This is a genomic window from Fictibacillus sp. WQ 8-8, from assembly GCF_024494405.1.
Lineage (GTDB): Bacteria > Bacillota > Bacilli > Bacillales > Fictibacillaceae > Fictibacillus_C > Fictibacillus_C marinisediminis.
On the sequence record NZ_JAMXKG010000004.1, the window covers coordinates 284,961 to 341,213 of the forward strand.

General features: G+C 43.8%; 60 protein-coding genes, 8 tRNA genes and 1 riboswitch (2 of these 69 running past the window's edge). Of the genes, 14 read left to right on the forward strand and 54 right to left on the reverse strand.

Going from position 1 to position 56,253, the window contains the following annotated elements:
* Positions 1–101: the 3' end of an SA1362 family protein gene (locus tag M1K46_RS10990; protein WP_234293245.1), read on the forward strand. The gene continues 259 nt to the left of window position 1, outside the view; 101 of the gene's 360 nt are visible here — the last part of the coding sequence; the start codon falls outside the window, past its left edge; its stop codon occupies positions 99–101.
* On the opposite strand, the gene M1K46_RS10995 is transcribed toward M1K46_RS10990, so the two are convergent.
* The 4 genes from M1K46_RS10995 to M1K46_RS11010 form a co-directional block, all read right to left on the reverse strand.
* Positions 98–1,024: a patatin-like phospholipase family protein gene (locus M1K46_RS10995; RefSeq protein ID WP_309144583.1), complete on the reverse strand. Its 927-nt coding sequence runs from the start codon at positions 1,022–1,024 to the stop codon at positions 98–100. The genes M1K46_RS10990 and M1K46_RS10995 overlap by 4 nt on opposite strands.
* Positions 1,025–1,100: 76 nt before the next feature.
* On the reverse strand, positions 1,101–1,529 hold the full coding sequence (gene mntR / locus M1K46_RS11000; RefSeq protein WP_091004697.1) for a transcriptional regulator MntR: 429 nt from the start codon (positions 1,527–1,529) through the stop codon (positions 1,101–1,103).
* 273 nt (positions 1,530–1,802) lie between these two features.
* Complete coding sequence (locus M1K46_RS11005; protein WP_053357912.1) at positions 1,803–4,361, reverse strand: vitamin B12-dependent ribonucleotide reductase; 2,559 nt, start codon at positions 4,359–4,361, stop codon at positions 1,803–1,805.
* A 336-nt stretch (positions 4,362–4,697) separates the two neighbouring features.
* A complete protein-coding gene (locus M1K46_RS11010) occupies positions 4,698–5,534 on the reverse strand; it encodes a lipoate--protein ligase family protein (protein ID WP_248253110.1) in 837 nt (278 codons plus the stop codon).
* 153 nt (positions 5,535–5,687) lie between these two features.
* Here M1K46_RS11010 and M1K46_RS11015 point away from each other — a divergent pair, with 153 nt between their 5' ends.
* On the forward strand, positions 5,688–6,065 hold the full coding sequence (locus M1K46_RS11015) for a rhodanese-like domain-containing protein (protein WP_053357910.1): 378 nt from the start codon (positions 5,688–5,690) through the stop codon (positions 6,063–6,065).
* A gap of 44 nt (positions 6,066–6,109) precedes the next feature.
* On the opposite strand, the gene gcvPB is transcribed toward M1K46_RS11015, so the two are convergent.
* The 3 genes from gcvPB to gcvT are packed head-to-tail and all read right to left on the reverse strand — an operon-like array spanning position 6,110 to position 10,030.
* The gene (gene gcvPB / locus M1K46_RS11020) at positions 6,110–7,567 is read right to left on the reverse strand and encodes an aminomethyl-transferring glycine dehydrogenase subunit GcvPB (RefSeq protein ID WP_256226024.1); all 1,458 of its coding nucleotides are present in this window, start codon (positions 7,565–7,567) and stop codon (positions 6,110–6,112) included.
* The gene (gcvPA, locus tag M1K46_RS11025) at positions 7,567–8,907 is read right to left on the reverse strand and encodes an aminomethyl-transferring glycine dehydrogenase subunit GcvPA (RefSeq protein WP_256226025.1); all 1,341 of its coding nucleotides are present in this window, start codon (positions 8,905–8,907) and stop codon (positions 7,567–7,569) included. Before gcvPA ends, gcvPB begins: the two co-directional genes overlap by 1 nt.
* A 25-nt stretch (positions 8,908–8,932) precedes the next feature.
* Positions 8,933–10,030: a glycine cleavage system aminomethyltransferase GcvT gene (gene gcvT / locus M1K46_RS11030; RefSeq protein ID WP_062235039.1), complete on the reverse strand. Its 1,098-nt coding sequence runs from the start codon at positions 10,028–10,030 to the stop codon at positions 8,933–8,935.
* A gap of 214 nt (positions 10,031–10,244) precedes the next feature.
* A riboswitch (glycine riboswitch) is annotated at positions 10,245–10,330 on the reverse strand.
* Between the two features lie 167 nt (positions 10,331–10,497).
* Here gcvT and M1K46_RS11035 point away from each other — a divergent pair.
* Together M1K46_RS11035 and M1K46_RS11040 are read left to right on the forward strand one after the other, a co-directional pair.
* Complete coding sequence (locus M1K46_RS11035) at positions 10,498–12,195, forward strand: DEAD/DEAH box helicase (protein WP_062235036.1); 1,698 nt, start codon at positions 10,498–10,500, stop codon at positions 12,193–12,195.
* Positions 12,164–12,961, forward strand: coding sequence for a YqhG family protein (locus M1K46_RS11040; RefSeq protein ID WP_062235032.1), 798 nt, complete (start codon positions 12,164–12,166; stop codon positions 12,959–12,961). Before M1K46_RS11035 ends, M1K46_RS11040 begins: the two co-directional genes overlap by 32 nt.
* 35 nt (positions 12,962–12,996) lie before the next feature.
* On the opposite strand, the gene moaA is transcribed toward M1K46_RS11040, so the two are convergent.
* The 10 genes from moaA to comGA all read right to left on the reverse strand — a co-directional run bounded on the left by moaA (position 12,997) and on the right by comGA (position 18,772).
* Positions 12,997–14,013, reverse strand: a complete 1,017-nt coding sequence (gene moaA / locus M1K46_RS11045; protein WP_305584833.1) for a GTP 3',8-cyclase MoaA — start codon at positions 14,011–14,013, stop codon at positions 12,997–12,999.
* An 85-nt stretch (positions 14,014–14,098) separates the two neighbouring features.
* Complete coding sequence (locus tag M1K46_RS11050) at positions 14,099–14,275, reverse strand: YqzE family protein (RefSeq protein ID WP_082683439.1); 177 nt, start codon at positions 14,273–14,275, stop codon at positions 14,099–14,101.
* 17 nt (positions 14,276–14,292) lie between these two features.
* Positions 14,293–14,820, reverse strand: a complete 528-nt coding sequence (locus M1K46_RS11055) for a shikimate kinase (RefSeq protein WP_062235027.1) — start codon at positions 14,818–14,820, stop codon at positions 14,293–14,295.
* Positions 14,817–15,191, reverse strand: a complete 375-nt coding sequence (gene comGG, locus M1K46_RS11060; RefSeq protein WP_256226026.1) for a competence type IV pilus minor pilin ComGG — start codon at positions 15,189–15,191, stop codon at positions 14,817–14,819. The genes M1K46_RS11055 and comGG overlap by 4 nt, the downstream gene beginning before the upstream one ends.
* Positions 15,188–15,625 carry a competence type IV pilus minor pilin ComGF gene (gene comGF, locus M1K46_RS11065; protein ID WP_053357901.1) on the reverse strand — a complete coding sequence of 146 codons (438 nt, stop codon included), beginning with the start codon at positions 15,623–15,625 and terminating at the stop codon, positions 15,188–15,190. The genes comGG and comGF overlap by 4 nt, the downstream gene beginning before the upstream one ends.
* Entirely contained in the window at positions 15,622–15,939 is a 318-nt protein-coding gene (locus tag M1K46_RS11070) for a hypothetical protein (protein ID WP_256226027.1), read from the reverse strand. Before M1K46_RS11070 ends, comGF begins: the two co-directional genes overlap by 4 nt.
* A complete protein-coding gene (gene comGD, locus M1K46_RS11075; protein ID WP_062235018.1) occupies positions 15,923–16,369 on the reverse strand; it encodes a competence type IV pilus minor pilin ComGD in 447 nt (148 codons plus the stop codon). Before comGD ends, M1K46_RS11070 begins: the two co-directional genes overlap by 17 nt.
* Positions 16,353–16,658, reverse strand: coding sequence for a competence type IV pilus major pilin ComGC (gene comGC / locus M1K46_RS11080; RefSeq protein WP_256226029.1), 306 nt, complete (start codon positions 16,656–16,658; stop codon positions 16,353–16,355). The genes comGD and comGC overlap by 17 nt, the downstream gene beginning before the upstream one ends.
* Positions 16,659–16,673: 15 nt before the next feature.
* On the reverse strand, positions 16,674–17,711 hold the full coding sequence (gene comGB, locus M1K46_RS11085; protein WP_256226030.1) for a competence type IV pilus assembly protein ComGB: 1,038 nt from the start codon (positions 17,709–17,711) through the stop codon (positions 16,674–16,676).
* Positions 17,708–18,772, reverse strand: a complete 1,065-nt coding sequence (gene comGA / locus M1K46_RS11090; RefSeq protein WP_256226031.1) for a competence type IV pilus ATPase ComGA — start codon at positions 18,770–18,772, stop codon at positions 17,708–17,710. Before comGA ends, comGB begins: the two co-directional genes overlap by 4 nt.
* A gap of 123 nt (positions 18,773–18,895) precedes the next feature.
* Here comGA and M1K46_RS11095 point away from each other — a divergent pair.
* Positions 18,896–18,970 (forward strand) — tRNA-Gln (locus tag M1K46_RS11095).
* 135 nt (positions 18,971–19,105) lie between these two features.
* Positions 19,106–19,351: a DUF2626 domain-containing protein gene (locus tag M1K46_RS11100; protein ID WP_053357895.1), complete on the forward strand. Its 246-nt coding sequence runs from the start codon at positions 19,106–19,108 to the stop codon at positions 19,349–19,351.
* A gap of 25 nt (positions 19,352–19,376) precedes the next feature.
* Here M1K46_RS11100 and M1K46_RS11105 read toward each other — a convergent pair whose 3' ends face one another.
* Both M1K46_RS11105 and M1K46_RS11110 read right to left on the reverse strand, forming a co-directional pair.
* A complete protein-coding gene (locus tag M1K46_RS11105) occupies positions 19,377–20,390 on the reverse strand; it encodes an SAM-dependent methyltransferase (protein WP_256226032.1) in 1,014 nt (337 codons plus the stop codon).
* Positions 20,391–20,457: 67 nt separating this feature from the next.
* Positions 20,458–21,087 carry an MBL fold metallo-hydrolase gene (locus tag M1K46_RS11110; RefSeq protein ID WP_062235007.1) on the reverse strand — a complete coding sequence of 210 codons (630 nt, stop codon included), beginning with the start codon at positions 21,085–21,087 and terminating at the stop codon, positions 20,458–20,460.
* A 72-nt stretch (positions 21,088–21,159) separates the two neighbouring features.
* On the opposite strand from M1K46_RS11110, the gene M1K46_RS11115 reads away from it, so the two are divergent.
* Complete coding sequence (locus M1K46_RS11115; protein ID WP_256226036.1) at positions 21,160–21,642, forward strand: hypothetical protein; 483 nt, start codon at positions 21,160–21,162, stop codon at positions 21,640–21,642.
* Between the two features lie 127 nt (positions 21,643–21,769).
* On the forward strand, positions 21,770–21,952 hold the full coding sequence (locus M1K46_RS11120; RefSeq protein WP_053357891.1) for a DUF2759 domain-containing protein: 183 nt from the start codon (positions 21,770–21,772) through the stop codon (positions 21,950–21,952).
* A 48-nt stretch (positions 21,953–22,000) separates the two neighbouring features.
* Here the strand turns inward: M1K46_RS11120 and M1K46_RS11125 are convergent, their stop codons facing one another.
* From M1K46_RS11125 to M1K46_RS11145, 5 genes are all read right to left on the reverse strand, one after another.
* Positions 22,001–22,309, reverse strand: a complete 309-nt coding sequence (locus M1K46_RS11125) for an MTH1187 family thiamine-binding protein (protein ID WP_256226037.1) — start codon at positions 22,307–22,309, stop codon at positions 22,001–22,003.
* Positions 22,310–22,463: 154 nt separating this feature from the next.
* Positions 22,464–23,654, reverse strand: a complete 1,191-nt coding sequence (locus tag M1K46_RS11130) for a M14 family metallopeptidase (protein ID WP_091004673.1) — start codon at positions 23,652–23,654, stop codon at positions 22,464–22,466.
* A gap of 114 nt (positions 23,655–23,768) precedes the next feature.
* The gene (locus M1K46_RS11135; RefSeq protein ID WP_256226038.1) at positions 23,769–24,746 is read right to left on the reverse strand and encodes an ROK family glucokinase; all 978 of its coding nucleotides are present in this window, start codon (positions 24,744–24,746) and stop codon (positions 23,769–23,771) included.
* A 27-nt stretch (positions 24,747–24,773) separates the two neighbouring features.
* The gene (locus tag M1K46_RS11140) at positions 24,774–24,965 is read right to left on the reverse strand and encodes a YqgQ family protein (protein WP_053357887.1); all 192 of its coding nucleotides are present in this window, start codon (positions 24,963–24,965) and stop codon (positions 24,774–24,776) included.
* 96 nt (positions 24,966–25,061) lie between these two features.
* Positions 25,062–26,102 (reverse strand): M42 family metallopeptidase, encoded by a 1,041-nt coding sequence (locus tag M1K46_RS11145; RefSeq protein ID WP_256226041.1) that lies wholly within the window; start codon positions 26,100–26,102, stop codon positions 25,062–25,064.
* 137 nt (positions 26,103–26,239) lie between these two features.
* Here M1K46_RS11145 and M1K46_RS11150 point away from each other — a divergent pair, with 137 nt between their 5' ends.
* Complete coding sequence (locus tag M1K46_RS11150; protein WP_256226045.1) at positions 26,240–27,106, forward strand: hypothetical protein; 867 nt, start codon at positions 26,240–26,242, stop codon at positions 27,104–27,106.
* On the opposite strand, the gene M1K46_RS11155 is transcribed toward M1K46_RS11150, so the two are convergent.
* The 10 genes from M1K46_RS11155 to M1K46_RS11200 form a co-directional block, all read right to left on the reverse strand.
* Positions 27,087–27,830: an HAD family hydrolase gene (locus tag M1K46_RS11155; protein ID WP_091004661.1), complete on the reverse strand. Its 744-nt coding sequence runs from the start codon at positions 27,828–27,830 to the stop codon at positions 27,087–27,089. The two genes, M1K46_RS11150 and M1K46_RS11155, sit on opposite strands and share 20 nt — an antisense overlap.
* 28 nt (positions 27,831–27,858) lie before the next feature.
* Positions 27,859–28,035 (reverse strand): hypothetical protein, encoded by a 177-nt coding sequence (locus M1K46_RS11160; RefSeq protein WP_156316364.1) that lies wholly within the window; start codon positions 28,033–28,035, stop codon positions 27,859–27,861.
* 44 nt (positions 28,036–28,079) lie between these two features.
* Positions 28,080–28,697: a molybdenum cofactor guanylyltransferase gene (locus M1K46_RS11165; RefSeq protein ID WP_256226047.1), complete on the reverse strand. Its 618-nt coding sequence runs from the start codon at positions 28,695–28,697 to the stop codon at positions 28,080–28,082.
* Complete coding sequence (locus M1K46_RS11170) at positions 28,688–29,479, reverse strand: DUF92 domain-containing protein (protein WP_256226048.1); 792 nt, start codon at positions 29,477–29,479, stop codon at positions 28,688–28,690. The genes M1K46_RS11165 and M1K46_RS11170 overlap by 10 nt, the downstream gene beginning before the upstream one ends.
* On the reverse strand, positions 29,479–30,048 hold the full coding sequence (locus M1K46_RS11175; RefSeq protein WP_256226049.1) for a 5-formyltetrahydrofolate cyclo-ligase: 570 nt from the start codon (positions 30,046–30,048) through the stop codon (positions 29,479–29,481). Before M1K46_RS11175 ends, M1K46_RS11170 begins: the two co-directional genes overlap by 1 nt.
* Before the next feature lie 250 nt (positions 30,049–30,298).
* On the reverse strand, positions 30,299–30,448 hold the full coding sequence (gene rpmG / locus M1K46_RS11180) for a 50S ribosomal protein L33 (protein ID WP_007202187.1): 150 nt from the start codon (positions 30,446–30,448) through the stop codon (positions 30,299–30,301).
* Positions 30,449–30,567: 119 nt separating this feature from the next.
* Positions 30,568–32,535: a glycoside hydrolase family 15 protein gene (locus tag M1K46_RS11185; protein WP_256226051.1), complete on the reverse strand. Its 1,968-nt coding sequence runs from the start codon at positions 32,533–32,535 to the stop codon at positions 30,568–30,570.
* Between the two features lie 6 nt (positions 32,536–32,541).
* Entirely contained in the window at positions 32,542–34,953 is a 2,412-nt protein-coding gene (locus M1K46_RS11190; protein ID WP_256226052.1) for a sugar phosphate nucleotidyltransferase, read from the reverse strand.
* A 14-nt stretch (positions 34,954–34,967) separates the two neighbouring features.
* Positions 34,968–37,745 (reverse strand): 1,4-alpha-glucan branching protein domain-containing protein, encoded by a 2,778-nt coding sequence (locus M1K46_RS11195; RefSeq protein ID WP_256226053.1) that lies wholly within the window; start codon positions 37,743–37,745, stop codon positions 34,968–34,970.
* Between the two features lie 13 nt (positions 37,746–37,758).
* Positions 37,759–38,424, reverse strand: coding sequence for a DUF4912 domain-containing protein (locus tag M1K46_RS11200; RefSeq protein ID WP_256226054.1), 666 nt, complete (start codon positions 38,422–38,424; stop codon positions 37,759–37,761).
* Between the two features lie 396 nt (positions 38,425–38,820).
* Between M1K46_RS11200 and M1K46_RS11205 the strand changes: the two genes are divergently transcribed.
* Both M1K46_RS11205 and M1K46_RS11210 read left to right on the forward strand, forming a co-directional pair.
* Entirely contained in the window at positions 38,821–39,015 is a 195-nt protein-coding gene (locus M1K46_RS11205; RefSeq protein ID WP_053357876.1) for a hypothetical protein, read from the forward strand.
* 21 nt (positions 39,016–39,036) lie between these two features.
* Positions 39,037–39,495, forward strand: coding sequence for a hypothetical protein (locus M1K46_RS11210; protein WP_256226055.1), 459 nt, complete (start codon positions 39,037–39,039; stop codon positions 39,493–39,495).
* A 65-nt stretch (positions 39,496–39,560) separates the two neighbouring features.
* Here the strand turns inward: M1K46_RS11210 and phoU are convergent, their stop codons facing one another.
* The 18 genes from phoU to M1K46_RS11300 all read right to left on the reverse strand — a co-directional run bounded on the left by phoU (position 39,561) and on the right by M1K46_RS11300 (position 52,493).
* Positions 39,561–40,220, reverse strand: a complete 660-nt coding sequence (gene phoU, locus M1K46_RS11215; RefSeq protein ID WP_062234963.1) for a phosphate signaling complex protein PhoU — start codon at positions 40,218–40,220, stop codon at positions 39,561–39,563.
* Positions 40,221–40,241: 21 nt separating this feature from the next.
* A complete protein-coding gene (gene pstB, locus M1K46_RS11220) occupies positions 40,242–41,021 on the reverse strand; it encodes a phosphate ABC transporter ATP-binding protein PstB (RefSeq protein WP_062234960.1) in 780 nt (259 codons plus the stop codon).
* A gap of 11 nt (positions 41,022–41,032) precedes the next feature.
* Positions 41,033–41,851 (reverse strand): phosphate ABC transporter ATP-binding protein PstB, encoded by an 819-nt coding sequence (gene pstB / locus M1K46_RS11225; protein ID WP_053357872.1) that lies wholly within the window; start codon positions 41,849–41,851, stop codon positions 41,033–41,035.
* A 23-nt stretch (positions 41,852–41,874) separates the two neighbouring features.
* Positions 41,875–42,762 (reverse strand): phosphate ABC transporter permease PstA, encoded by an 888-nt coding sequence (gene pstA, locus M1K46_RS11230; protein ID WP_053357871.1) that lies wholly within the window; start codon positions 42,760–42,762, stop codon positions 41,875–41,877.
* Positions 42,762–43,673 (reverse strand): phosphate ABC transporter permease subunit PstC, encoded by a 912-nt coding sequence (gene pstC / locus M1K46_RS11235; protein ID WP_248254681.1) that lies wholly within the window; start codon positions 43,671–43,673, stop codon positions 42,762–42,764. The genes pstA and pstC overlap by 1 nt, the downstream gene beginning before the upstream one ends.
* Positions 43,674–43,780: 107 nt before the next feature.
* Positions 43,781–44,686, reverse strand: coding sequence for a phosphate ABC transporter substrate-binding protein (locus M1K46_RS11240; protein ID WP_256226057.1), 906 nt, complete (start codon positions 44,684–44,686; stop codon positions 43,781–43,783).
* Positions 44,687–44,959: 273 nt separating this feature from the next.
* The gene (locus M1K46_RS11245) at positions 44,960–46,972 is read right to left on the reverse strand and encodes a peptidoglycan D,D-transpeptidase FtsI family protein (RefSeq protein WP_256226058.1); all 2,013 of its coding nucleotides are present in this window, start codon (positions 46,970–46,972) and stop codon (positions 44,960–44,962) included.
* A gap of 113 nt (positions 46,973–47,085) precedes the next feature.
* The gene (locus M1K46_RS11250) at positions 47,086–48,363 is read right to left on the reverse strand and encodes an MFS transporter (RefSeq protein ID WP_256226059.1); all 1,278 of its coding nucleotides are present in this window, start codon (positions 48,361–48,363) and stop codon (positions 47,086–47,088) included.
* Between the two features lie 156 nt (positions 48,364–48,519).
* On the reverse strand, positions 48,520–49,131 hold the full coding sequence (locus tag M1K46_RS11255) for a superoxide dismutase (RefSeq protein WP_053357866.1): 612 nt from the start codon (positions 49,129–49,131) through the stop codon (positions 48,520–48,522).
* A gap of 287 nt (positions 49,132–49,418) precedes the next feature.
* Positions 49,419–49,494 (reverse strand) — tRNA-Phe (locus tag M1K46_RS11260).
* Positions 49,495–49,507: 13 nt separating this feature from the next.
* Positions 49,508–49,584, reverse strand: a tRNA-Met gene (locus tag M1K46_RS11265).
* 178 nt (positions 49,585–49,762) lie between these two features.
* A tRNA-Ser gene (locus M1K46_RS11270) sits at positions 49,763–49,855 on the reverse strand.
* A gap of 13 nt (positions 49,856–49,868) precedes the next feature.
* Positions 49,869–49,945, reverse strand: a tRNA-Ile gene (locus M1K46_RS11275).
* Between the two features lie 34 nt (positions 49,946–49,979).
* A tRNA-His gene (locus M1K46_RS11280) sits at positions 49,980–50,055 on the reverse strand.
* Positions 50,056–50,072: 17 nt separating this feature from the next.
* Positions 50,073–50,149 (reverse strand) — tRNA-Met (locus M1K46_RS11285).
* Between the two features lie 6 nt (positions 50,150–50,155).
* Positions 50,156–50,230: transfer RNA gene (locus M1K46_RS11290), tRNA-Asn, on the reverse strand.
* Positions 50,231–50,374: 144 nt separating this feature from the next.
* Positions 50,375–50,857 carry a DUF456 domain-containing protein gene (locus tag M1K46_RS11295; protein ID WP_256226060.1) on the reverse strand — a complete coding sequence of 161 codons (483 nt, stop codon included), beginning with the start codon at positions 50,855–50,857 and terminating at the stop codon, positions 50,375–50,377.
* A gap of 31 nt (positions 50,858–50,888) precedes the next feature.
* On the reverse strand, positions 50,889–52,493 hold the full coding sequence (locus tag M1K46_RS11300; protein WP_305584994.1) for a Na/Pi cotransporter family protein: 1,605 nt from the start codon (positions 52,491–52,493) through the stop codon (positions 50,889–50,891).
* 182 nt (positions 52,494–52,675) lie between these two features.
* Here M1K46_RS11300 and M1K46_RS11305 point away from each other — a divergent pair, with 182 nt between their 5' ends.
* Positions 52,676–53,443 (forward strand): DUF1189 domain-containing protein, encoded by a 768-nt coding sequence (locus M1K46_RS11305; RefSeq protein WP_256226061.1) that lies wholly within the window; start codon positions 52,676–52,678, stop codon positions 53,441–53,443.
* Between the two features lie 41 nt (positions 53,444–53,484).
* Here the strand turns inward: M1K46_RS11305 and M1K46_RS11310 are convergent, their stop codons facing one another.
* Positions 53,485–54,360 carry a DUF1002 domain-containing protein gene (locus M1K46_RS11310; RefSeq protein WP_091005265.1) on the reverse strand — a complete coding sequence of 292 codons (876 nt, stop codon included), beginning with the start codon at positions 54,358–54,360 and terminating at the stop codon, positions 53,485–53,487.
* Positions 54,361–54,554: 194 nt separating this feature from the next.
* Between M1K46_RS11310 and M1K46_RS11315 the strand changes: the two genes are divergently transcribed.
* Both M1K46_RS11315 and ispG read left to right on the forward strand, forming a co-directional pair.
* On the forward strand, positions 54,555–54,884 hold the full coding sequence (locus M1K46_RS11315) for a hypothetical protein (protein ID WP_256226062.1): 330 nt from the start codon (positions 54,555–54,557) through the stop codon (positions 54,882–54,884).
* A gap of 97 nt (positions 54,885–54,981) precedes the next feature.
* The gene (gene ispG, locus M1K46_RS11320) at positions 54,982–56,085 is read left to right on the forward strand and encodes a flavodoxin-dependent (E)-4-hydroxy-3-methylbut-2-enyl-diphosphate synthase (RefSeq protein ID WP_062234938.1); all 1,104 of its coding nucleotides are present in this window, start codon (positions 54,982–54,984) and stop codon (positions 56,083–56,085) included.
* 46 nt (positions 56,086–56,131) lie between these two features.
* Here the strand turns inward: ispG and M1K46_RS11325 are convergent, their stop codons facing one another.
* Positions 56,132–56,253, reverse strand: partial view of a hypothetical protein gene (locus M1K46_RS11325; protein ID WP_053357860.1) — the final stretch only. Its footprint extends 271 nt past the window's final position; only the last 122 of its 393 coding nucleotides appear in the window; its start codon lies beyond the right edge, outside the window; its stop codon occupies positions 56,132–56,134.

Here is a 56,253-nt window from a genome sequence, read left to right on the forward strand (position 1 = left end):
CTGCAAACAAACCCGCTCCATTCAAAAAACGTAAAAAAGAACACAACCTCACAGTAATTGAAGGAAAAAAGAATAAGAAAAAAAATCGAGCTTCTTTTTAGGCTCGATTTTTATATGGGGTCCATATTTTTTTTCCTGCCACCCACCGGTTTAAAAACTCTGTTCCCTGCAGATACCCAAAATCCATTAAAGCATTTTTCGTTTCCTCTGCCAGTTCGAAATCAACGACCGAAATTTCCTTTACAGGGATAAAAATAATATCACTCGCATCATACTTGGAAATATGGCGGTTATCATGGGCTTCCATCATCGTCTGAAACAGAGCCTTAAACAAGTTAAAGGCATTGTTCACTTTATGCGTCGGAATATTTCCGTACGATGAACTTAACTGAAACCCAAGGACCGGCCGTTCTGACGTTCGGTCTTTTCGCTGAAACAGCCAAATCGGAAAATTGCTTAAAACACCCCCATCTACAATAAAGCTTTTTTGGCCCAGGCGGTTATAAAGGGTGATCGGATAAAAAAAGTAAGGAATGCTGCAGCTCATCCGTACCGCTCTGGCTACCGGAAACTTTTCTTTCAGCAAACCGTATTCCTGCAGGTCATCAGGCAGAACGACCAGCCTTCCACGGGTAATATCTGAAGCTATAATTTTCAGCGATCCGTCCTGAATATCCGCAAAAGTCTCAATGCCTTTTGCCTTTAAAAGCTCCTTAACCCATCTTTCAAGGGCATCCCCTTTATAAAGACCTAATTTCCAATACACCTTCAGCCAATTCATAAACGGTATGGGCACCCATGATTTCTTTTCATCAAGAAACTGTTTCAAATCGACATTGTGAATAAGATCTTTCAGTTCATCAGAAGTATATCCAGCTGCTACGAGGGAAGCCACGAGCGCCCCGGCACTCGTTCCGGCTACACGTTTGAATTGAAGGCCCCTCTCTTCTGCTGCCTGAATGGCACCTATCAATGATATCCCCTTAATGCCACCGCCTGAGAATACTCCATCCACCATCATCATGAATTCCCCCCTTTATTATCCTAATCACGAGGGGAAGTACAATATTCAACAAAAATAAAAACAATCACAACGCCTGTTATGATTGTTCCTGATTTTTTTGCTGTATCTCTTTTAATGCTTCAACTCTCTGCGGATCTTCCTCAAAATATTGCAAAAGATCCCCGATCCTGTCGATGGCATTCCAGCTTAAATGATGCTCGATTCCTTCTACGTCGTCAAAGATTTTTTCCTGGTCAACACCGATAACTTTTAAAAAGCCTTCCAGTAATTCATGCCGGTAAACGAGGCGTTTGCCGAGTTTTTTTCCGTTTGGCGTTAATACGAATCCGCGATACTTTTCATAGACGAGGTACTTTCCTTTATCCAGCTTTTGTATCATTTTTGTAACTGAGGAGGGATGTACTTCCAGACTTTCAGCAAGATCAGAAACCCTGGCATATCCTTTTTCTTCAATTAACGCATAGATTCGTTCAATATAATCTTCCATGCTGGGTGTTGGGGGCATGCTGTTCCCTCCGATTCATTCTTTCTCTGCTCTGTCTAAAATTTTACTATACAAAAGAAAGGGTGACAAGGCTGTTTGATTTTATATGTAACAGAGTGCACTCTGGGCTCTGCGCTTTCGTGATGAATTTACTGCTTTCGGGCGGCTGAGAAGTTTTTTCGGGCGCCTTAAGAAAATATTCGGCCGGCAGTGGGATTTTGCCTTTCCAGTACTTCCGTCCGTAAAAAAAGAGGCCGACCCGCAGGTCATGCCTCTTTTATAAAAGAACTGTTCTTACAATCCACATTTTAGCTGTGTGTTGCAGTTCGTGCACGTGTTGCAGCCGCCGATTTCTTTTACTTTTCCTTTGCGGCAGACTGGGCATGTATTGCCAACCTCGTTTCCGACTGTAACATCTGTTGAGCGAAGATCGGTAATCGTATCTACAAGTACTACTTTACTTTTTTCTTCTTCCCCAAGGTTCATTTCTGTTTGTTCAAATGACTCCTCAGCCTTCAGCGTTAAGACTTGGGCATCACGGCTTCCGTCCACATACACGGTCCCGCCTTTTGCTCCGCCTTTGTATAAACGCTCATACACTTTTTTCACCTGATCGACAGAATAGCCCTTCGGCGCGTTCACCGTTTTACTTATGGAGCTGTCTACCCAGTTTTGGATCACACATTGCGTATCCGCATGCGCTTCAGGAGACAATTCCATAGCTGAAACAAAGAATTCAGGCAGGTTGTTTTCGTCCGCTTCCGGATTCCGATCCAAATATTCTTTGACGATATCCGCTTTCACTTCAATAAATTTACCCAGTCTTCCGCTTCTGAAGTACGAGAAGGAGAAGTAAGGTTCAAGCCCTGTCGAGACACCAACCATGGTCCCGGTGCTTCCTGTAGGAGCCACAGTTAATAAATGCGAGTTTCTGATCCCGTATTTCAAGATGCCTTGATGGATATCTTCCGGCAGTTTTTTCATATAGCCGGTTTTAATAAAGTTCTCACGAAGCTGTTTCGTTTCTGCTTCTGTCTTGCCCACCAGGAACGGGAAGCTTCCTTTTTCTTTGGCAAGCTCGATGGATGTACGGTATGCGGTAGTGGCGATGGTTTCAAAGATTTTATCCACCATCTTGTTTCCTTCTTCTGAACCGTACATTGTTTCGCAATAGATGAGTAGATCATGAAGACCCATGACACCAAGGCCGACACGGCGCTCACCAAGTGCTTGGATGCGGTTTGGTTCAAGGAAGTAAGGTGTCGCGTCAATTACATTGTCTTGCATTCTAACGCCAACTTCTACTGTGCGCTCCAATTTCTCAAAATCTATCGTTTTGTACTCTTTGTCTGCCATGGTGCCGAGGTTAACAGCAGCAAGGTTACAGACAGAATATGGTGCAAGAGGCTGTTCTCCACATGGATTTGTCGCTACAACCTTCTGCCCATAGGCAACAGCATTGGTCATGTCGTTAGCATTATCGATAAAGAAGATGCCTGGTTCAGCTGAGTAGGTTGCACAAATGTTAATGAGGTTCCAAAGCTCTCTTGCTTTGATCCTTTTATAAACACGGATGCTGTAGCCCTTTTCTTCCCAGACTCTTACATCACCAGCTTCATGCCATTCTTTGTTGTAAGCTCTCATTTCTTCCGGTGTGTAATTTTCAACGTTCGGGAAGCGAAGAGCGTACTCTTCATCATTTTCTACAGCTTCCATAAATTCTTTCGTGATCGTTACTGAGATATTCGCCCCTGTCAGGAATTCGGAATTGTGAACACTGTATGTTCCCCCATCACGCAGCATACGCTCTGCCTCACGGTGAACATCTGCATCAAATCCACCTGTTCCCGGAATCTCCTTGTAACGTAGAATTCCTTCATACATCGCTTTTTCCGTCGGTGTCAGCGGAGTAAATTTAAGCTTGTCCTGAGCGACCTGCTTAATTTTTTCGTCCTCTGTATTTTCGATCAGGTAACGAAGGATTCTTGGGTTTTGCATTTTTGAAATAATAAAATCGATAATGTCAGGGTGCCAATCCGCGAGCATGATCATCTGAGCGCCGCGGCGACTCCCGCCCTGCTCAACCAGATGGGTAAGCTTCGCAATATCATCCAGCCATGATACCGATCCGGATGATTTCCCGTTTACTCCGCGCGCCAGAGCGTTTCTCGGCCTTAAGGTCGAACCGTTTGTTCCTACCCCTCCGCCGCGGCTCATGATCTCCATTACTTGTTTACGATGATCAGAGATTCCTTCTCTTGAATCCTTTACATAAGGCATCACGTAGCAGTTGAAATACGTAACGTCTGTTTCTGCACCGGCACCATATAGAACACGTCCTGCCGGAATAAAGTTCATCTCGGAAAGTTCTTTGTAAAACTTCTCGAAAGATTCCTGACGTTTTTCTTCAGTGGTTTCCACACTTGCTAGCCCTGTCGCATTTCTCTTTGCGATCTGCTCATAAAACACTTCAAGCGGCTTGTCCATCACGTCCAAAGAACGGTTGATAATTCCTGATTCCGCTTCCTCCGGCTTATCAAGGGCAGACTTGAACTCATCTTCTACCCTGACACGCGCAGTTTTCGCTTCCCAATCGATACTGACGATGTATCCAAGTCCTCTCGCAGGGAATTTCGGGTCTTCTTTGACCGTTAATACAACGAAATCTCCTTCCTTTAATGTTTTCCTCTCTGTATCTTTAAAACTGTACCTGTCCAGCATTACAAGACGGGAAACACCTTTATGCGCTGTTTTCATGTCACCTGTTATGGGGTGTACTTGGGGAAATTGTTCAATATCCTTATTCAGCATTTCAATGTTAATTCCTGAAGGGTCATGTACCGCTACTCCCATCATTCTCCTCCTTATGAAAAAATCCAATCTTTTTTCTATATGTTGTATGTAGTTAAGTTACCACTATACTATATATAGGTAAACCTGTTGTCAAAATATTTATCTTGTCAAACTAGAAAAACCAAGCTTTATTAAGAAAAACATAGAATTTGATGTTTTTCCCGCTTCAAATCCCCTCAATTCTACACATTTAAAGATTGAAAAAAATACCAACGAAAGGAACCTTGTAACATCGGGCTTTATTGAACATCCTTGTGGACGGCCCAAAAATTTTTTCTGGCTTGACAAGTGCAAAAAATAAAAACCGAGACAGCCATCGTTGTCCCGATTTCCACCTTATCTTCTAAACGTCCATTCTTTGCTTCTATATCTTGATTCAGCGATCTGTTCTACTTCTTTCTCCTGCTCTTCATTCAAAGTGTACGGCTGCAGATCGAGCTGCAATCCTTCTTCAAACCCGGCATGGAAAGCTTTCTTCGCTTCTTCTTGTGTGACCGGTGTTTCCCTGAGCTGGTTCATGGCTACCGCCTTATTCTTAAAAGCCTTCTGCATCCGCTCACGGACACGTTCACTGGAGTACACAAAAAGATCAAACAGCTTGTCTTCATCCAGATCCAGGAGGATGGAACCATGCTGCAGAATAACCCCTTTTTGGCGGGTTTGAGCACTGCCGGCTACTTTTCTCCCCTCTACCACGAGTTCGTACCAGGAAGGAGCATCAAAACAGACAGCCGAGCGAGGGTTTTTCAATCCCGCCTTCTCTTCCTCTGTACGCGGGATGGCAAAATAGGCGTCCAAACCAAGGTTGCGGAAACCTTGCAGAATGCCCTCGGATATAACCCGGTAGGCTTCCGTCACTGTTTTTGGCATGTTAGGATGCTCTTCGGTAACAATCACACTATATGTAAGCTCCTGATCATGGAGAACTCCGCGGCCTCCCGTCGGACGGCGCACAAAGCCAAGGCCGTATTTTTCAACCGCCTCAAGGTTAATCTCCTTTTCGGCCTTCTGAAAGTAGCCGATGGACAGCGTTGCTGGATTCCAGCCATAGAACCGTATGACCGGTGGAATTTTGCCTTCGCTGTGCCACGTCAGTAATGCTTCATCCAATGCCATGTTATAGGCAGGATCACAGTTTCCTGAATCAATGAATAACCACTTTTCTCTCTCCATATAACTATCTCCTTTTTAGTACCCTACTAGTTTATCAAAACTATGACTCCTGTCAAAACATCAAGTACTGCCAATTTTTTTATATTATTCTTTTGATTCTGGCGGGCTGTGAAGATATAATTGTAGGAGATAGAAAAAAGGAGTGCAAATGAAATGGAATGGATTATCGTTCTTGCTATTTTGGCAGCGGTTCTCGTCTACCTCGTAGTGACCGCGCTGTATCAAAAGAAATATTTAACAACGCTAAGCGAAGAGGAATTCAGAGCTGGATACCGTAAAGCACAGCTGGTTGATGTCCGTGAACCGGAGGAATTTAAAAAAGGGCATATACTTGGTGCGCGAAACATTCCTCTGACACAAATGAAACAGCGTAAAATTGAAATTCGCCAGGACAAGCCTGTCTATCTATACTGCGAGAGCGGTATGCGCAGTGCCAGAGCCGCACAATTCCTGCGTAAAAATAAATATACTGACCTTTCTCATTTGAGAGGCGGATTTAAAAAATGGACTGGCAAAGTTAAATCATCATGATAAAAGGTTCGGGAGTAATCTCCCGAACCTTTTTTATTAGTATTCTACTTTACATAACGTAATACTGGTTTACGGGCAGCCATCGCCTCATCCAGTCTTTTGACAACTGTTGAGTGCGGCGCCTCCTGAACGACTTCTGGAGACTTTTCGGCTTCCTTAGCAATTTGGATCATCGCATCGATGAATTCATCCAGCGTCTCTTTTGACTCGGTTTCTGTCGGTTCGATCATAATCGCCTCTTCTACGCTAAGAGGGAAATAGATGGTCGGAGGATGATAACCGAAATCAAGCAGGCGCTTTGCCATGTCCAGTGTACGTACTCCGAGCTTCTTCTGTCTTCTGCCGGACAGTACAAACTCATGTTTGCAATGCTGTGTGAACGGAAGATCAAAATGCGGCTCAAGCCTTCTCATCAAATAGTTGGCGTTTAGCACCGCATACTCTGATACATTCTTAAGTCCCTTTGGACCCATCGTACGGATATAGGTGTAGGCGCGGACATTTATGCCGAAGTTTCCGTAGTATGGTTTTACTCGGCCGATGGATTGTGGACGATCGTATTCAAATGTGAATCCTTCTTCTTTTTTCACAAGAACAGGTTTTGGCAGGAACGGGATCAAGTCTTTCTTCACTCCAACCGGACCAGATCCAGGTCCGCCGCCGCCGTGAGGGCCTGTGAACGTTTTATGAAGGTTTAAATGCACGACATCAAAACCCATGTCTCCCGGGCGTGTGTAGCCCATGATGGCATTCATATTGGCACCATCGTAGTAAAGTTTTCCTCCGGCTTCATGGACGATAGCCGCCATTTCAAGGATGTGCTCCTCGAAAAGACCGAGTGTATTCGGGTTCGTCAGCATAAGAGCGGCTGTATCTTCCCCTACAACACGGCGAAGGTCGTCAAGGTCAACAAGTCCGCGCTCATCGGATTTAACGGTAATAGAATCAAAACCCGCAACGGTTGCTGATGCAGGATTCGTTCCGTGAGCCGAGTCAGGAACGATGACTTTTGTACGGTGGCTGTCACCATTTGCTTCATGGAAAGCACGGATCATCATTAATCCTGTCCACTCTCCATGGGCACCGGCTGCCGGCTGAAGGGTTACTTCGTCCATCCCCGTAATTTCAGCAAGAGAGGTCTGAAGGTTATAAAGCATCTCCATCGCACCCTGAACAGTTTCTTCGTCCTGAAGAGGGTGGATCTGTGCAAATCCAGGGTATCGTGCCACATCTTCATTAATTTTTGGATTGTACTTCATCGTGCAGGAACCAAGCGGATAGAATCCGGAGTCTACACCGTGGTTGCGTTTAGAAAGAGCCGTATAATGGCGCATAATCTGAAGCTCGGAAACTTCAGGAAGCTCAGCTGACTCTTCACGGACATAATCAGAAGGAATAAGACTATCCAGGCTTACTTCCGGAACATCAAGATCGGGAAGACTGTAACCGACTCTGCCCTCTTTGGACAATTCAAAAATAAGTGCTGTATCATGATTGTTCATTATAGCCCCTCCAATACCGTTGCCAGTTTATCAATCTCAAGCTTAGTACGCAGTTCAGTAACTGCAATGAGCATGTGATTTTCAAGGTCAGGATAATCCCGGCCCAAATCATATCCGCCGATCATCCCGTTTTCAATCAATTCTTTATTGATGGCTTTTACAGGTTTGTTCAGTTTTACGACAAATTCGTTAAAGAAAGGTGCACTAAATGGAACGGAAAGACCTTTTTCTTCAAGAACATTCTTTGCGTAATGCGCTTTCTGGATATTCTGTCCTGCAATATCTCTGATGCCCTGCTTTCCAAGAGCGGTCATGGCAACAGAAGCAGCCAGGGCATTCAATGCCTGATTCGAACAGATGTTAGAGGTCGCTTTGTCGCGGCGGATATGCTGCTCACGAGCCTGCAGTGTCAATACAAAACCTCTTTTGCCGTTCTCATCGACCGTCTGTCCGACGAGACGTCCCGGAACCTTTCTCATCAGCTTTTGTGTTACGGCAAAATAGCCGCAATGAGGTCCGCCAAACCCTTGAGGAATTCCGAAAACCTGTGCATCTCCCACGACAATGTCTGCTCCAAACTTGCCAGGAGGAGTAAGTACTCCCAATGACAGCGGATTACTCGAAACAACGAACATGGCTTTTTCGCTGTGAACAATTTCCTCAATCTCTTTCAATGATTCCACTTGGCCAAAGAAGTTAGGATATTGTACGAGTACACAGGCGGTCTCTCCATCTACCGCTTCTTTAAGCTGATCCAGATCCGTCAGTCCATCCTTTGTTCCCACCTCAACAACTTCGAGAAACTGTCCGTTAGCGTAGGTTTGAAGAACAGCACGGGATTCCGGGTGAACACTTTTGGATACGATAATCTTTTTGCGTTTCGTTTGTCCTGAAGATAACAATGCCGCTTCTGCAAGGGCTGTTCCCCCATCGTACATGGATGAATTCGCTACATCCATGCCTGTAAGCTCACAGATCATCGTCTGGAATTCGAAGATTGCCTGAAGTTCTCCCTGAGAGATTTCGGGCTGGTACGGTGTATAAGCTGTATAGAATTCAGAGCGGAGTGTTACATGGTTTACGATTGATGGTGTGTAATGGTCATAGACACCCGCACCTAAAAAGCTTGGATAGTCTTTCGTATTTTTGTTTTTTTGCGCAAGTCCTGACATGTATTTTACAAGCTCTGGCTCAGAAAAGGCCTTTTCAATCTGAAGTTCTCCTTTAAAGCGGACCTTTTCTGGAATATCTTTGAACAATTCTTCTGTCGATGCTATACCGACAGCTTTCATCATTTCCTTTTTATCTTGCTCTGTCATCGGCAAATAACGAAACGTCATGTGAATATCCTCCCCAGTGGCTAATTTAGCTGCGTTTATAGAACGGCGACTTAACGATAACCGCCTTTAATCGTTTTTGTCTTACTTGTACTTCCACTTCTGTTCCTAATTCAGTAAACTCGCTTTTTATCAGAGCCAGACCCAGATTCTTTTTCAGAGTCGGTGATTGAGTGCCTGTGGTGACTTCTCCGATGCGTTCTCCATCCTTGAAAACTTCATAATGAGACCGTGGAATACCCTTGTCGATCATCTCAATACCCACCAGCTTACGAGGTGCGCCTTCTTCTTTCTGTTGTTTGAGGACTTCCTTGCCGATAAAATCTGCTTCTTTATCCGTTTTTACTGCGAAACCGATTCCCGCTTCGATCGGAGTGATGTCTTTTGTCAGCTCTTGGCCGTAAAGCGCAAGTTTCGCTTCAAATCGCAGCGTATCCCTTGCACCTAAACCGCATGGAAGAATTCCCTCTTCTGCACCTGCTTTGAGGATAAGATCCCAAAGCTTGACTGCAGCCTCAGGACGGCAGTAGATTTCAAATCCGTCTTCACCTGTATAGCCCGTGCGTGATACAAGCGCTCTGTTGCTTTGCAGGTCTACATCATTTTTAAATTTAAAAAAGCCAATGGAGGACAGCTCTGTATCAGTCAGCTTCTGAAGAATCTTCTCTGCAGCGGGCCCCTGCAAAGCGAGCTGAGCTGTAGAATCAGAGATATTGGTCAGCTCAACGCCTTCTGTTACATGTGACTCAAGCCAGTTAAAATCCTTTTCGATGTTGGATGCATTCACAACGAGAAGATAATGCTGATCACTGTGCTTATAGACAAGCAGGTCGTCAACAGTGCCCCCGTTTTCAAAGCACATTATGGTATATTGTGCGCTTCCGTCTTTCAGCTTGGAGATGTCATTGGTGAGCATGTACTGCAAGAAGTTCGTTGCTCCTTCACCTTTCACTTCAAATTCACCCATGTGAGATACATCAAAGAGCCCGGCTTTTGTACGGACTGCCTCATGCTCTTCCCCTATACGGGAAAACTGGACAGGAAGCTCCCATCCGCCAAAGTCGATGACTTTGCCGCCATGGCCCTTGTAAACTTCAAAAAGTGGTGTACGCTTTAATTCCCCCATTACTCTTCCTCCTTTTAATCCATCATTGGTAATATTCAAAAAATTCCAAGTAAAAATCACACAAGTTGATCCGTTGAACAGGATATCACGAAAAAAGGACAGAGAAATACCTTTGCCAGGTATCCCTCTGTCCTTTAACCAGTAAGTTTCTCAGGGGCTTGCCCCTTCGTTTCTTCGTTGGTGGCCGCGTGACCGCGGACGCTCTCCAGAGACGCGTCAAACAAGAGTCTTTTTGCCTGAGAGTTTCGCTCCCGCTTGCTCCTTCGGCGCTACCGAAATAGTCTCTCCTCTTGCTTTCATTCGCAAGTATGTAATTATATTCCATCGTCCATACTAAATATATGTTTTTACCTTGGAAACACATTATTATCCTATCATTATTTCAGTTTAAAAAGCAACGCCATTTTGGGAATCTGTATACCATTACCTATAGGTGCGCTATCCGTACAGAGAAAGGAAAGCAGTAGATGAATCTCAACATTAACTTTAACCGGGACTGGCATGAAGACTTTGTGAAAAGAATGGAAGATGACGGACCCTGGACAAAATGGGAGTTATATAATCTTGCGCTTGAAGCGGAGAAGAACCTGTCAATCCCTGATTTTCTCGGCCTTCAGGCACCGGATCATCTTCCGCAGCTGACATTTCTCCCCCATCAGCTTGAGGTCGCAAAAACGGTCATTGAAAAAATGAACGGAAAAGCCATTCTTGCAGATGAAGTCGGTCTGGGAAAGACCATTGAAGCAGGCTTGATTATTAAAGAATATATGATCCGGGGACTCGCTAAAAAGGTGCTCATTCTCGTACCGGCATCCCTTGTTCTTCAATGGACAGGAGAACTGAATCAAAAATTCTTCATCCCTGCAATAGCGCAGAAAAAATCCTATGTGTGGGAGCAGTGTGATGTTGTCGTCTCATCGATTGATACGGCAAAAAGGCAGCCCCACCGGGACATCGTACTCAATCAGGATTACGACATCATTGTCATTGATGAAGCACATAAACTTAAAAACAAAAATACGAAAAACTATGAATTCGTACAGCATCTGAAGAAAAAATTCTGTCTGCTGCTTACCGCCACACCTGTACAGAATCGGGTGGAAGAGATTTTTAACTTAGTGACTTTATTGAAACCCGGACATCTTGGCAATCAGGAGAATTTTGATAAAGACTTCCGCAACGATAAACATTCACTGAAAAATGAAGAGAAGCTAAAACAGCTCGTCAATAAAGTTATGGTCCGGAACCGCAGAGAAGAGACCGGCTTAAAATGGCCGAAACGGCTGGTCAAAACGATTCCAATCACACTCTCTGAGAGTGAGAGAGACTTGTACAATAGCATCTCGGATCTTAAAGAGCAGCCAAACTTTAATAGAAGCAAGTTCTCGATCCTGACATTGCAGCGAGAGGTATGCAGTTCAAGAGAAGCCTGCTTTCTCACTTTAAAGAACATGCTACAGAAAGATGCCGGAAACTTCGCTACTGAACAGACCATTCTCCCATTGATGAAAAAGATTGAGAACGTTTCACAGAATTCAAAAGCACTGCAAACACTGGAACTGATTCAGTCCATTAAAAATAAAGTTATAATTTTTACGGAATATAGAGCGACACAGCTATATTTGCAATGGTTTCTTCAGCAGCATGGCATCTCCTCCGTCCCTTTTCGGGGAGGCTTTAAGCGAAGCAAAAAAGACTACATGACCCACTTGTTTAAAAACCATGCACAGGTTCTTATTGCCACTGAAGCAGGTGGCGAAGGAATCAACCTCCAATTTTGCCAGCACATCATTAACTATGATCTTCCCTGGAATCCTATGCGCATTGAACAGCGGATCGGGCGTATACACCGCATTGGACAAAAAGGAGACGTTCATATTTATAATTTCGCGACACAGGACACCATTGAAGAACGAATCTTAAACCTTTTGTATAATAAGATCAATTTGTTTGAAAGTGTAATAGGTGAGCTTGATGAGATCCTTGCAAAATTCGAACTGAAAAACATCGAAACTTATATCTCGGATATCATGCTGAACTCGGAAAGCGAAGGAGAAATAAAAGTAAAAATGGACAATCTTGCCGCTCTTATTAATCTGGACGGAGGCATTAAAAAGAAAGGATGGGAAGAGCATGCAGCAGCACGAGATTCATCATTTTCTTGAACGTTATTTTGAATCGAACGACTGTATCGTAGAGGAAAAAAATCATAGTTACATGAAGATCCAGCTCACCGTTGAGCTGGATAAACTGCTGATGAACCGGCCCTTTTACTGGCACTATCTAGAGAAAACAGGCGGAACACCGAACCCGATGGCTCTTACTCTCATCACAGGCCAGCAGCATCCCCCCGACGCAAATGGGGAGTTTATTCACTTCGGTTCACCGAGGCTGCATCAGATTTTTGCCTCCACCAAGAAACTCGGTTCGTTCATCCGCATGTACGAAGCGATCCGCCAGGACTCCGGGCAGAACATCCCCTTAAATCCATGGCTCTGTGTGAATTTAAAAACCTCCTATCAATGTGACCGTAAAAAAGATATGATCTCTTCTTACGGCATTCATTTGATTACCGGGAAAATAGAAAGCAACTTTCATGAACAGCTTCGTTCACTTCCTCTTACCCGGAAAATCCCGGATTTCTGCTACACACTGTCTCCCTTCATCCGTCCGGTGAGCGGATTAAAACGAATCGAAGCAATCGTTGAGCAGCAAATACATGAAGATGATCACAGCTGGGCGGAGGATGCCGAAAACAGGTGGCGGGAGGATGAAGAACTATTGGATCGGTTTTATGAGGATGAAATCGAAAAGCCGGAATATTATCAGGTAGAAAAAGAGGCACTCCGTACGCAATACGAACCGAAAATTACCGTGGACATCATAAATGGCGGGCTCTTTTATTTGTCTGATACCTTTCTGTCATCATGAACACCAAAAGAATAGTGCAAAAAAAGGGGCTATCTTTAGCCCCCGATATATGACATTTCAATTTTTTCCTTCTTGCCTGCTCCATCTCTTCTCTCATCAGAATAGCGGTCGCTCCGGTTTTCCCAAAGATTTGTGATCATGTTATCAAGGTCAACTTTTGTTGCGCCTTCACGAAGTGGTGTCTTAAAATCCATTCCCTTCGAAGCAAAGAGACAAGTGAACACCTTTCCATCTGCAGAAAGCCTTGCCCGTGTACAGGATGAACAGAAAGAATCACTTATTGAAGAGATGATGCCAATCTCATTTTCCCCATCAGCATATTGATAGCGGGAAGCTACCTCCCCGTAATAATTTTCAACTGCCGGGAGAAGAGGAAGTTCAGTTTGAATGGCTTTAAGAATTTCTTCCTTTGTAACTACTTCCTTCATGTTCCAGCCGTTCGTTGTGCCGACATCCATAAATTCAATGAACCGCAGGATGTAGGGGGTTTTTTTAAAATAGGCTGCCATCGGCAAAATTTCCTGATCGTTAACACCTTTGCGGACCATCATGTTGACTTTGACTTTAAGTCCGGCTTCGTGGGCTGCCTTCATCCCTTCTAAAACAGGATCGATACCCAGCCCTCTTCCATTAATTCTGCCAAATAGTTCGGAATCCAGAGAATCAAGGCTTACAGTAACCCGGTCCATTCCTGCCTTCTTTAAGTCATGAGCGACACGGGGCAGAAGCACGCCATTGGTCGTCAGAGCAAGGTCCTTCAGACCGTGCAGCTGATTCAACCGGCCGATCAGTTCCGGGAGGTTCTTCCTCATAAGAGGCTCACCGCCCGTTATTCTCAGCTTCGTTACACCCAAGGAGATGAAGCGCTCGGCAATCGTTACGATCTCATCGAAGCTCAGCAGCTCTGTTTTTTCTAAGAATGGATAGTCCCCGTCAAAGATTTCTTTCGGCATACAATAGGTGCAGCGAAAATTGCATTGATCAGTGACTGAGATCCGCAAATCTTTAAGCGGTCTTTTCAGCCGATCATAAATCCCATTTTCTATAGCCATCTATACCACACTTCTTCGTTTAAATGATAGTTCAACATTATCATACTTCCAGTAGATTGAAAAATGATAAGAACAAAAGGGAACTTCACTTCCGGCGCTTCTTGAACATCAATCCCAGAGAAAAAGGGACCATGCCAAAAAGCGAAACGAGCACAGGCTGTTTTCGTTCCGCTTTTTGCTGTTTTAACATTTGTTTTTCCTCTGGAGACCTGCTCATTCTCTTAACGATTGCTTCAATGACAAACTTAAAATAGGTATTCATAAGATGACATCACCTTTTTATTGTTTGTCACCAGTTTGCCCGAAATCGGAACGACCTAACCTCGCTGTAATTTCTTCGACCGTTTCTTCTGGCTCATATCCCCCGGTCTCGAGTACCCAATGGCAATCACGGTAAAGAGGAAGCCTCCTATCGTACAGCTTCTCCATCTCTATCTTTTTTTCATGATTGAACAATGGCCGGCTTCTGTCTTCTTTCAGTCTCTCAAAAATGGTATCGAGCGGGCAGCTTAGAAAAATAACAAACCCCTTTTCCAGCATGTATTTCCGGTTTTCCGCTGAAACGGCCATTCCTCCGCCCGTCGTAATGATCGCATCCTGCTGAGGAAGTTCAGGAAGGATAGAAGCTTCATAGCCCCTGAACACTACTTCTCCATGAACTGCAAAGATTTCTGCCACTTTTTGATTGTATTTTTCTTCAATGTAGTGATCGGTATCAACGACCGGCAAGTCTAATCTCTTGCCGAGCAGCGAACCGATCGTGGTTTTGCCGGATCCCATGAATCCTGTTAAAAAAATCGGTTTCAACTTGCACCCTCCACCCACTTCGTAATGCTTTTAGTCTCGCTATTATAATATATAACCACGCTTTTTGTCTGATGGTTTCGCAAACTTGCCGATATTTTTATTTCCATTGCAGGAGGCTGCCCTGTGGACACCACGCAATCCACCACTCCATGGTCGAACGCAAACCGGCCGGCTGGATTCTTATTTTTCTTTATGCTGTTAATCGCATCCCGGCTGGACTTCTCGATCATTGCATCCAGCTGTAACCGTCCCCTCTGTGCGTCAATGAACTGTTTCTCACCGATAAAAATGAGAAGCTGATGTGCTGCCAGCATCGAGAAGATAAGACAAAAAACGAGAACCGTGGGGAAAATATATCCTCGGCTATTCAAGAATTCACCAGAACAATTTCTGCCTGTCTGGCAAACACGCGTTTATAGACATGGGAGGCTGTGTCAGTGATGGATACCGTAACCAGCTGGCCAGTTACAGAAGGGCGAAAACGCTTTACAGAAAACAGCCAGATTTCATATCCTTGTCCATTGATCTGCTTTCGTATCCGGTTTTGATAGAAGGAATAGGTGACGGACTGTCCAGAAGAAGTGGTTAAGGTCAGTTTCTCTTCGCTTGCTTCCGCATTAACCGCTTCCCTTATGGCCTGACCGATCGCTGAATAAAAAGATTCCAATTCTTCCATTGAGACACCGCTTTGCACCGGAGGCGAAAGTACTTTTATGAGCAGCGGTGCAAAGCCCGCCAGCACGATAAAGATGGACAGCGCCACCATTGCTTCAACGAGCGTAAACCCTTTTTGGCTAACCTTCATTGTTTAACAACATCACATTCACGATAGGCTCTTCCATTCTTCCCCGTAAATTCAATGCAGATCCTCCCTTCTTTCTTCTTCCATTGAAAATCTGCCGTACGTCCACGGATTATGGACGTCCCCCCTTCATCATCATTTCCGAATTCAATCAGTTTGTTAGATAAAAGCTCTAAAGCCTCCCTGTCTTGCTTAAGAGTGAAGCGTTCTGTATAAAGGGTGTGCAAGACCGGGCTAACTCCGCTAATTACGATTAACAAGACACTTAAGGCGAGAAGTGCTTCAAGCAAATAGTAACCTTTAGAATCTTTCAGCATAGAACCTGCCTTTTCCCAACAGAAATACCACCTTATATCTGCCAGCATCTGTTTTGATAATCATCGTCCCTGAAGTACTGATGTTTCCTATTTTATTGTACGTAATCTTCAAGGACATCGTTGCAGATTCAAATTGAATCTGCTTTGGGAATTTAACATTCTTATACACTTCGTTCATGCCGGTGGTAATAATATACCGGTTCTCACCCGGGAAAATATGCAAATGGACTAGCTTTTGCTCGTTTATCGCTGTTCGCTGTGTAAAATACAAGTCGCGCTTGAATTGCTCCAGAAAAAAATGTACTTCCCTTCCTTTGTAGTATTTCTGAAGTGAGGCGCAGGCAACACTTAATAGGATACTCCCGATCGAAAGAACGATGATCAGCTCCAGCAAGGTATAGCCGTTGATCCGTTTAATCTGCCGTTTCAACGACCGTTCCGCCTTTTAATTCCAGCGCGTTTCCGTTCGGACATTTGACCGTATCCACATACCCTTCCGCCACCAACGTATCTAAATCCGTCAATTTTTCTTCTTTATCGGCTTCATAAGCACCTACCTGGCCCTGAACCAGATCCAGTGTTGCCTTGCATCCGAGATTTTTAGCGACGCCAAGGTTTTTTGCCATGCTCGGCAGCGCTATTAAAAGCAATACAGAAATGATGAGGAGAACTATCATCATTTCGATCAGCGTGAAACCTTTTTCGTTCATATCTTTCATCCTAACTCTCCTTAATTATTGAATGGAATCCATCATTTTAAACATAGGCAAAAGCATCGAAACAAACATGACAAGAATCATGACCCCTATGAATAGAAACAGTACCGGCTGAACCACAACGATGTACTTTGCCATTTTTTCTTCTGCATAAGCGAGCAGTATTTCACTGTAAGCAATCAATTCTTTACCGAGCATTCCGCAGGATTGTCCATGAGCAATAATCATAGACAGCTCAGGAACAAAGTAGCGCTTTTGAGCAACGATATCTTCAAATCTTAGCCCGTTCACGAGCTCTTGTTTCATCAAAGCAGCCTCTGTTCGAAAAAATCGCATGTATTGATTTTGTTCGAGGATCTTTAACGCCTCATTGATCGCCAATCCTCCTTTTAGCAGGCTGCCCAGCTGAATAGAAAATTGATGGGTGATCAGGACAGGAAGTGTTCTTTTTACAATGGGGATTCTTAAGAGCAGCGAGATGCGTTTGGAAGGAGAAATTTTTTTCATTACAGCGATATACGCTGCAGCAGCCGTGACAGTAAACGCAGCAAACAGAAAAAAGAGGAAAGGAACTTTCTTCATTATGGAAATCATTACGATTGTAAAATAAGGGAAATTGATGTCTAAAGAGGAGTACAAAGATAAAAAGTGGGGGATCAGCAAGCGAAACATGATGAAACATATCGACAAAACGACAGCAAATAAGAATATCGGGTACCTTGTCGCTTTAATGAATCGTTCTTTGATTTCTTCCCTCTTCTGCAGCATTTTGGCACCTTCCATGACACTGAAGCGCAAATCACCATGTTTTTCGGACAACTCAAGAAAACCGAGCACATCGCTTGAAAATCTCTCTCGTGCCAATGCTTCATGAAGGGAGTATCCTCTTTTCAGGCAATCATACACCCGGTGAAGACCGTCTTGCATCCAGCGGTTCTGATGCAGCTTAAGTATTGCAATTGCTTTTGGGAGTGTGTAGCCCTGTTCCAGCAGCCTGCCAAGGCGCATCAAAAAAGCTCCCTGCTGTTTGTTCGACCAGTTCCTTCCCTTTTTCACAGCCTGTCCACCCCCCATCTCTCAAGGCTATGGGCAGGCAGAAATCCTAGAGCAATGCCTTGTTTTATAAAATGATTCAATGTTCTCTCACCATCCGGCCGATTCGAGTTGCCCCGAATCCACTCTATACCTTTTTCCAGCCCGGATCCTGACAGCAGTTCGAATAAACCCATTCTTTTATTTTTTCTTCTCATAAAACAATTAGTGTCGCACACTTCACCGCAATAGGGGCAGCGCAGCGAAATCAACCGCTGAGCAACAATGCCGAGCAGTGTTTGTTCAAGTTCCTGAATGGTCAAACCAAATTCGATCAACCGGAATAAACAGCCTAATGCGTCTTCTGCATGGACTGTCGAAAGCACTAAATGCCCCGTCATTCCGGCCCGGACCACGAGCTTGGCTGTAGCTTCATCCCTGATCTCACCGATCATGATAACATCGGGATCATGGCGAAGGAGTGATTTAAAGCCTTCCCCATACGTAATTCCTGCTTTTTCATTCACTTCCATCTGCAAAAACAGATCGACTTTCTTTTCCACGGGATCTTCGAGTGTTAAGATATGGCGGGTATACAAGGATTGGATATGCTGAAGAAGAGAATACATGATGGTCGTTTTTCCTGAACCGGTCGGTCCTGAGAAGAGAATAAGGCCGCTGGCACGCCGCAATAGGGGGGAAAGTCCTTCGAGTGAGTGCGGAAACAGGGCTAAGGATTGAAATTCTGAAGGATGGGTCTGGGGAAGCAAGCGGATGACGAGGCTTTCATGAAAGGCAGTAGGCAGTGTGGAAAGCCTGAGATGAAGGAGATGGTCTTTGATGGTAACATCCATCGAACCGTCCTGTGGCCTGCGGCGTTCACCGATGTCCATACCAGCCTTAAATTTGAAATGGGAAACAAGTCTTTCAAAAATTACATAGGCTAATTCTTCTACCTGATGAAGTTGGCCATCGATCCTGAACTGGATCAGGCCTTTTTCCCTCTTGGGGACAAAATGAATATCTGAAGCATTGGTTCTTGCTGCGAGTTGGAGCAGTTCATCACTTTTCTTTTCAATGGGCAACGCGTTATCACCTTCTTTCTTAACTTAAAGGTAACTTTACGACATAATCTGCTAAATCCCTTCAAATAATTTACACTTTCTTGCATAAAATTTTCGACACAACCCATACTAAAATTATTCCGATGGGCTATAGCCAAGTGGTAAGGCAACGGACTTTGACTCCGTCACTCGTTGGTTCGAATCCAGCTAGCCCAGCCATCTTTTACGAAGAACACCTGCCATGTGTTCTTTTTTTGTTTTTCCAAATCCAGTTAGAATGGCATTTACAATCCAGTAAAAATTCATATATAATACAGAGGGAATGAGTTCTTCGGTGAAAAGGGAGGGATACATATGGCAAGAATGTACAAGGTCTTGGGCTTTTGGACTGGGATTATCGCAGTAATGGCCTATCTTGGGGACTTAACCAACATGGCACTGTTGTTTTTGGGCCAAACTATTTTATTTGTTTCACTAAGCTACTTAAATTTATCTGAGCGTATGTATATTTACATTTTTGGAGCTTATCTAACAGTCTTTTTTGTCGGTTTTACATACTGGACAACGTTCATGATGACTCCCGGAGCGGGCGGCCATTAAAAAGAAAAAAGAAAACGGTTGCCGTTTAACGGCAGCCGTCTTTTTTTTGGATTAGAACTTGAAAATAAGAGCTGATGGAGTTCTCCATGATCAGGGAACGGATCGCTCTGTTCTTCTTATGCACAGGTGAGAACGGATCTTGGCTGCCAGTATCGCGCAGATGATCTAGAATCCCGTTCTCCAGAAGAAAATCTGTCTGCTTTTGAAAATCATCCGCCCGGAATCCTGCTATTTTACCGATCGTTTTTACACTGTCCCAATGAACATGAGACGTTAGGTCCATCTCCCCGGGGAATTTCAGCGGATCGTTGATTTGCTGATGACGAAAATAACCGCGCAGACTCCCGTTTAAAAGATGGGGCATGTCCCACTCTTCCCTCGTATATCCGTAATCGACGAGCACTACTGCTCCGTTTTCAACCCATCCATAAAGATCGTTAAGCCAGTGTGTCATAGCCAGCGGAACCTCGATGGTCTGCCCGATGGAAAGCCCTCCGAGGTGTTCTGCGATCCACATGCCGAGTTCTGCATTAACCAATGGTTGTTCCTGCTCTACCAGGTTTCCTGTCTCATCTATGGATACCATGATTTCAGTCATACCTGTTTTTTCCTGTTTAACAACATGAACAGGCATCGCATCAAGAAGTTCATTGGCAAATAGAATCCCTTGAAAAAATGGGTATTCAGCCTTCATGTCTTCAAGAGAAAAATAATGGATGAAACGGTCCTCAGAAAGCTTGTCCTTTACTTTTCGTGCATGATAAGGACTCGACTCAACCACGATATATTCCAGATGCGGATAACCATTGGCCTCCCATTCATGGAGGACGCTTTTGGCAAACCTGCCGTCCCCTGCTCCGATCTCACAAAGAATAAAAGGTAGCTGCTGTTCCTGGAACATTCGATAAAACGCGTTTGCCCAAACGGCTCCAAAAGCATCGGCAGCTGCACTGCTCGTATAAAAATCCCCGTTCCTTCCAATCTTCACCCGCTCGTTTTGATAATAGCCCATTTGAGGAGCATACAGAGCCAGTCTCATATATTCCTCATAGGATATGACCTGGTTTGGCGAGTTTTTTATCTTCTCCCTGATCAAAGAGAGCATTTTAAAAACCGCTTAAGAAAGGATTGGAATCCATTTCGGCGCCAATTGCTGTCTCCGGTCCGTGGCCCGAAAGAACCATCGTTTCTTCAGGAAGGTTCAAGAGCTTGTCATGAATGCTCTTCAAGAGCAGCTCCTGATTCCCGCCATATAAATCTGTCCTTCCGATACTTCCTGCGAAAAGAGCGTCTCCTGAGAAGACCGTTTCCATGCTTGAAACATAATAAGATACACTGCCAGGAGAATGTCCTGGAGTTTCCAGCACCTGCAGGGAAATGCTGCCGATCTGCAGCTCTCCTTCCTCCGTGATCAGATGGTCTGCTTTTTTTGCTGTTATATCCTGCATGAAATGAGCGGAACCGTTCTTGTTCGGGTCTTCCAGCCAGTCCTTTTCCTTTTTATGGACATAAACAGGAATCTGCCATTTTTCCCTTACATCGTCTACAGCACCAATATGATCAAAATGGGCATGTGTCAGCAACACAGCAAGCGGCTTTACCCCTCGTTTTTCAACCAAGGAGATAATCTTTTTGCTCTCGCCGCCCGGGTCAAAAATGATCCCTTCCTTTTTTTCATTCCATAAAACATATGTATTCTCCTGAACTGGTCCGACAGTCAGCCGTTCCCATTTCATATGTATCCCTCCATTGCAATCTATTTCCCCCTATTTTACACTAAAATTAAAAAAGATGCGGAGGAGATGGCTTTGTCGCTTTGTTATGGAGTTGAGATAAAACCGGTTTCTAAAAAACACCCTGCTGCTGCAGCCCAAGTTGTCAGAAAGACAGCCGAACTGGCCAATGTGTTCGACCGGAGCGGAGAGATCATTATTGTAAAAACGATGGAAGAAGCTCTTGCACTAAAAGCCTATTATGAAACGCAGAACTATTTCGAAGAGTTGCATCCCCTTTACTCTCCAGAATCCTTCCAGCCTACAGACCGCTTTTGGGACTATGGATTCCGATCAGCTTCTCAACACTTTTACCTCTTTGAAGACACTGTTCTATCCTTCACGATAAACGGAGGTACCATCCAGGAGATCAGCATGGCCCTGTTTCAGCTCGACGAACATTTAATTGGGACAGAACAACGGGACCACAGCTCAAAGTACTTCGTTGACAAAGAAGAAAAAGAACTGATCGAAAAATATGCAAGTGCTTACAATATTGCCATTACAGTCCAATCTTAATAAAATGGAGACTGTACAAAAGTTAACAAAACAAGTAAAATAGTACAAGGCAGTACCCGGATTTTTTGCTATACATAGGGAATTCAGTATTTAAGTAGATTACTCCAGAGTAAGGGGGGCATAGGATATGGCTTTAGCCATTATTTTCGCAATTGTTACAATTTTTGCTGCTCTAGGTTTACTGCGGTCATTAAAAATTAAGAATATGTTAGGTTCTGGTTTTGCGTTTCTTACATTTGCAGTATTTGGCTGGTTTACCATCATGACCTTTATCGATTTGTTCACAGGCGGAGGCTCTACAGGCCACTAAACCCAACAGCAAGAAACCATCCGCGAAGTATCGCGGATGGTTTTTTATTTACCCTTGCATTTTGTTCCGTACGCTTTCCAGTTTGGATTTCATCGTAGATTTCTTGTCTCTTCGATCATCAATGCGGATATTTGTAGCCACCCGCTGTATGCCCTCCTGAAAGGGCGCTTCATGCATTTCTTTGATGACGTTTAATAAAACATCCAGCTCCCCTTCTACAATGGTGTTCATCGAAGTCAGTTCGTAGTTAATCTGATCATTATATTTTTCAAGAACACGCTGTATTCCTGCAACATATGTACTGACACTCGGGGATTCTGTCCCGATCGGGATAACCGTAATGTCTATAATAGCCATAATAACCTCCTGAGTTAATAGAATCGAGAATACTAACAGTGTACCATGATTTAACCCATAAGAAAAAACCAGCGCCTAGTGAAGTGCCCCCAATTGTTAGTTTGGACTCACAATTGGGGGCACTTCTTTTATGGCTGCTGGTTTCTCCGCTTCTTTACATGTACAGACTGGCCAGAAATATACCAAGCGTATCTTTATAAATTTCCTGGAATTGCGAAAGAGGAAGCGGATTTACACCGATCCCCAGTTCGATAGTAAAACCCGGTTTGCGAAACTCCTGTATGAACCAGTCTTTGTATCCCGCGTAACTGTCTACGTAGCGGACTGCTTTATAGCCGCTTACACGTTCGAATTCTTCGGCGATCTTTTCGGCTTCATCCGGTTCTTCCTTCTCAAAGCCCCAATAAAATTCTTTCCCTTGGGTGTGAAGAGCGATAACACGGTCAAAATTTTCGTCGACCGTCAGATTGGCTATCGCCTTCGCTTCGGGCTCGGAAAGCGGATAATCTCCCGGATAATCTCTTGGAGCCGGTTCTGCCGGCTTTCTAGCTTTTTCGATCTCCCACCGTGCCGGAAGCTGGTTGTTTAAATCCACTCCCCTGATGTTGGCCTTCCAGTCTTTAAAATTGGGATGCTGCTTGTTTAAGGTTTTGACCAGGCTGCGGTACGGCTCTATATCGGGCGGACCCTGCAGGACGAGATCGACACCATCAGGATCGACCATTGGAACGGCTGACAGCGTCGCTGATTCGTACAAAGGCAGCATATTGATTCCCCGGATGGGTGTATTATTTGTCAGCGCCAACAAGTAATCGTTTAAAAAAACCATCAAGATGCCGGTCGTTATCCATTCATTTGCATGAAAAGAGGCATTCACGTGCACCTTCTTTCGCCCTCTTCCGCATTTCAGCTGAACAAGGTCTTTTTTTAATACCGATTGTCCAAAACAGTCAGAGCGAATGAAGGGATAAAGAGAGCATAAACGCTGAAGATCGTATTTCAGAACACTATAATCATACGGCACACCGACTGAAACGACACGGTGTACCGCTCGCTCCGGAACATTCACGACCATTCCCTCTTTGAGAAGCTGTGCATTATTTTCCTGATTCAATATAAACAAGCCATCTAAAGAGACATTGTATCTCCTAGAGAGGGAATGGAATGTGTCTCCTTTTTTTACCGTATGCTCATGATGAAAATAGCCGGGAATGAGCAGCGAAGATCCGGGCAGCAAATATTCGGGATCCGTTTGCAAGTTGGAATCCAGCAGCAGCTGTAAGGGGAGTCCAAATAATTGGCTGTAATAAGAAAACGTATCTCCCTTTCTTACCGTTATTTTCATAAGCTCCTCCTCATCATGTAACCTCTACCTTTCAGTGTATTCATACAGAAGTTAAGTCATGAATGAAAAGAAAAAACCATGCTGAGCATGGTCTTTAAAAAAACTATGGATCGTTTATAAAATAGTTTCCTCATGCAATTTTTTCGCCATCCAGGCTCCCCCGTATACACCTGCATCGTTTCCTAGTGAAGCAATAGCAAATTCCGCTCCTTCTTTTACACGCGGAAGTGCAAACTTATCAAAGTTTTGTTTGACAGGCTGAAGGATTTTATCTCCAGCTTTTGATACTCCGCCGCCAAAAACAATTTTCCCTGGATTGATCGCATTCCCAAGGTTCGCGATCATAAAACCGAGGTGATATCCCACGAGCTCCAAGACATACAGCGCCAGCTCATCCTTCTTATCAGCAGCGTCAAAAACATCCTTAGACGTGATTCCATCCTCTTTTTCCTGTTCTTTTTGAAGGATGGAATCCGGATATTTTTCCAAACCTTCACGAGCAAGGCGGCATATGCCTGTAGCAGATGCTATGGTTTCAATACACCCGGTTTTGCCGCAGTTGCATGGTGCACCACCTTCAGGAATGGCTGTAATGTGCCCGATCTCTCCTGCCATTCCGTTGGTTCCGTGAAGAATTTTCCCATTGGAGACGATTCCGCCTCCAACACCCGTACCAAGTGTTATACAAAGGAGGTCTTTGGCTCCATCGCCGGCCCCCCTCCACATTTCTCCGACAGCTGCAAGATTGGCATCATTATCTACGACTACAGGCAGCCCTGTCTCCATTTCCAGACGTTCTTTCAGCGGGAAGTTTACCCAGCCGATGTTGACCGCATGGTAGATAAATCCGCGGGACAGATCTATAAATCCAGGAGCTCCCATGCCGATTCCATTGAGCCTGGATTTCTTTTCGCCAAGCTCCTCCAGAACAGAGTCGATGCTTTTCGCAATATCTGTTGTGATATTTTTTCCTTTTTCAGAGATATCCGTTGGGATCTCCCACTTCTTGATCAGATCACCATAGTCGCTGATAAATGCCATTTTAATTGTTGTTCCGCCAAGATCAACGCCTACATACCATTTCTCAATCATAGCTGTCACCCTTTTATATCAATTTTATTAGCTGAATTTTTGATAGTTAGCTTTAATAATCAGCAGTGCCATCTTAAATTCCTGTTGATCGATCAAACCTGAATCGTACAGGGTTCTTAGTTCATCCTGCATCAGCTCAAGATCAGCCATCCGGTGTCCGGTATAAATAAAGATTCCAAATCTCTTTAAGAGCTGCTGCACATCATATAGCGTTTTCATTTTATCACCCTGATTATTATAGCAGAGACAGAAGAAAAAAACCGCTGAAAAGACAGCGGTTTGTTTCTGTTTCTTATGAAAAAATCTTCAAACTCATCAGACGAGTTCAGACTGCATGTAATGAAGCAGCAAAGTCGCCGTATGCCGCAAGGACTGTACGTGAGTGCGTTCATAGGCATGTGAAGCATCGATCCCTGCTCCTACCAATCCGTGCTTAATGTCATAGCCTGCTTTAATGGCCGCCGATGCATCAGAGCCATAAAAAGGATAGATATCCACACGGTAGTCGACACTATGCTCTTCAGCCAGTTTGACTAAATGGTTGCGCAGTCCGTAATGATAAGGGCCGCTGGAATCTTTCGCACAGATCGACACAGTGTACTCATCGGTCGCCTGCCCGTCACCGATCGCTCCCATGTCGACTGCGATATATTCAACCGTCTCTTCTGAAATATTGGAATTTCCGCCGTACCCGATCTCTTCATTGTTTGAGATAAGGAAATTCACAGTATAAGGCAGTTCAATCCTTTGATCTTTAATCACTTTAATAAGATGCATCAATATACCGACGCTTGCTTTATCATCGAGATGCCTCGATTTAATAAATCCGCTCTCTGTAATTTCCACCCTTGGTTCAAAGGATACGAAATCCCCTACCGAGATACCGAGTTTTTCTGTCTCCTCTTTTGTTTTCACCTGCTGGTCGATCCGAACTTCAATATTCACTTCGTCCCTTTTTGCGTCACCCGCATCTTTATAAACATGGACAGACGTCTGATGCATTAGGATGGTCCCTGTATAAATTTTTCCGTCAGTTGTATGTATCTTGCAATATTCTCCTTCGACTGCGTTCCAGCGGAATCCTCCGATCATGGTGAGCTTCAGGCGTCCGCTGCCCTTTATCTCTTTCACCATTGCACCCAGCGTATCCACATGCGCCGTCAGCAAACGATGCTTCGAATCGTCCTTTCCTTTAATTGTCGCGATCAGCCCGCCTTTATGGTTAATGTAATACGGAATGTTTTCCTTTTTCAGGAAATCGCTCACATAGGAAATCGCGTGATCTGTATAGCCTGCTGGGCTTGGAATACTGACTAAGTCACTAATATTCTGAAGTATTTCTTGTTCATTGATCATGATGTGCCTCTCTCCTATAATCGTCTAGTTCTTCACTATAAGAATTTCTTTCCTTCTCATTAAATTCCTTCTTCTTTCTTGAGCCGGCTATGCATAAACATGGAACAACAGTCTGTCCAGCGGGGTGGTTAATTCCTATGAAAATGAGAAATTGGCTTGGTGTCGTTCTGCCTGTTTTTTTCGCAATACTCTTTTTTATGTATTATTTTGGCAGGGAACCTGTCAAAGAAAGTATCATCTTTTTTCCCATAGACACCCAAGTAACCTTCACAAAAGCAACGACGAATGTCACTTTGGGCGGCTCAACTGCTGAAAATTATACACTCAATTGGGATGTATCATCTGAAACGAACAAGCCTGCCTATCTTCGGCAAGATATTTCCATGCTGTATGCGAACGGTGTATTAACAAGCACGATGAACAAATGGGAACAAGACACCAGAACACTTAATCAGTCTAAAAAAGTGCCTGGAGGGAACGATCAATTGTCTCAGAGTGTCAGCTATCACTATGCTGAAATTCATAGAAATGAAGACACCTATCGCAGCGCCCAGGCGATGAGCAAAAAAAATCTTTATGTCTATCACAAAGGCAGCTCCTTCTCTTCTTTCCAAAACCCAAAGAACAGCAGTGAGCGATCTGTAAAAACCAAATTGGATGTTAAGACCTATCCATTTCTTCAGCAGACCTGGAGCGGGGCCAAACAGTTCTACAATGTGAACGGCGCGAATTACAATGCTGTGGCACTAAACGATCTGCCCCAGTACCAAAACAGTCCGCTCCCTGGTTTCACACAAGACCAGACGAATAAAATTATCGGCAACCTGTGGGAAGGACTGTATAAAAATTATTTTCTCGGTGTCAAGAAAAGCAATGGATCCAAAGTGGACCCCATCGGCAGCAGCATGCCGCTTATCCTGTTCAGCAAGGATAAGACCCATTTGATGGTTCTGTTTAAGCTCAAGGACGGAGAGTATATCCAGCTCATTCAATATACGAGATAAGAAGCTGATTCAGTTCAGAGACCGAAGCAGCTCTTCTGTATTCCAAATGACTGCCTTGTGTTTTCGGCTCACTCCTTCTTGTAGTGAGCCAGACCGCTTTCCATCCGGACACGGTGGCAGGAAAAATATCCTGGTCCCAAGAATCACCGACATAAAGAGGATTGCTGCAATCCGTTTTCTCTTGAATCTTTTCAAATATGGCGGGATTGGGTTTTTGTACATTCATCTCGTCAGATATAAAGACATGTTGAGGCTTTATCCAGTTCGTAAGGTTTAAGGCCTCTATTTTATTTCTCTGAACCGTTTTCTCTCCATTGGTAATGATGCCCATCAACATTTTACGATCACAAAGTTCCTGTAAGATTTGTGAGACCCCTGCATACAGCTTACAATACGATGGGATGTACGTTCTGAGACGTTCTTCAAAAACAGCAGCAGCCCTATGGGATCCTGCTTGCAGTCCGCATGCCTGCAAAGAAGTTATAAATCTTTTGTTCTGATACGCGGTACGGGAAAGATCACCGCACTCATAGCCAGCCCAAAAATGGTCGCAGTATGTTTTGAAAATTTTAAACCAATCCAGTTCAATATTCACTTTGGTGCACCCTACTATCATCCGTTCCCCATACATTTCTGAGAAGCTTTGCATAGCGGCAAGCCCAAAAGCACGGTCATAATCAAAAAGGGTATTATCAAGATCAAAAAAGATTCCGTTTGCTTTCATACCAAAAAGAAGAGGCGCGAACAGCGCCTCAGAACATTTCCTTCATAAATTTATCACGCAAACCCGGAAACGACATCATTCGGCCAACCGCGAATCTTCGGAGCAAAGGCACTCCCAGTATGACATTGAGCAGCCGATATCTGTACTGATAACCTATCAGGATCAAGGCAACAACAAGGGCAAGCTTGAATATAAATCTAGTCACAGAGCATTCCTCCTTGCTCTTACTTTTTGCCATGATTGTGCAAATTATTCCCTTAGCCCTTTTTCAATATAAAGGGAGTAATCTTCCTGTGTATTAATATTTATAAAATCATGTGGATTCCAATCACCGCAGAGTTCATCGATGTACTTCGTATTTACAGATTGCAGCAAGCCATGCATGCTCCTCTTCCCTTCAGTAAGAAGCTGGGATATGACCGGTTTGCAGCTCTTATGGTAAAGTGCGGCAAGCGGCTGCTGGCGTTCTTTCACGACAGGCACAACTGCCTGAATTCCCGGAATACTCAACGCAGCGGTTAAAAGGATCTCATATATTTCAGTTCTCATGAGAGGCATATCACACGTGATGACCACGTACCAGTCAGCTTCCTCTCTGATGTTCATCGCCGTAAGAATTCCCGCCAGCGGCCCTTGTCCTTGCAGGTATGGAAGGTCCTGGATCACCATTGCAGATGAAGCTGACAGTTTATGGGCGATGGATGGATGCGCAACGAGATAAACAGAGGATACAACAGGTTTCAAACAAGAGACAGCCCGTTCATAAAAATATTCACCATCATAACGAGCAAATGATTTATGAATGGGAAAACGGGATGATTCTCCTCCGGCAAGTACTACACCCGTACAATTCATTTTCATAACCATAGGATAAGCACCCCTGCTGCTAGCCCTGCAGCTGCACTGGAAACAAAATTCACGGCATTGTTTGTGACGGCAGGCGAGCCTTTTAGTTTGCTGCATTTTACACCGCAGTGATCCGCCTCTTCCACTTCAATTCCACATACCTTACATCGGTAGGAAAGTTGAATTGTCCCGCCGATCAGAGTATCGAGAACATTGCCCAAAAATCCGGCAATGCCCACAGCCAAGAAGACGATAATGGCCCGGCTTCCATGAAAAAACATCATTGCCCCTGCCACACTGATCACAAAAGAACCCAGTACGGCTGCCGTGAGCCCACGGGGAGACACCGCGCCCGATATTCCTCTTTCTACTCTTTGTCTCCGGAGGATATGATATGGTTTTGCTCTAGAGAGGACTCCCACTTCAGAAGCCCACGTATCAGCTGCGGCTTCTGCCAAACTGCCGAGCAAGAGAAGCAGCCAAAAAGGATGTGGAAACATTAAATAGCCTGCTCCTGCAAAAAACGCGCCGCCTCCATTCGCAAAGACCTGTCCCGCATCTCTCCCTTTTGATTCTTTTACGATCGTTCTCATCTGCTGCTTTTTCACTTTTCCCCATTTACTTAAAAGTGAGGAGCTGATAAAGAAAAGAAGGAGCACGCTCAGCCCGTTGAAACCAAAAGCCCCATAAACAACCATACCCATTCCCCAGCTGGCAAATGCTCCGCTCAGTGTGAGCATTTTAAGTTTAAAGGACGCAAAAACAAAGCAGCCCAGGATGATGCCAAAGACGATCCATCCCATCAAAATTCCGCCTTATGAACACCTAGATTTGTTACAATCCATTGGACAGGAATATCGAACGGTTCAACAGGTATCGAATGTGAGAGCTGAAAGTCGAAAGCCAAAGAAACCGTATTTCCGTCATAGGATGCCAGGTACCTGTCATAAAATCCGCCCCCAAAACCGATGCGGTAACCTTCTGGACTAAAGATCAAGCCAGGTACGATCATCAACTCGATATTATCGGCAGAAGATAGCTGAGTATTGGAACGAATCGGTTCATAAAGGTCCATGTATACATTTTCCAGGTCCTCAAAAGAGGTGATCTTATAAAAATCCATCGCCCTCTCCCCATCAGTGCTGCACTTTGGAACACTTACTTCTTTTCCTTCGACCCATGCTTTTTTTATAATCTCCCGGGTATCTACTTCAAATCCCCTCGAAATCGTAATCCCGATATGCTTCGCGTTCGACCATAACGGCATGTTGAATAACTGCCTGGCAATATCTTTACTCTTCGTTTTATGTAACGTTGAGTCCAGAGACAGCAGTTTGTTTTTCATTTCTTTTCTTAAGTTCTTCTTCTCCATACCGCATCTCCTCTTAAAAATCATTCTCATTCTTATTTTACCAGTTACTTATCTAACAGCAACTGTATACTGACTGTTATTCCCTGCATCAAAACTTCCTCCATAAAGCAAGGACTGCCGTTATCACTCCCTTTAAAGCTATGTGCTCATTATAAAAGGAAGTAATGAAGAAGTGATGAAGAGAAAAAACGCAAATAAAAAAGCCACCTAATCCCATGTCTACCAAGGATTTAGGTGGCTTTTCCTTACATTACTTCGTTTCACGGTGCAATGTATATTTTTTTAGTCTTGGGCTGTACTTTTTAAGCTCTAAGCGCTCTGGGTTATTACGTTTGTTTTTCTTCGTAATATAGTTGCGATCACCAGTTTCAGTGCAAGCAAGAGTGATGTTTACACGCATGTATTTTCCCTCCAAACCTTAACCATTACAAAAATGGCGTACTGCTTTGATTGATTTGTTTCCAAATTAATTCATACTTTAATATAATACCAGACACATTTAATTTCAGCAAGTGCATTTTATTCAAGACGTTCATAAGCTTGAATATAATCGACAACGACATCCACGAAGGTCGCGTGGGACCATGTTAATGGGGCGACGGACAGCGGTTCACCAGAGAATGGATGCAGCTGCTCAGGCAGAACTCCGCTTGAAAATGCGTGGGAGACCACCCAGTGCAAGTATTCCCTGCATTGCTTGAGGCCGTTCCGGTCAACGGCTGCAGCAATTTTCCATTTCGCAAGCCACAGTGTACAGATTAGCCAAGGATTGCCTGGCACCTTCTCCACTTCATGGGTCTGCTGAAAATAATAATCGTTAAAATACCTTGCGATTCCGCCAATCGGTGTTTTGATATACAGTTCCCGCTCAATTGCCTCCATCGTAGACTGCACTCTTTCATCATTGGCGGAAAAAACACCGAATGCAAACAAGCCGTACATGCTGCTTTCTATCGTATAATCTTTCGTTATTTCCCGATTTTCCTCGTTCAAGTAAATTCCCCTGAGGAACCGGCCGGCTTCTTGATCGTAAAGATGGTTCTCCATTCCTTTTTTTACGCGCTCTGCTCCCGCTTTGTACCTTGCAGCCCTGTCATCTTCCCCAAATAAAAGAGCAAAAGAGTGAGCTGCCATCAAACCGCCGTAAACAGCTGAGCACGTAAACGAAAAGATTCCCCTTCTTTCTTCCCACAAGTCATAGGACGGATTGGGCAGATCAAGCTCCTCATCCATGAACTGAAGAAGAAAACGGGCACCCGGCCTTATAAGCGATCGGTAAAGAGATTGGGCAAATTCGATATCCCCGGTCTCTTTATAGTGCTCCCAAAACGCCCATAATACGAGTGCCGTTTCATCCTCTTGTATCGGCAGCTGTTCTTTCCCGTCTTTTCCGACAGTCGGATGCCAGCTTGAACCGATCGAGCCGTCTGGATTGTATTTATGGTGCAGAAAACCTTCTTTTGTCAGCACCTCTGCACACCTTCTATAGAAATTTTTCACCATCCCCTGATAGCCGGCTTTGGCGATTGCCGCTGCCACAAGTGCACCGTCCCTCGGCCACATATAGCTGTAATGATCCCGGTTATATTGCTGGATGTCAGAATCATTGGCAGCCATGATATAGCCATTTTCATTAGTCTGAGTCCGGACAATGAGCAGGCTCCGTTTATACAGAGCTAAAATCTCTTCCTCCAGATCTGTATCTGGCAGCGGTGATTTATTCGCCCATCTCCTCCAGTAGATCATGATCTTATCAATAGTCAATGATGGTCCGATTTCTTTGATGTATTCGTTCAGTGCAAGGATCTCTTCCCTGTTCCTCCCAATGGTCATCCAATAAAAGGCTTCAACGGTTTCTTCTCCTCGAACTTCATGTTCCACAGAAAAGGTGCTGTCTACAGATCCCTGGGCGATCGGATTAATGTGCAGCGATCCATCCTCGGCATCCTTCCATGTTCCTTCAGCGCTTTGGAACCGTTTGATTCCTGTCGTATACTGTGATATGCCATTATCTCCAAAAAGAGCATTAAACAAAAAATAGCGATTCTTTTTGTAATGGATAATAGACCTTGAATCCGGGGCGTAAAAAGCAGTATCTCCAACCTCTGTCTCATAAATATTTAAATCCTGATGAAAAAAGAGCCGGATTTTCTTTTCCTTCTTCGAGGTGTTCGTCACTTTTATTCGGCGCAAAAACATATTTTCACGCTGATGAACACCGTCTTCAAATACAAGGCGAATGCCCATCTGTTTGTTTTCAGCCGTACAGCAGGTTACAAGAGAATCTTTATGATAGTCCGTATGGACGCTCCAGTGTTCCGAAGACAGCCAGGAGAAATGGCCATCTGTCCATATCCCCACTCTGTTTGCGTGTCCCTGTACGTGATTTTGCTGTCCGACATAAGGATAATAAATGTCTCTAATCTGAAGGTGCTGATCAATGTTTACGAGAATTTTTCCGTTTCCGGCTACAAGCTGCCTCGGCATGATCCATTAAACCTTCTGATACAGCCGGATTTTATCGATGAACTCAGCTGCAGCTTCTTTCGCCTGATCCATGTTCGATCCCTGCGAATACACAGTGAAGACCGGCTGTTCTACATCCGGAAGAATCAGTGTCCAGCCGCCTTCAGGATGAAAGACTTTGATGCCGTCGACGAGTTCCACATTATTATCACGGATATCCTCCATAAGCTTTCTCATGACTTTTCCCTTTTTATCCCATGGACAAGGAACATACTCTCTCAGCATATTCACATTTGGCAGCAACCCTACTAGTTCTGACAGTGTGATCTTCTGGGTAGCCATCATCTCCAGGATGTGAATGAGTGCATACTGGGCGTCGTACTGAAAATTCATCACCCCGCTGCCGACTTCCATAATGGATCGAGGATTGGCTTTCGTGCGGATGAGCCTTCCGTTCAAACGGCCGGCCAGGCTGTCAAGGTCAGAAGAACCATAGACCGGGATAGCCATTTCGTTTTGTTTTCCTTCGTAAAACGTCACGAGAACATATAGAGAAAGCATCGTTTCCTCATCGAGCAGTTTTCCAGACTCCGTGATCAGGCTGAGCGTTTCTCCGGCCTCACCGACAAGAATCCCAATATTGGCATTCGTCACTCTGACAAAGGAAGCCATTTCCTCAGGTCCCGTCTCAGATGGAACGGTCAAGAACTCACAATCCAATTTATGGAAAAGGATAGGAATAAAGCTGAGATACGGCTGGTGATTATAGTTTACAACGATTCGAAACTTTGAATTTCTGATTCTTTTTTTATTGACGGTCTGTAAAAGGGCTTCAATATACTCTTCGTTTTTATAATTGTTGTAGGTACTTTTGCCGATCATGTCAAAAGCGGCACGTCGGTAATCTTCTTGCCAATAAGCATTCTCGATCTTCCGTTCCTGATCAGGATGGATCGGCAGGCCTTTGTGGTCATAGAACTCGATAAACACTTGCTTTTCTCCGCCTCTGTTTGAAAAACGGATGTAGACACCGCCTTGAAGATTATCCATCTCAATCGCAAAACGGACGACAGGAGCTACCGTAGGGCTCGTATCAAGAGTATTTACCCCAGATGACAACAATCCCTGGATGAAGGCCTGTTTAATCATTCCGGAGAAAGAATGAGAATCACTGGCGATCGCGATGTTGGAACCGTGAGGCAGCACAGCTCCATACGCAGAAGCAAGTCTTGCGATATAATCAGGTGTGATCTCTACATTGGCGATCCCTGAGACCCCGCGGCTGCCGAACAATGACTTGGTTGCTTTTCTTCCCCAGATCAATGAAGTATGCACAAGTGCTTCATCGTAGATCTCTTTTTCCGGCCAGATTTTCACTTCCGGCTTTATAGTGGAGCGTTTTCCGATCTTGCAATGATTGCCGACAACAGCATGCTCGTAGATCGTTGCTCCCTGCTCGACCATCGTTCCATTTGCAATGGTTGCACCCCTCAGCTCGCTTTCGGATCCCACATAAACATCATGCCAAAGAATGCTTTTCTTTAATGACGCTTGAGAAGAAATGACATTATTCCGGCCAATGACAGAATAGCTTTTTATATCCGCTCCTGCCCTGACGACTGTTCCATCCGCAATATGTACCGGCCGTTCCAGTTTTGCGCCGTCTTCAATGACAACATTGTTCCCGACCCAGATTCCCTGGTCGATCTCATGCCCTGAGAACGGCAGGTTGACAAGGCCATCCAGCATGTCGCGGTGTGATTGCCGGTACTGATGCAGGCTTCCGATATCCGACCAGTAGCCTTCTGCCGGGTAGCCATACAATGGCCGCTCTTCTTTCATCAGGAGAGGGAACAAGTCTTTGCTGAAATCCGTCTGAAAATCCTTCTCCATATATTGAAAAATTTCCGGTTCGAGGACATAAATGCCGGTGTTGACTGTATCGCTGAATACTTCATTCCAGCTTGGTTTTTCAAGGAAACGGATGATCTCTCCGTTCTGATTGGTCATGATCACACCGTATTCAAGCGGAGATTCGACCTGTTTCATAAAGATCGTAACGAGGGCGTCCTTTTCCTGATGATATTGGATTCCCTTTAGTAGATCAAAATCCGTCAAGGCATCACCGCTGATCACGATGAAGCGCTCATCCAAGAAATCTTCTGCGTTTTTAATGCTCCCTGCTGTCCCTAGCGGCGTCGTTTCCTCAAAATAATGAAGGTTAACGCCAAAGTCACTGCCATCTCCAAAATAATTTTTGATGGCCTCTGGCATATAATGCAGCGTTACTGCGATATCCGTGATGCCATATTTTTTCAGCAGCTCAATGCTGTACTCCATTACGGGTTTATGCAGCAGCGGCACCATTGGTTTAGGCAGATTGCAAGTCAGTGGACGAAGACGGGTTCCTTTTCCCCCAGCCATTATTACACCTTTCATTTATACACAGCCCCTTATACCGGATTTTTTTCTAAACATTGTTCATACAATGCGCTTGTTTGTTGAGCAATTTCTTTCCAGTTAAATACGGTTTCCGCTTCTCTCTTGCCGTTGATGGCGAGAGTGCGCCGTAAATGTTCATCTTGAGCAAGCGTCAGGACTGCCCATGCCAGACTTTCCGGATTGCCGGGATAGATTTTCAGCCCGGTCTCTTCATGGCGGATAATGTCTCTCAGTCCGCCCGTATCTGAAACAACGGTTGCTTTTCCTGCCACCATCCCTTCCAGGGCAACAATGCCGAACGGTTCATACAGGCTCGGAAATAACGCAATATCGCATTCCGACAGGATCCGGTTTCTGTCATCATCTGATACAAAACCGGTAAAAGTAACGTAATCTTCAAGTCCCTGCCTATGAATTCGATCGCGGTATTCATCCAGCATCGGACCTTTGCCGGCAATCATAAACTTGATGTTGCCCATCCTCTGTTTGACCAGATGTGCAGCTTCGATTATGGTCTGGAATCCTTTTTCTTTTACTACACGCCCTACTGAGAAAACAAGGATTTCATGGTGCTCTTTAAAACGGAAACCATCCAAAACCTCTTCTGTCTGAATTAGTTCAGGATCAACCCCGTTTGGAAGGATATGAATCTTTTCTTCAGGTAACCTGAACACCGCGGCAACTTCTTTTTTCATATATGGGCTGCACACGATGACTAGGCTCGCTTCATAGCAAAGTTCCCACTCTTTTTGATTGATCTCATATTGAAGGGCGTTATGAATTCCATTGTTGCGGCCATGTTCGGTCGCATGGATCGTTGCGATCAGCGGGATATTCAGTTCCTGTTTTAATCCTTTAGCGGCCACACTGACAAGCCAGTCATGGGCATGAATGCAATCAAAATCAATTTTTTTGGAAAGTTCTCTCCCTTGATCGGCGATCGCAAGGTTCAGGCTGCCCGTCCAGTGGAAGAACTCCTCGGTCTGAGGCTGATTGGACCTTACTCGATAAACATATATTCCCTGGTTGATCTCATAGTCAGGGTAACCGTCTACATGGCATGTGACGACATGGACCTCGTGGCCTTGTTTAACAAGCGTTTTGGCTAGATCAAATACATGACGGGCGAGCCCGCCGACTACCATTGGCGGAAACTCCCAGGATAGCATAAGGATTTTTCGTTTTTCTTGTTCAGGCTTCTGGTTGTAATGCTGCTGTATATAGAGGTCATGCGGAGTTTCAAAATAACTTGTATCAATACTTTTTAAAAATGGGAAATCCTTTTCAAAAGCTTCGATTGATGCAGTATTATTTGGAGTTTGCTGTAACAGTTCCTTGATGGTATGGAATCGTTCAATATGGGTTTTAAAACGCTCATTGGCATACTGTGCTGATGTTTCATTATCAATGATAAATGCCCAGTCTGAGCTGGCAGCCAGCATCCATTCCCTAATCAACTGTTGAACGTAGCGTTTTGTAACAGGTGTGAGCGGCGAGTGCAGCGCAACGGCTGATATGATCTCTCTTTCACATTTATGCAGATGCCGGTACATCCACGCATTCTTCTCATTTAACCAGACTTCTCCGTATTCATTGCGTCCCCAAGTTGAAAAAGAAGCGTGTACAGTTTCAAGGTCACGGTAATGGCGGCTTATAAATTCAGATGGAGTAATCCATTCTACTCTCCCGGCACTTGCCTGCTGAAACGCAGAGATCCAATCTGTACCCTCGAACCACCAGTGCCCGAACAATTCAGCATCAAAAGGTGCCGTAATAAGATGAGGAGGGAAGCATTCGTCTTCCTTTTCTCTGAGCCGGGTTTCTATCGTCTCTGTAAAGTGCTCTGCGTGCTGTCTTATTTTTCCTTCTGCCCATTCACGGACATAGATCTGTTTATCTTCGACGGGACCTGTGATCCGGTGATATTTCAGACCGGTATCGATCCTGATTCCTTCTGGATGGATATGAGGAAGGATATAATCAAGCTCCCTGTTATAGGCGATATCCCGGTAAAATTCACGGTAGTCTACATCACCCGGATAACCGTTAACCGAACTCCATACTTTTCCGGATATTTCGCGGTTTCTTGGAAATAGTGCCACTCCATGCGGCGAGTAGACGGGGGAACCGATGCCTCGTGCAGATTTGGGGCTGCTGTTCAGGAGCGTTTGTTCATCGACAAATGTGTACAAGATCCCTTTCTGATGGAGCAGCTGATCGATGCCGGGAGTGTACGCACACTCCGGGAGCCAGAATCCTTTAGGTTTTTCACCGAAATGATGTTTAAATGTTGCGATACCCATATCGATTTGAGCATGTAAGGCTTCATGGGTCTGAACGTAAGGTAAGAACGTATGTGTAGCCGCTGTTGTGAAGCATTCGAGTGCTCCCGCCGAATGGTAATGTTTAAAACCATTGAGCAGATTCTGGTTCCATTTAAAAAATGTGTCCCGAATGTTCTTATAACGCTCACTGTAAAATTGGATGGCTTTCGCTTCGTCTTGATCGAGAGTGCGAAGTTTTTCTTTTTTAATGAGATTTTCAGTACTATCCAGATACTCCAAATATCTTCTTTGCAGTACAGGGTCTGCCAGCATTTCCATCACCGGCGGCGAAAAGGAAATACTCCAGGTGAAGCCTTCAGGCTGACGCTCAAGCACCCAAAGCAGTGGGATGTAGGTCTCTGTCATTGCTTCGAACACCCATCGTTCTTCAAGCCGGTTAGCCTCTCTGTGCTTTACGTAGGGAAGATGGGCATGCAGTATAAATGTGAAATAGCCACTTTTCATTGATTTAGAGCTCCTATCTGATTTTTTGATAGTATGAATAACTGCTGAAATTTTCCATCCATTCTGGTACATCAGCGTTACCATTCTTCCAGTTCATAACGCTCCCGGTACGGTGTTCATTTGACTGGTCCCTTGGTGTCTCTACAGGATTAGATCTAAGCACTGTGAAGAAGCTTCCATCAAACGTCCTTGTTCCTACATCAATGACATAGGTACGATCAGGTTCCAAGTGCTGGATAAACCAGTTGTTGGTCATCTCAGGGATCTCGATTTCAAAGTTTCGGTGTGCGTTATGACCCTGGAAGATGATATCTGTTACATCATAGATTTTCATTCGTTTAGGCAGTTCACTCCAGGGTGTTCTGAAGTGATGTTCAACCATCTTTTGCTTCATGGACGAAATACTCCAGTATACATAAATACTCGTTGGGGACTGAACCATGGCAAACAAAGTATCTTCGTCAAATTCGTATGGCATCACCCACTGGATGCTATGCTCCTGTTTTGGAGGATCTTCCAGAATCAGTTCCTCTGCATTCTCCTCTTCCCTCACTTTTCCAGCTTCTTGCCGATACTTGTTCCACCGGTATTGCACTTTGCCGAGTGAGAGGTTCATCTTTTCGGCGATCTGCTGAAGGGTAAGACCCTTTTCCTTCATTTTAACGATCTCATTAATCATTTTTTTCACCCCGGTCGTTTAGTTAAACATTGGTCTATTACATCTTGCAGAATAGTATTTATATGCCTCCCTATTAATTTGAAGTAATCGTATCATCACAAAATTTTTTTCACAATAAACGGAAATTGTAGAAAAATGTAGATTGCTTAGCATGTCTGATAGAATAAGCTTTGTAAATTTTTTGAAACCGTTTGCTTTACAAACTATTTACTGAATAGTATTAAAAATCGTCATTTTTCTACAAATCTTTGAGCAGAAGCAGCAGTTTGCTAAATAAGAGGCCGAAGGGGATGTCGAAACACCGCAAAAACTTCGACAATTTGGCGAAAAATCTACTCTTCACATGAATACTATGGTATAAAAATAAGTGGTATGTTTTTATAAGAGGAGGATACAATGGAAATTATCATTTTTTCCCTATTGGCATTAGGAATCATTTTACTCGTCATCTCGTTCCGCAAGGACAAAAGCAATAACCTGGAAGTACAGCTTGAAAACTTTTCGATTCAATTAATGAAAGAAATGTATCAAGTAAAGAAAAAGCTTAAAGTGCTTGAAGATGAAATGATGATCAACGAGAAAGCTAAATAAATTAATTACGAGGGATTCATGATGACAAATAATACATTAAGAGGTTTCTCAGCCGGGATGATCCTGGCTACAGGATTAATTGCAGGAGTTTACTTTACACAGGCTCCTCCGGAGAAAGAAGCCGAATTAAATGACAATATAGTCAATACATATCTACACTCCAAAAATATGACGGCTATTACCACCGAAGAACTTCAAACCCTCAAAGCAAGCCGGGCAGCTGCCGCTCCAAAAGCGAGTGAGCCTGCTACTGAGGCGAAACCTGCAGAAAAAGTAGTCTACAACACTACTTTGCACGTTTCAAGAGGAATGAGCACAGGAGAGGTTTGTGACTTCCTTGAAAAAGAGAAGATCATCAAGGACGGAAAATCGTTCCTTAAATATCTCCGCAGCCATAAGCTTGAAGGGGAAGTCCGGTTTGGAAGTTATAAGGTGAACAGCAAGATGAATTTCAAAAAGCTTGCTGACACCCTCACCTAATACACTCATTAACAAAATACAAAAAAAGGGGGGCCAGCTTAACTGCTGACTCCCTTTCTGTTGTGCTATTCATTTAAGCCGTAGCGTTTTCCCTTTACGAGATATAAGATGTTTTCAGCGATATTCGTCGCATGGTCTGCCGTTCTTTCAATATAGCGGCATACGAAAGACAGCTGGGTGATCTGAGCGAGAGAATCTGGATGCTGGGTCATCAGCTCTAACAGCTCCTGAATAATCTTTCCATACAGTTCATCGACGGAATCGTCGGTATCAGCAAGGTTTTTCGCCAGTACTATATCTTCGTCAACATATGCTCTGATGGAATCTGAGAGCATGCCGATCGCGATATCAGCCATCCTCGGAAGATCTACGAGTGGTTTGATCAGTGGTTTTTCACCGATTCGAATCGTTGATTTTGCGATATTGACGGCAAAATCAGCCATGCGCTCCACATCGGAAGAGATCTTAATCGCGGCAATGATTCTGCGCAGATCTGAAGCCACTGGTGCCTGCTTGGCGATAAGGAGGATTGCTGCGTCATTGATCTCATCTTCGAGCTGGTTGATCCGCTGGTCATTTTCAATTACCTCAAGAGCTTTATCCACATTTTGTTCCTTTAACGCTTCCATGGATTCTTTTAATGCGTACTCTGTTAATTCACCGATTTCAACGAGCATTTCTTTAAGTTCATTCAATTGGATCTGAAAGTTTTCACGTACCACCATTTTTCGTCACTCCTCTTCTTATTATCCAAAACGTCCGGTTACATAGTCCTCTGTCCGCTTATCTGAAGGAGCGGAAAAGATTTTGCTCGTCAGATCGTATTCAATCAGTTCACCCATCAAGAAGAATGCCGTACGGTCAGAAACCCTTGCCGCCTGCTGCATGTTATGGGTAACCATAACAATGGAATAGTTTTTCTTCAGCTCAAGAGCGAGTTCCTCGATTTTTATAGTTGAGATTGGATCGAGTGCAGATGTTGGTTCATCCATCAAAATGACATCCGGCTTGGTGGCAATGGCTCTGGCAATACATAACCGTTGCTGCTGGCCTCCTGACAAGCCTAAAGCAGATGTATTTAGCCGGTCCTTCACTTCATCCCACAAAAACACATCTCTTAATGAACGTTCTACAATCTCATCCAGTTTCCCTTTTTTCTTTACCCCATGAATTTTGGGTCCGTAGGCTACATTTTCATAGATTGACTTTGGAAAAGGATTGGCTTTCTGGAACACCATACCGACTTTTTTTCTCAAATCGACAAGGTCCACCTTTCCATTGATTAAGTTATGATGGCCGTAATTAATTTCACCGGACATCCTGACTCCCGGGATATTCTGGATCATTAGGTTCAACGTTTTGATAAACGTTGATTTCCCGCATCCCGATGGTCCGATGATTGCTGTTATCTCATTATTGTAAATCGTAAAATCGATATCTTTCAGTGCCAGATTTTTTCCGTACCACAAATTTAAATTCTTGATATCAAAAACCATTTTCTCTGCTGCCAATACTGCTTGTCCCATCATTATCCCCCTTATCCGAAGCGGCCTGTAATATAGTCTTCTGTATCCTTTTTTGATGGATTCGTAAAGATCTTATCTGTCTTATCAAATTCAACCAGCACTCCATTTAAGAAGAAAGCGGTCTTATCTGAAATACGTGAAGCCTGATGCATGTTATGCGTCACAATTACAATGGTATAATCCTTTTTCAGCTCTATGATCAGGTCTTCAATCTTAGCATTAGAAATAGGATCCAATGCAGACGCAGGCTCATCAAGGAGAAGGATGTTCGGTTTCATGGCCAGGGTTCTGGCAATACAAAGGCGCTGCTGCTGCCCGCCAGACAATGATAAAGCCGACTCATGAAGCCTGTCTTTAACTTCATCCCACAAAGCGGCCTTCCGAAGGCTTTCTTCCACAATTTCATCAAGCTTCTTTCTCGAACGGATTCCGTTGAACTTCAAAGCATGCGTAATATTATTGTAGATAGACTTAGGAAATGGATTGGGCTTTTGAAACACCATGCCGATTTCTTTCCGAAGAGCGACAACATTTATGTCATCGCCGATCAGATTAACATCGTCATAGATGATTCCACCTGTGCTTCGTGCCCCGGGAATCAGGTCATTCATACGGTTAATGGAACGAAGGAAGGTTGATTTTCCGCAGCCTGACGGACCGATCAACGCTGTCACACCGTTCTTCTCGATTGAAAAATTGACCTCTTTTACCGCATGGTTGTCACCGTAATAAATATTCAAGTTTTCGATATTTAAAGCAACCGGATTATTCTCTTTATTCGGTTGTTCAGTTAATGGTTTTGTCTCTTTTTTTTCCATCACAGTTTTCATGTTACCCCACCTATATTCTAAAGTTATTTAGAAGCTGTTATCTTTCTGTGAACCACACTGCCGATCCAGCGGGCCAGCAAGTTAAAGATCAATACAGAGATAATCAGAACTGCTGAGGATCCGTCTGCCACTTCGCGCACATCAGGAATTAACCCTTGTGTGTTAACCGCCCAAATATGCACCGCAAGTGTTTCTGCCGGACGGAACACGTTAAGAGGAGAAGTCGAATCAAACGGATTCCAGTTTGCGAAATCAAGCGTTGGCGTTGTAAGTCCTGCCGTAAAGAGCAATGCTGCAGCTTCACCGAACACACGGCCTGATGCAAGAATCGCTCCAGTTAGAATGCTTGGAAATGCTGCCGGAAGCAGGACCGTTTTGATCGTGTGCCAGTGTGTGATTCCGAGAGCAAGACTAGCTTCTTTTTGGTCTCTTTGAACCGTAAGGAGGGCATCTTCACAAACCCTTACCATAACAGGAAGATTAAACACTGTAAGTGCCAGTGCGCCGCCGAGGATTGAATATCCCCAGCCTGTAAGATTAACGAACATTAATAATCCAAACATACCGATGACAATCGATGGCAATGAAGCCAATACTTCAATACATGTTCTGATCGCATTTGTCAGCTTCCCTGGACGTGCATATTCTGCCATGTAAATTCCGCCTCCAAGTCCAAGCGGAATCGTGAACACCATGGTTAGGAAGAGAATATAGAAAGAGTTAAAAAGCTGGTTCCCAATACCTCCGCCTGCTCTGAAGGAGCTTGATGGAGAGGTTAAAAATTCAAGGTTAAGCTTTGAAAAACCATGAAAAATAATATATCCGAGCAGTCCGACTAGAACAGTAACGATCGTTGCTGCGATCAAGTAAAAAATAAAAGTAGCAATGCGGTCTGTAACTTTGCTGTTCATTAGAACTGCCTCCTTGAAGAAAGATAACGAATTAAGATGATAAAGATAAAGGACATCGCTAAAAGAATAAGCGCAAGCGACCAAAGAACATTATTTTCCACGCTACCAAAGGTCGTGTGCCCCATGTTCAACGTAATGATGGTCGTTAATGTAGCTGATGGATCAGTGATCGCAGATGGAAGTGTACGAACGTTTCCGATGACCATCTGAACAGCAAGTGCTTCACCGAACGCACGAGCCATCCCAAGAACAACAGCGGTTAAAAGTGTGGGCATAGCCGCAGGAATCAATACTCTCCAAATGGTTTGCCAACGTGTCGCACCGATCGCGTAAGAAGATTCCCTTAGCCCCTTTGGCAACGAACTCATCGCATCTGTAGCGATACTTGTTACTGTAGGGAGAATCATAATGGAAAGGACAATCATACCTGCGAGCAAACTGAATCCTTGTCCGCCCACTGTATCGCGGAGGAACGGAACAAGAACGGAAAGGCCGATGAATCCATAAACAACAGATGGAATACCAACAAGCAATTCAATAACCGGCTGGAGAATCTTTTTTCCCCAGGAAGGCGCAATTTCCGTCATAAAGATTGCACCGCCAATACCAAGAGGTGCTGCAATTAAAGCAGATAGGATGGTAACAGCAAAAGAACCAATTATGAATGGTAGGGCACCATAGGCTGGACTCTCTGCGTTGGTTGGATTCCAGTTCGTGCTGGTTAAAAATTCATAAATACTTACCCCGTTATTAAAAAAGGCTTGTAATCCTTTAGTACCTAGGAAAATCGTAATAGCAATCGTGGCACTTATAATAATCAGCGCACTGATTAACACTATTGACTTCCCCCGCATTTCCATTTGAAGTGCAGACTTGTTTGATTTTTTCAGCAGCCTTTGACTGGCTGTCATTGTCTTATTATCCATTTTCGTACCTCCCCAAAACGCCCTAACAGGGTAAATATCCACTTCAATATGGATACTTACCCTGATTTAGGCCTTCTTAACTTTCTTTATGGTTACTTTTTCGTAACTTTCCCTTCGGCATCACGTTTAACTTCCATTTTGCTTGCAGGGATGTATCCTTGATCAGGAACAAGTTTATTTTGAATGTCATCGCTCATTAAATAATCAAGGAACTGTTTTTCCAAGCCTTTTGGCTCTCCTTTAGTATAAGAGTGCTCATAAGCCCAGATTGGGAATTTACCTGTTTGTACATTTTCATCAGTTGGTTTAACTCCGTCAATGCTAAGTGGTGTTACACCGCTGTTATCTGTGAAGTAAGAGAAAGCAAGGTATCCGATTGCACCAGGAGTTTCTTTGATTAGCTTTTGAACCGTGTTGGAAGAATCTTCTGTAGCTGCGCCTTCAACAGGTGTGTTGCCGTCAAGACCGTATTTTACGAATGTAGCACGAGTTCCAGAAGAATCAGGACGGTTGATTAAAGCGATCTTTTGGTCTTTTCCGCCAAGTTCTTTCCAGTTTTTCACTTTTCCTGTGAATACTTTAATCAGGTCTTTTTTAGAAATATCTTTAATGCCTACTTCAGGGTTAACTGCTGCAGACATACCGACTACTGCAACTTGGTGATCTTTAAGCTTGTCAGCTGGGATTCCTTCTTTTTCTTCAGCGAAAACATCAGAGTTACCGATCTTTACAGCGCCTTCAGATACTTGGCTTAAACCAGTTCCGCTTCCGCCTGCTTGTACTTGAATATCAGCGTCAGGGTTATCTTGTTTAAATTGTTCTGCTGCTGCTGCAACAAGCGGCTGCATTGCACTTGAACCAGAGATAACGATGGAGCCCGATGCTTTTTTGCCGCCATCTGTTGACGCACCTTCATTATTTTTGTTTCCACATGCTGTAGCGAACACGAGGAGCATGGCCAGTACTGCTAAAAGGTAAGCGGATTTCATTTTCTTCATGTTTTAGGTCCCCCTAGAATAATTTTTAAAAGATTTTTTTTGATAGAGATTTTGCTTCATCTGTGTGTCCTTTGTCTCTATCGCACACCCCCAACAAGTTCTGTTAATCACTTTACATTACTAGAATAAGCGAGGATTATTAATGCTGTTTGAATGGAATGTAAAGAGATTGTAAATTTAACAAGACTACAGTCCTATGTTTTTCTAACTAGAATAAATTATACACAGAAAAAAACGCGCCCAAAGGACGCGTTTTGCAATGAACTTATCTAGTTAATTTTTCTTATTTCCGTCTTTTTTCAGTTTAAAATATTCATCCAGTGCAGCTGCACCGATTTCGTTATTGATCGAGCCTTCTCGTACATTTGGGACGACAACAGCAAAAGCCACTTCCGGATGGTTATATGGAGCATAACCGATCAATGTTTTGTTGTTTAAGCCTGACTTCTTGTCTACTTCAGCTGTACCTGTCTTGCCGGCAGGGTTATAACTCTTATGTTTGAAATAAGCTGCGGCCGTTCCCTTGCTTCCGACCATAACCTGGCGGAACCCCTGATGAACAACATCAAGGTACTCCTGTTTCATTTCAATTTTATTCATAACATTGGGTTCAAACTTATAGTCGAGTTTCCCCATTTTACCCGGCTGAACGGATGGTTCACGAACCTCTTTCAGCAGATGAGGCTGCATCCGATATCCATTGTTGGCAATCGTGGAGACATACTGTGCCATCTGAAGAGGTGTATAAGTATCGAATTGTCCGATCGCAAAGAACATCGCCTGTGCCAATTGGTCACTCATACCTGTGTTATAACCTGTGGCCTCTGAAGGCAGGTCGATCCCTGTCGGTACACCAAGGCCGAACTGGCTGTAAGAATCCCTTAATACTTTAAATGCCTCGTTCACATGGCGGTCAATATACCGCTTATGAGAATAGTCATAACCGGCAAGTTTCATGGCGATGTTCCACATATAAATGTTGGAGGAAGCTTCCAGCGCTTTTACAGGGCCTATGCTCCCCAAGTTTTCATGGGATTTCATCTTTCTGCCATCGCCAAACGTTAATGGTGCATCGTAAAAATGGGTATTTGGCGTGATCACACCTTGCTGCAAACCAGTAAGCACGGTTGCTCCTTTAACGGCAGAACCCATGGCGAAGGAATTATACACTGTTCCAAATGGGGCATTCTTGTATTTCCCTGTCTTTTTATCGTATTGTTTTCCAGCCATGGAAAGCACTTCACCATTCTCCGGATTGAGCATTACCACATACGCTTCGTTCAGATCACGGTTTGCGTAAGCCGAGCCTCCTGACTTGGCTTTCTTCAGTTCTTTTTCAATGATTTGTTCGACTTTTTGCTGAAGCTGCATGTTAATGGTCAGAATGAGGTCTTTCCCCCTGGATCCGTCCACTTCAACGGGATCACCTACCGGGTTGCCCGATTTGTCGGTTACAAACTTCATTTTTGATTTTTGTCCTCTAAGCAGAGCTTCATACTGCTGTTCAAGGAAACTGGTTCCCACTAGATCATTGCGTTCATTTCCCCGAGAAACGTAATAATCCATTTTACTCTGAGGGATCTGTTTTACTTGCCCGAACAGAGCTTTGAACGTGTCGCCATAAGGGTATGCCCGCTTTGCATCTGGCTTGATATCCACCCCCGGCAATTCACCCAAATGCTCACTTATCGTTGCTATTTCTTTTTGGTTGGCGCCGATCTTAATACGCTGAGGTGTCAGGGCGTATCCCCTGTCCATCTCACGTTTGATGGCCAGTACCTCAATCTGCTGGGGAGTAAAGCTTTTCAGATCCTTCTTTGTTATCCGTTCCAGCATGAGGTTGTAATAATCGTCATCGCTGAGCCCTTTTTTCTCTTGTTTGCTGATCCTGCTTTCTACTTCTTTCTTATTTAAAAAGATAAAATAATCTTTCTTATCCCGTTCTGTTACGCTTTTTGTATCTTTCTGAATATAGCCCGCCAATTTTTTTGCGATCGCCTGCCGGTCCTCTGCACTCGTCTTCTGAGTGCGGGTATACGTGATGGAATAAAGCGGCTTGTTGTCAACCACCACTCGATCCTGTGTGTCGAACATTTTCCCTCTCGGAGCATCCAGCCTTGCAGTCACATTTTCCTTTTTATCAGCGGACCTGTGATATTCTTCACCCTGTACGATCTGAACATAGCCCAATCTGAAGATCAAAACTGAAAAAAGGAAAAAAACAGCCAGAAACAACGCATTTAGACGCACCGGTACATGATTCTTTTTCTTTTTTTCTTTAGTCATTCATTCCACCCTTACTTATGTATGGAAATAGTTCGATACTATTTTTCCATTTTCGACAAATTGATTTACTAAAATAATTTTAACAGTAAATCAATGTTTCCGAAAGAAAAATGTCAAACCCTAGTCCCATCTTCCTTGTCTGTATTGTTCTGTGAATAGTTCGACATGATCTCAGATTTTTGAAGGGTAGCAAACCGAATTGATCTTACACAAAAATAAATGATAAAGTGACCGGCTCCCAGTACAGGCAGCAGCACCGGAATACTGTAGTCTCCATTAAAGTAAGTGATCGTAATAAGCAAAATAACAATAGAAAGAATCCGTCCTGCATTTAAATACAATTCCCTCACCACAATATATTCGACCCTCATCGGCCCAGCGTTATCCGAGCGGCCAATCACATCATATGTCAGGGAAACATAGGGAACGAGCAGCAGCGGATAGGCAATGGAGATGACCACACCATAAAAGAGAAGCAGCGGAAACGTGACTTGAAGCAGAAAAAGGAACGGAGAAAGGAATAGGATCAATCCTCCGACAAAGATGGATTTTTTCCTTCTATCTCTTGTCATCATCCGGGAGACGATAAAATAACCAACAAAAGAAACGGCAGATTGAACAAGCCCAAATGTCCCAAGAGCAAATTCACTGTCTGAAATAATGTATACCCATATGACGATCAAAAAAATGAACGTCCCTTCCCTAAATCCCTGAAAAAAATGGGCATTTAGGATGCGGCCCCAATTTAAGTTGGTTTCTCTCGACTTTAGGATCTGCCAGACAAAAAACTTCCCCTCGGCCTTCTGTCTGCTTAAGAAAAAACTGATGATAACCGCACTGAAAAATAAAACCAATGAAACGCTGAAGATGATGCGGTAGCCAGTAAACTTATCCAGCTGCGAGATTAAGAACCCGGAGGTAATCGGGCCGACCATACCGGACAAGGAAGTTAGCACCCCAAGGTAGCCATTAAAGTTATCCCTTGTATTAGGTTCTGTCACTTCAAAGGTCAGCACGTTAAAAGCGAGCCAATAAAAGCCAAGCCCAGCTCCGAGCAGTCCGCCAAGAATGAGCAGATACTCACTTGCCTGCTTCCCGAGGAAAAGCACATACAAATAAAAAAGCGATAATATGATGACACCAATCCGAAGTACAATAACCCTGTCAATTTTTTTTGTCAACTTACCTGCAATAAAAAAAGCAACAGGCTGAATGCACACAATCGATAAATTATACAGAGCGATATCCTTCAGCTCACCAGATTGCTTCCATAAATAAATATTAACAAACGTATTAGACAGAGCCGTACTTAATGCAAAAAGCCCTCCTACCACAAGCAATAGCAGCAATTCTTTCGTTCTGTCCGTGTCTCCAAACAAATTGAACTTCATTTTGTTCTCGCCCCTTTGCAATTCACATGTAGTTTTCACATCCTGAAAGGGGCTATTCGCCAAACGAAGAATTGGTTTTTATTGTATATCATTAGAAAAAGAGTATAAAAAAACCGGCCAGGGTCTTTTTCAAAGAACCTGGCCGGCTTTTCTGCATTATTTTGCTTCGTTATAACGTTTTTCAACTTCATCCCAGTTTACTACATTCCAGAATGCATTAATGTAATCTGGACGTTTGTTTTGATAGTTCAAGTAATATGCATGCTCCCAAACATCAAGACCTAAGATTGGAGTTTTGCCTTCCATCACAGGGTTATCTTGATTCGCTGTGCTTGTTACTTCAAGCTCACCGTTATTAACAACTAGCCAAGCCCAACCAGATCCGAAACGGCCTTTTGCAGCATTTGCAAACTCTTCCTTGAATGAATCAAGGCTTCCGAATTTACTGTTGATGCGTTCAGCTACTTCACCAGTAGGTTCGTTGGATCCGCCTGGTTTTAGGATTTCCCAGAATAAGCTGTGGTTCGCATGTCCGCCGCCATTGTTGCGTACAGCTGTGCGAATGTTTTCAGGCAATGCATCAAGATTGGAAAGAAGGTCCTCTAGGCCTTTGTTTTCAAACTCAGCTTGGCCTTCAAGTGCTGCGTTCAAGTTATCAACATACGTTTTGTGATGACGGTCGTGGTGAATATTCATTGTAGTCTCATCAATGTGTGGTTCCAGTGCATTTGCAGCATAAGGTAAAGCAGGCAGTTCAAACTTTGCCATGATCAATCTCCTCCTTGGTATGTAAACATTTTTTATATTTCATTTTGGAGAAAAAACCCCAAAATTGAAAACATAGTTAAGCAACAATAATGTTTAATAAGTATCCCAACTCATACATTATCAGATTTACCCGGAACTTTCAACGATTAACCCTCTTTAATCAAAGTTTATTATGTACATAGCCGGACTTCTTTTATCCCTCGTTATGGGAGATATTAAAACAAAAGTTTCTCATTAAAAACAAAAAACCTTCACCACGTTGGGCAAAGGTTGACTATGTATGAAAATGGTGGCTCGAGACGGAATCGAACCGCCGACACGAGGATTTTCAGTCCTCTGCTCTACCGACTGAGCTATCGAGCCACTTTAGGTATTATGGTTGCGGGGACAGGATTTGAACCTGCGACCTTTGGGTTATGAGCCCAACGAGCTACCAGACTGCTCCACCCCGCGATGGTATTAAGTTGACGGACGATGTTATTCCTCCGTAATTATTGACTGTCTCTCAGAGGCTTTACCTCTTCCTCTACTCGAGTAATCATTGGAGTGTATCCGTTGAGGTTACTCGCAGCATAATCATGCTGTAACGCTCGTTGCTCCACCCTGCGATGATATAAAAATTAAGAAATTATGGAGGAGGTAGAGGGATTCGAACCCCCGCGGGTTGTTACACCCCTGTCGGTTTTCAAGACCGATCCCTTCAGCCGGACTTGGGTATACCTCCATGTGCTGAAAAATGGTGGACCCTGTAGGACTCGAACCTACGACCAATCGGTTATGAGCCGACCGCTCTGACCAACTGAGCTAAGGGTCCATTTTATGTATTAAGATAGTTATGTAAATAAAAATGGGGCGACCGATGGGAATTGAACCCACGAATGCCGGAATCACAATCCGGTGCGTTAACCACTTCGCCACGATCGCCATCGCCTAAAAAAATATGGTAGCGGCGGAGGGAGTCGAACCCACGACCTCACGGGTATGAACCGTACGCTCTAGCCAGCTGAGCTACACCGCCATATTTTGGCTCCACAGGTAGGACTCGAACCTACGACCGATCGGTTAACAGCCGATAGCTCTACCACTGAGCTACTGTGGAACAATGTTGTCCTCTAAGGGACAAGAATTACTATATCATTTTTAAGCTATGTAAGTCAAACCTTTTTTTCATGACCATTTTGAAAACCCTCGGTGAGACAGATATAAATATAGCACGTCTCCAACATTTTAGCAAGCACTATTTTTATAATACAACAAAAAGAAAATAGCCAATCATGATCACTTGAATGATGATCTTAGCAACCGTTCCTCCCAAAAAACCAAGAACTGAGCCAAACCCTACCTTAGCCGCTTCTCCTATTGATTTTCGCCCGATGATCAATTCTGCAATAAACGCACCCAGAAACGGTCCGGCGATGATGCCGGCAACAGGAATCACAAATGGGCCAAGGAGCAGGCCGACCGTGCTGCCCCATACGGCCGCTTTGGAACCGCCCCGTTTTTTTACTCCAAACAAATTGCTGAAATAATCCACTACAAAAAGAGTTGCCAGCAAAAACACTTCTACACCGATGAAAAAGGGCGTAAATGGCTGAAAGGAATAAAAAATTCCATAGAGCACAAACCCAAGAGCCAGAAAAAGCGCTCCAGGCAGTATGGGAAAGATCAGGGCAGCGAATGCCAGAACGAACGACAGGCCGATTAATATCCAATATACATAATCCATCAGTAAGCCTCCTGTAGTGTTTTAAGTAGGTTTATCGATCAAGCACTGCTTCTGCAATATTGACAGAATGGTCTCCGATCCGTTCTAGATTGCTGATAAAGTCAACATACACCACACTTTCTTGGCCGGTGCTTAAATTGTTGTTGATGTCCTGAATGTGTTTCTTTCTCAGTGTTTTCTCCATTTCATCAATATCGTCCTCAATGTTCAGAACTTCCTCAGCCATCGGTTTATCGTTCGTCTCAAGAGAAATAATCGCTTTTGTCAGGCAGGATTGGGTCAGGATCATCATGTTTTCAAAGTCGCGTGACGTTACTTCCGAAAGTTTAATATTATTTCGTGCCATAAAGCAGACCAGATCAATCATATTTTTCATATGATCCCCGATTCTTTCGATGTCCTTGCACAGATTGAGAAGCATCGTATGCTCTTTAGATTCATTCTTGGACAAAGAATGAATAGAAAGTTTAACGAGAAACTTGGTGATTTGCCTGTCAAACCGGTTAATCTCTTCTTCATACTGCATGGCTGTATCGGCATGCTTATTTTTCCGGGTTTGGAAGAAAAGCAACGCCTGGCTGAGACCCTCCCTTGAATAGTCAGCCATTTTCAGCAGCTCCTGCCTAGCTTGATGCAGGGCAAATTCCGGAGAACTGTTGATGACTTTCTCGTCCAATTTTACCGTCTTGCTGTCAACAGACCATTGATCATCTTTAATCAATTTTGAGACTGTAAAGACCAGCAATGAAATAAATGGAAACAGGATAATAACATTGCCGATGTTGAAAATTCCGTGCGCAAAGGCAATTTGCATGGCAGGCTCCAGATGGAGACTGCTTGAAATCCATTGGATCAACCCTTTGTAAGGGATAAAGATAATCACAAAAATAATCGTCCCTATGAGATTGAACAGCACATGAACCAGTGCTGCTCTCTTGGCATTCTGAGAGGCCCCGAACGATGCGATCACAGCTGTGATGGTGGTTCCGATATTATCACCAAAAAGAACAGCAAGGGCACCGTTTAAATGAATCAGGTCCATTGAAAACATCTGCTGCAGTATGCCCACGGTCGCGCTTGAGGATTGAAGGATCATCGTTGCCAAAGTTCCAATGGCGATGCCCAAAAACGGCTGATCGTTTAAATGTGCCGTGATGTTTTGAAAATCAAGGGAGGACTGCAAAGGTTCCATCCCTGCTCCCATTAGCTGAAGGCCATAAAATAGCCCGCCCAGGCCGAATAAAATTCTTCCGATGAAAACATATTTGTAACTCCGGATAAAAAAAACGAAGAATGCCCCTGCCGCAAGCAGTGGCAGACCAAATCCCGCTGCATCAAATCCAATGATAAAGGCAGTGAAAGTAGTACCGATATTGGCCCCCATAATGATCCCAACTGCCTGTCTAAGCGTCAGCATTCTTGCATTTACGAGCCCTACCGTCAATACCGTTGTGGCAGAACTGGATTGAATGAGCATAGTTACGAATAAGCCAGCCAGAATTCCTGTAAATGAATTGGTCGTCAGACTGTCCAAAAGGTTCCTCAGCCGATCACCGGCAGAGTTTTGCAGACCCTCACCTAAATATTTAATTCCAAATAGAAAAAGGCCGAGCCCGCCTAAAAATTGAAACAGCATATCCTGAACACCCAATAGAATTACAACCCCTTTTATCTAATCATTCTTATGCCATTATCTAGTTTTATGAAGGTCATGTAAAGGCGCTTCGCAAAACCTTTACAAAGGAATGTTCTCCTCATTGTCTGTTTCCTCATAATTCGCTAAAATTAATATAGACCATTCAGGAAATGAGGAGTTCAATGAGAATTTTCAACCATTTTTTCAAAAGCCTGTATTCCCCTCCAATGATTGCCCGTCTCCGTTTTCAGGGAATCGGCAAAGCCATAGGCTATGTATTTTTTTTGATCCTGCTGACATCAATCCCGGTGGGTATTGCCTTTTCTTTAGCCTTTAAATCGGGCATAGAAGAGTTCAAGCAATCGATGACTTCTGAGATTCCTGACTTTTCGCTGCAAAACGGAAAGCTAACATCCGATCTGAAAAAGCCTGTTGTTCATACAGACAGCAGTGAAACCTTCATTTTTGATACAACAGGATCAATAAAAGAAGATGATCTCTCAGATTATACAAACGTGATCGCTCTCTTGCATAACGAAGCAATCGTCATATCTGGCGGGGAAACTCAGAAGGTTCCTTACAACACCCTCGGCGATGTGAAGTTGACCAAGAAAGATATCAACTCCTGGACAAACACCTTATTCGATCTGCTGCCTGTTCTGATACCTTTGTTATTTTTATTTATCTATGTCTTTACGGTCGCGTTAAAGTTTATCGGGGTTACGGTTTTGGCCGTCATCGGATTAGTGCTGCAAAATATCAGCCATCGAAAGCTTTCTTACAGGCAGCTGTGGATCATGTCTGCCTATGCCGTAACACTTCCTACTGTTTTCTTTGCCATCATGAAACTTTTACATACAGACGTCCCCTTCTCTTTTCTCATCTATTGGGCAGTGGCTTCTGTTTTTCTTCATCTTTCCATTAAAGAAACTCCACAGCCAAAAGGATAAAAAAAGAAGGAGCCCTAACCAGGCTCCTTCTTTGCTTTTTCTTATTTTTGGAACAGGCCTTTTATGCCATCAATTATGGAAATAATAAAGTCGATGAACTTTTGGAGAAAAGATTGCGTTTCGTCTTTATTTAAAAATCCATCCAGGTTATCACGGACATTCTGCAGCTGATTTTGAACATTATCCCAATTAATGTTAAGATCCTTCATTTTGTTAAATAGTGAAACGAGTCCGTTCAGCTCTTCATCTGTCAGCTGAATTCCGAGACGCTCAGCTACCCGTTTGATGAGATCACGAAGTTCATCTTCATTATTAACCGGATGTTTGGCCAGCTCTTGTTTGATTTCTGTAATAAGCTGTGTGGCTTCCTTCGTTCCGATTCGATCACCAAGCTGTGCCGTTCTTACAACCTCTTCATTGGCAACTTGCTTCTTTTCCTCAGGGATATTCACGTTAGCTTTCTGTTCATAGGCCTTTAGGATTCCTGTAAGAGCAGCTGTTCCAGACACTTCGAACGGAGCAGTAACATAGATGTCTGCATCCTTTACTCCTGCTGTTACAAGAGCATTAACAATCATGCTGTCGGTTACCCAGTTGATGTTTTTCGAATCCACATGCAGCCCTTTACCCTTCTCAGCAAGTGTGATTTTTGAAGATGAAATAGCACGTGTTCCTAATTGCGCTTTGGAAATATACTTACCGAGATATTGATGCTCTTCTTCGTTCGTTACATTTACGGAATCAACGTTAGAGTCAACACCCATCTCTTCTAAGATTTTTGCCTTTTGGTCCGGTGTCAGATCTTCGCCAAGTGTTACGATTACATCTCCAGGCGCTGCATCAGCAAATGCTTTTAAAGGTACCATGAATGTAAGTAAGACCATTATTGGCACTAACCATTTTGCATTCCATTTCATGTTTATACTCCACCTCATTGTTTGTATTTCCCTTTTTGACCCTGTATCTTTCTCTTTTTCTTGCAGATATACTTCCATTTTACACCACATAACTTTCAAGGAGCAATTTAATACTTGAAAAATAGGTGTCTAAAGGAATAAACCGAGAGGCCGCAGCATATATATTCTCCATATATCAAAAGGGGGACAAGCCTTTGAAAAAATTTCTGCTCTTCTGCCTGTCACTAGTTATTGTTTATACCATTGCTTATGATCTCAAAATTGGAACTCTACAGTCCTATAGCTCAAAACCAGCCCCCGTTTCTGCGGTCAGTATAAAAAATAGCACACCTTATAAAAAAGTGAAAGTTTTTTCTGGAGATACCGTTCTTTCGATCATTGAAAAGGTGAACCCCGCTTCCCTTTCCAAGCCAATTCCTGAGATTATTAAGGACTTTCAGAGATATAATCACAATATCCGGCCTGAAAGCATTCAAGTTGGAAAGATGTATAATTTTCCGGTCTATAAAGAACTAAAACACTAGATTTCTTGCCAAACTAAAGGAACCCTTGATAAAATGTACTACTGTACAGATGTTGCTTTTTATCTGTCATACTAGAAATTAAAGGAGCGGTTCACCAATGAGTGAAATTACGCATCGTTCAAAAACGAGACCTGTCAAAGTCGGCCCTTTAACAATCGGCGGCAACGACCAGGTAATCGTTCAAAGCATGACGACTACAAAAACGCATGATGTTGAAGCTACTGTTGCAGAAATCAAACGCCTGGAAGAGGCAGGATGCCAAATTGTCCGCGTCGCCTGTCCTGACATGCGCGCAGCAGAGGCTATTGCCGATATAAAAAAACAAATATCCATTCCGCTTGTCGTTGATATTCATTTTGATTATAAGCTCGCTCTTAAAGCGATTGAAGGCGGCGCCGACAAGATCAGAATCAACCCGGGCAACATCGGGCGCAAAGAAAAAGTAGAAGCTGTCGTTAAAGCAGCAAAAGCTAAAGGTATTCCGATTCGTATCGGTGTTAACGCGGGCTCTCTCGAGAAGAAATATCTTGAAAAATACGGATACCCGACAGCAGAAGGCATGGTTGAGAGTGCACTTGATCATATTAAGATTCTCGAAGATCTTGATTTTCATGACATTATCGTGTCCATGAAGGCTTCTGATGTTAACTTGGCAATAGAAGCGTATGAAAAAGCAGCACAAGCCTTTGACTATCCTCTCCATCTCGGCATCACCGAATCCGGTACTCTTTTTGCCGGAACCGTAAAAAGTGCAGCAGGATTGGGTGTTATCCTCAGCAAAGGAATCGGAAACACACTCCGTATATCTTTAAGTGCAGACCCTGTTGAGGAAGTGAAGGTGGCAAGAGAGCTGCTGAAATCGTTCGGATTGCTTTCTGATGCAGCTACACTGATTTCTTGTCCTACATGCGGAAGAATTGAAATTGACCTGATTTCAATCGCCAATGAAGTAGAGGAATATATCTCTAAAATTCGTGCGCCGATTAAGGTTGCTGTACTCGGCTGCGCCGTTAACGGACCAGGAGAAGCGCGCGAAGCTGATATTGGCATCGCAGGCGCAAGAGGCGAAGGTTTGCTTTTCCGCCACGGAGAAATTGTACGCAAGATTCCAGAAGATCAGCTGCTTGATGAGCTGAAAAAAGAAATCGATAAATTGGCTGAAGAACATCATGCAAAACAACAAGCTGAATTTGTAAAATAACAAAAAGCCTGCCGGATGAACCGGCAGGCTTTTTTTGCTCCTGTATTTAAAAGAAGGGGGCAAATAATAAACTGATGACAATGGAAGCAATCCCAATACCGATCGCCCAGTAACCTGAAGTAGTTGCTCCCCGCCTAGCTGCAATAAAACCGCCGATAATACCGGCAG

Coding starts and splice junctions, on each gene's coding strand:
- M1K46_RS10995 (WP_309144583.1), bottom strand. CDS start 1,024: ATGATGATGGTGGATGGAGTATTCTCAGGCGGTGGCATTAAGGGGATA.
- mntR (WP_091004697.1), bottom strand. CDS start 1,529: ATGCCCCCAACACCCAGCATGGAAGATTATATTGAACGAATCTATGCG.
- M1K46_RS11005 (WP_053357912.1), bottom strand. CDS start 4,361: ATGGGAGTAGCGGTACATGACCCTTCAGGAATTAACATTGAAATGCTG.
- M1K46_RS11010 (WP_248253110.1), bottom strand. CDS start 5,534: ATGGAGAGAGAAAAGTGGTTATTCATTGATTCAGGAAACTGTGATCCT.
- M1K46_RS11015 (WP_053357910.1), top strand. CDS start 5,688: ATGGAATGGATTATCGTTCTTGCTATTTTGGCAGCGGTTCTCGTCTAC.
- gcvPB (WP_256226024.1), bottom strand. CDS start 7,567: ATGAACAATCATGATACAGCACTTATTTTTGAATTGTCCAAAGAGGGC.
- gcvPA (WP_256226025.1), bottom strand. CDS start 8,907: ATGACGTTTCGTTATTTGCCGATGACAGAGCAAGATAAAAAGGAAATG.
- gcvT (WP_062235039.1), bottom strand. CDS start 10,030: ATGGGGGAATTAAAGCGTACACCACTTTTTGAAGTTTACAAGGGCCAT.
- M1K46_RS11035 (WP_062235036.1), top strand. CDS start 10,498: ATGAATCTCAACATTAACTTTAACCGGGACTGGCATGAAGACTTTGTG.
- M1K46_RS11040 (WP_062235032.1), top strand. CDS start 12,164: ATGCAGCAGCACGAGATTCATCATTTTCTTGAACGTTATTTTGAATCG.
- moaA (WP_305584833.1), bottom strand. CDS start 14,013: ATGGCTATAGAAAATGGGATTTATGATCGGCTGAAAAGACCGCTTAAA.
- M1K46_RS11050 (WP_082683439.1), bottom strand. CDS start 14,275: ATGAATACCTATTTTAAGTTTGTCATTGAAGCAATCGTTAAGAGAATG.
- comGF (WP_053357901.1), bottom strand. CDS start 15,625: ATGAAGGTTAGCCAAAAAGGGTTTACGCTCGTTGAAGCAATGGTGGCG.
- M1K46_RS11070 (WP_256226027.1), bottom strand. CDS start 15,939: ATGCTGAAAGATTCTAAAGGTTACTATTTGCTTGAAGCACTTCTCGCC.
- comGC (WP_256226029.1), bottom strand. CDS start 16,658: ATGAAAGATATGAACGAAAAAGGTTTCACGCTGATCGAAATGATGATA.
- M1K46_RS11100 (WP_053357895.1), top strand. CDS start 19,106: ATGGCAAGAATGTACAAGGTCTTGGGCTTTTGGACTGGGATTATCGCA.
- M1K46_RS11105 (WP_256226032.1), bottom strand. CDS start 20,390: ATGAGACTGGCTCTGTATGCTCCTCAAATGGGCTATTATCAAAACGAG.
- M1K46_RS11110 (WP_062235007.1), bottom strand. CDS start 21,087: ATGAAATGGGAACGGCTGACTGTCGGACCAGTTCAGGAGAATACATAT.
- M1K46_RS11120 (WP_053357891.1), top strand. CDS start 21,770: ATGGCTTTAGCCATTATTTTCGCAATTGTTACAATTTTTGCTGCTCTA.
- M1K46_RS11125 (WP_256226037.1), bottom strand. CDS start 22,309: ATGGCTATTATAGACATTACGGTTATCCCGATCGGGACAGAATCCCCG.
- M1K46_RS11130 (WP_091004673.1), bottom strand. CDS start 23,654: ATGAAAATAACGGTAAGAAAGGGAGATACGTTTTCTTATTACAGCCAA.
- M1K46_RS11135 (WP_256226038.1), bottom strand. CDS start 24,746: ATGATTGAGAAATGGTATGTAGGCGTTGATCTTGGCGGAACAACAATT.
- M1K46_RS11140 (WP_053357887.1), bottom strand. CDS start 24,965: ATGAAAACGCTATATGATGTGCAGCAGCTCTTAAAGAGATTTGGAATC.
- M1K46_RS11145 (WP_256226041.1), bottom strand. CDS start 26,102: ATGATCAATGAACAAGAAATACTTCAGAATATTAGTGACTTAGTCAGT.
- M1K46_RS11150 (WP_256226045.1), top strand. CDS start 26,240: ATGAAAATGAGAAATTGGCTTGGTGTCGTTCTGCCTGTTTTTTTCGCA.
- M1K46_RS11155 (WP_091004661.1), bottom strand. CDS start 27,830: ATGAAAGCAAACGGAATCTTTTTTGATCTTGATAATACCCTTTTTGAT.
- M1K46_RS11165 (WP_256226047.1), bottom strand. CDS start 28,697: ATGGTTATGAAAATGAATTGTACGGGTGTAGTACTTGCCGGAGGAGAA.
- M1K46_RS11170 (WP_256226048.1), bottom strand. CDS start 29,479: ATGGGATGGATCGTCTTTGGCATCATCCTGGGCTGCTTTGTTTTTGCG.
- M1K46_RS11175 (WP_256226049.1), bottom strand. CDS start 30,048: ATGGAGAAGAAGAACTTAAGAAAAGAAATGAAAAACAAACTGCTGTCT.
- rpmG (WP_007202187.1), bottom strand. CDS start 30,448: ATGCGTGTAAACATCACTCTTGCTTGCACTGAAACTGGTGATCGCAAC.
- M1K46_RS11185 (WP_256226051.1), bottom strand. CDS start 32,535: ATGCCGAGGCAGCTTGTAGCCGGAAACGGAAAAATTCTCGTAAACATT.
- M1K46_RS11190 (WP_256226052.1), bottom strand. CDS start 34,953: ATGAAAGGTGTAATAATGGCTGGGGGAAAAGGAACCCGTCTTCGTCCA.
- M1K46_RS11195 (WP_256226053.1), bottom strand. CDS start 37,745: ATGAAAAGTGGCTATTTCACATTTATACTGCATGCCCATCTTCCCTAC.
- M1K46_RS11200 (WP_256226054.1), bottom strand. CDS start 38,424: ATGATTAATGAGATCGTTAAAATGAAGGAAAAGGGTCTTACCCTTCAG.
- M1K46_RS11205 (WP_053357876.1), top strand. CDS start 38,821: ATGGAAATTATCATTTTTTCCCTATTGGCATTAGGAATCATTTTACTC.
- M1K46_RS11210 (WP_256226055.1), top strand. CDS start 39,037: ATGACAAATAATACATTAAGAGGTTTCTCAGCCGGGATGATCCTGGCT.
- phoU (WP_062234963.1), bottom strand. CDS start 40,220: ATGGTGGTACGTGAAAACTTTCAGATCCAATTGAATGAACTTAAAGAA.
- pstB (WP_062234960.1), bottom strand. CDS start 41,021: ATGGGACAAGCAGTATTGGCAGCAGAGAAAATGGTTTTTGATATCAAG.
- pstB (WP_053357872.1), bottom strand. CDS start 41,851: ATGAAAACTGTGATGGAAAAAAAAGAGACAAAACCATTAACTGAACAA.
- pstA (WP_053357871.1), bottom strand. CDS start 42,762: ATGAACAGCAAAGTTACAGACCGCATTGCTACTTTTATTTTTTACTTG.
- pstC (WP_248254681.1), bottom strand. CDS start 43,673: ATGACAGCCAGTCAAAGGCTGCTGAAAAAATCAAACAAGTCTGCACTT.
- M1K46_RS11240 (WP_256226057.1), bottom strand. CDS start 44,686: ATGAAGAAAATGAAATCCGCTTACCTTTTAGCAGTACTGGCCATGCTC.
- M1K46_RS11245 (WP_256226058.1), bottom strand. CDS start 46,972: ATGACTAAAGAAAAAAAGAAAAAGAATCATGTACCGGTGCGTCTAAAT.
- M1K46_RS11250 (WP_256226059.1), bottom strand. CDS start 48,363: ATGAAGTTCAATTTGTTTGGAGACACGGACAGAACGAAAGAATTGCTG.
- M1K46_RS11255 (WP_053357866.1), bottom strand. CDS start 49,131: ATGGCAAAGTTTGAACTGCCTGCTTTACCTTATGCTGCAAATGCACTG.
- M1K46_RS11295 (WP_256226060.1), bottom strand. CDS start 50,857: ATGGATTATGTATATTGGATATTAATCGGCCTGTCGTTCGTTCTGGCA.
- M1K46_RS11300 (WP_305584994.1), bottom strand. CDS start 52,493: ATGCTGTTTCAATTTTTAGGCGGGCTCGGCCTTTTTCTATTTGGAATT.
- M1K46_RS11305 (WP_256226061.1), top strand. CDS start 52,676: ATGAGAATTTTCAACCATTTTTTCAAAAGCCTGTATTCCCCTCCAATG.
- M1K46_RS11310 (WP_091005265.1), bottom strand. CDS start 54,360: ATGAAATGGAATGCAAAATGGTTAGTGCCAATAATGGTCTTACTTACA.
- ispG (WP_062234938.1), top strand. CDS start 54,982: ATGAGTGAAATTACGCATCGTTCAAAAACGAGACCTGTCAAAGTCGGC.